We start from the raw sequence: 44653 nt of genomic DNA on the forward strand, positions 1-44653 counted from the left end.
GATGGCCTCCGAAAACAAAACACCCTGCGAAAGCGTAGCCCTCGCAGGGTGTTGGGGGTGACCATCTCATTAACCCGTAGCGTTTGCGCGCTACGGGTTTTTCGTTTCTGGCGCCGATTACGACAGTTCGGTCGTGCGTGCCGGCACCTCAGATGCAGACTTTTCCTTGGCAGGCTCGACGGAGCTGACCCCAGCCATTCTCCGCCGCGCGATTTCCGCACCGCGACGACGCAATGGCGTTTCGACAAAACGGTAATTCAACTCGCTGCACACCAACATGATTGCAAACGAGGTCAGCAACATCGGCACGGTGAACTCTGCGCCCAACGCGACACCCCGTTCGCTGGCCACCCGGCTCCAGATCTCGGTGCTCAAGTGGTAGGCGAACATATGCACAACGTACAACGCATACGAGCGCGACCCCAGCCATTGCCCGAGCCCGCTCAAAATGGCCGGGCAGTAGATGTAACCCTTCTGATAACTGGAAAGCCAGACGAGAATCAACGCATTGATTGCGATCAGCCCCACCGCGATCGGCATGGCGATCATCTGACCGGCAATGGCGCCGAGCATGTAAAGCAGGAACAAGGTGAGTGCCAGCCGCTTCAGCAAGCTGGCGCCCAGTACCGTGGGCTCAATGTCCTTGTACAACGATGTGCGTGTGAACAGGCACAGCAAAATGCCCCACATCATCGCATCCAGACGGAACGAGAAAAGCATGCCGGCCAATGGTCCGCCAAACGCATAGCGATTGAAGGGAAATTGCACGGCAATCAGCGCGATCAGGGTGATCACCCGCCAGCGCGTGGAAGTGATCAGCAGCAGGAACAACGGGAAAATGAAGTAGAACTGCTCCTCCAGCGCCAGGCTCCAATACACCGAGTTTGGCCCCAGCAGTACGCCGTACTGGTTCGCCAGGTTGCCCGTGAATGTCGCGACGGCGGTGAAGCTGCGCAGATTATCGAACCACGACTGGAAGGCGTTCGACTGGTTGAAAAAGATTGAAAATGCCAGCGGTATCAGCACCCATAACCAAGCTGTGGGCAGTAGACGATAGGCACGACGAATCCAGAATGAAGTGGCGGCGAGTCCGAAGCGGTTTTGTTCCCGGTTCTTGTCGAAATAGTCCAGATAGGCCTTGCTGACGACAAAGCCTGAAATACAGAAGAACAGATCCACCCCCGACCAAGGGGAATAGACGTTGAACAGCTTCTCCATGAACTCGGCATGGAACGGCAGCAACAGTGAACTGTGGGCCAACACCGTCATCAGGATAGCCACGCCGCGCAGGTACTCGATTTCCTTGTTCTTGCTACTGCTCATCGTTTTCTCTTGTTCTTGTGATGGAACTGACACCCGACGCCGGGGAGCCCGCTCTTGCAAAATGGACGGGCTCGAAAGCGCCGGACCGATCATGGATTGGCTAGCCGTTGCCTTCAAGACTCTATGCGAAACTTTATTGCCCTGAATACAGGGACCGATCAGTCAGTTCACGATCACCGAAAAGCCATCTACACCCGCCCAAACGACGAAGCCCCCGCAATGCGGGGGCTTCGAATCCAAACCGGAAATGGTTCAGCAACTTCAATCAGAACGGGATATCGTCATCGAAGCTGTCGAAATCCGGAGCCGGTTGCGGTGCGGCCTGCTGAGGAGCCGGGGCCGGACGCTGCTGAGGTGCCGACTGCTGCGGACGCGGAGCCTGCTGGCGTGGCGCCTGCTGCTGATAGTTGTTGCCACCGCCTTGTTGGTCGCCCTGTTGTGGACGACCGCCCAGCAGTTGCATGGTGCCTTGCATGTCGACCACGATTTCGGTGGTGTAACGCTTGATACCGTCTTTTTCCCACTCACGGGTTTGCAGCTTGCCTTCGATGTAAACCTGCGAACCCTTGCGCAGGTATTCGCCGGCGATTTCGGCAACCTTGCCGAACATCGATACGCGGTGCCACTCGGTCTTCTCGACCTTCTGACCGGTCTGCTTGTCGGTCCACTGCTCGCTGGTCGCCAGACTCAGGTTGGTCACGGCGTTACCGTTGGGCAGGTAGCGTACTTCGGGATCCTGGCCGCAAGTACCGACCAGAATGACTTTGTTAACCCCACGGGCCATAACGTTCTCCTAGGCTTCGCACGCAGTCTGCGCCGGGTTGTTCACCAGGCGTTCGAGAGTGGTGCGATCCATTAATTCGGTGTCCAGTTTGATGTAGATCGCCGCTTCATCAGCAACTATCACTGCATCAGTTACCCCTACGAGGGCCTTGAGACGCTCGACCAGACCCGCTTCGCGGATCGCTTCGGGCGACAGCGGCAGGCGCAGGCTCGTCACGTAGGGAGGTTCGCGCATGGTAACAGCAAAGGCCAGCCAAAGTGCAGCCAGCCCGGCACATCCGAGGAACACAACCGACAGACCGCCATGCTGGAACATCCAGCCGCCGAGAATCCCGCCGAGTGCCGAACCGAGGAACTGACTGGTGGAGTACACGCCCATGGCCGTGCCTTTGCCACCTGCCGGTGAAACCTTGCTGATCAGCGACGGCAGCGAAGCTTCCAGCAGATTGAACGCGGTGAAGAACACCACCGTCCCGATCACCAGAGCCCGCAGGCTGTCGCCGAACTGCCAGAAGAATAGCTCAGTGAGCATCAGCGTCATCACGGCGCCGAGCAAAACTCGTTTCATTTTGCGTTTCTTCTCGCCGTAGATAATGAACGGGATCATGGCGAAGAACGAAATCAGCAGCGCGGTGAGGTAGACCCACCAGTGCTGTTCCTTGGGCAGACCGGCTTTTTCGACCAGTGCCAGGGGCAGTGCGACGAAGCTCGACATCAACATCGCATGTAACACAAAAATGCCCAGGTCCAGCCGCAGCAGGTCCGGGTGCTTGAGCGTCGGCATCAACGCCTGACGTGCAACGCCGGACTCGCGATGACTCAGCGGCCCGGTGGATTTCGGCACCATGAACATCACGATCACGATGCCCACCAGCGCCATGCCACCGGTGGCGAGGAACAGGCCGGACAAGCCGAACGCACGGGTCAGCAGCGGACCGACCACCATCGCCACAGCGAATGACAGGCCAATGGTCATGCCGATCATGGCCATGGCTTTGGTGCGGTGCTGTTCGCGGGTCAGATCGGAAAGCAAAGCCATGACCGCCGCGGAAATAGCGCCGGCACCCTGCAGGATCCGCCCGGCAATCACGCCCCAGATCGAATCGGCCTGAGCCGCCAGCACGCTGCCGAGGGCGAAGACGATCAGCCCCAGGTAAATCACCGGACGCCGGCCGATGCGGTCGGAAATGATCCCGAACGGAATCTGGAAAATCGCCTGGGTCAGGCCGTAAGCGCCGATCGCCAGCCCGATCAGGGCCGGGGTCGCTCCCGCCAGATCCATGCCGTAGGTCGCCAGTACCGGCAACACCATGAACATGCCAAGCATACGGAAGGCGAACACCAGGGCCAGACCGCTCGCCGCGCGGGTCTCGCTGCCACTCATGCGTTCGCTGTGGGGATCGTGCATGGAAAAACCTCGTGTGAACCGGCGGCGATTCTACCAGTCCCATCGAGAGACGGGGTATATCGCGACGCTTTGACGCGTACAGATGAAACTCTCTTCATGTAAGGCAAAAAACCCTTCACTTGATAGTGTGCATCCATCCAGTATTTGGCCGTATACTCCTGTGTTTTCGACGCCCGCCGAGCGAGGCCATTTTGGACAAGATCCTGATTCGTGGGGCCCGCACCCACAACCTGAAGAACATCGACCTGACCCTGCCACGGGACAAACTGATCGTCATCACCGGCCTGTCCGGATCCGGCAAGTCGTCCCTGGCCTTCGACACGCTGTACGCCGAAGGTCAGCGCCGCTATGTCGAATCCCTGTCGGCCTATGCCCGGCAGTTCCTGTCGATGATGGAAAAACCCGACGTCGACACCATCGAAGGCCTGTCGCCGGCGATCTCCATCGAACAGAAGTCGACCTCGCACAACCCGCGCTCCACGGTCGGCACCATCACCGAAATCTACGACTACCTGCGTCTGCTTTATGCACGCGTCGGTACGCCGCGCTGCCCGGATCACGACATTCCGCTGGAAGCCCAGACCGTCAGCCAGATGGTCGACCTGGTGCTGGCCCAGCCGGAAGGCAGCAAGTTGATGCTGCTGGCGCCGGTGATTCGCGAGCGCAAGGGCGAGCACTTGTCGGTGTTCGAAGAACTGCGCGCCCAGGGCTTCGTCCGGGCCCGGGTCAACGGCCGGCTCTGTGAGCTGGACGAATTGCCGAAGCTGGATAAACAGAAGAAGCACACGATCGAAGTCGTGGTCGACCGCTTCAAGGTTCGCGCCGACCTGCAGCAGCGTCTGGCCGAATCCTTCGAGACCGCGCTGAAGCTGGCCGACGGCATCGCGCTGGTGGCGCCGATGGACGACGAGCCGGGCGAAGAGATGATCTTCTCCGCGCGCTTCGCCTGCCCGATCTGCGGCCACGCGATCAGCGAGCTGGAACCCAAGCTGTTTTCCTTCAACAACCCGGCCGGCGCCTGCCCGACCTGCGACGGTCTGGGGGTGAAGCAGTTCTTCGACATCAAGCGACTGGTCAACGGTGAGCTGACCCTTGCCGAGGGCGCGATCCGCGGCTGGGACCGGCGCAACGTCTATTACTTCCAGATGCTCGGCTCACTGGCCGCGCACTACGGCTTCAGCCTGGAACAGCCGTTCAACGAGCTGCCGGCCGATCAGCAGAAGTACATCCTGCACGGCAGCGGCTCGCAGAACGTCGACTTCAAATACCTCAACGACCGGGGCGACATCGTCAAGCGCTCGCACCCGTTCGAAGGCATCGTGCCGAATCTCGAGCGCCGCTACCGCGAAACCGAATCGGCGAGCGTTCGCGAAGAACTGGCGAAGTTCCTCAGCACCCAGTCCTGCCCGGATTGCCGTGGCACCCGCCTGCGTCGCGAAGCGCGGCACGTGTGGGTCGGCGAGAAAACCCTGCCGGCGGTGACCAACCTGCCGATCGGCGACGCCTGCGATTACTTCGGCGCGCTGAAGATGACCGGGCGCCGTGGCGAAATCGCAGACAAGATTCTCAAGGAGATCCGCGAGCGTCTGCAATTCCTGGTCAATGTCGGTCTCGACTATCTGTCGCTGGATCGCAGTGCCGATACCCTGTCTGGCGGTGAAGCGCAGCGGATTCGTCTGGCCAGCCAGATCGGCGCGGGCCTGGTCGGTGTTCTTTACATCCTCGATGAACCGTCCATTGGTCTGCACCAGCGCGACAACGATCGCCTGCTCGGCACCCTCAAGCACCTGCGCGACATCGGCAACACCGTGATCGTAGTCGAGCACGACGAAGACGCGATCCGTCTCGCTGACTACGTAGTGGATATCGGCCCGGGCGCCGGGGTTCATGGCGGGCAGATCGTCGCCGAAGGCACGCCGGACGAAGTCATGGCGCACCCGGACTCGCTGACCGGTAAGTACCTGTCGGGCCGGGTCAAGATCGAAGTGCCGGCCAAGCGCACGCCGCGCAACAAGAAGCAGGTGCTGTCGCTCAAGGGCGCGCGGGGCAACAACCTGCGCAACGTTGACCTGGAAATCCCGATCGGCCTGCTGACCTGCGTGACCGGCGTTTCCGGCTCCGGCAAATCGACGCTGATCAACAACACGCTGTTCCCGCTGAGCGCCACGGCACTCAATGGCGCGACCACCCTGGAAGCGGCAGCCCACGACAGCATCAAGGGCCTGGAGCATCTGGACAAGGTCGTCGACATCGACCAGAGCCCGATCGGCCGTACGCCGCGCTCCAACCCGGCGACCTATACCGGGCTGTTCACGCCGATCCGCGAACTGTTTGCCGGAGTCCCCGAGTCCCGCTCCCGTGGTTACGGCCCGGGGCGCTTCTCGTTCAACGTCAAGGGCGGTCGTTGCGAAGCCTGCCAGGGCGACGGTCTGATCAAGGTGGAAATGCACTTCCTGCCGGACATCTACGTCCCGTGCGACGTGTGCAAGAGCAAGCGCTACAACCGCGAAACCCTGGAGATCAAATACAAGGGCAAGAGCATCCACGAAACCCTCGAGATGACCATCGAGGAAGCGCGGGAGTTCTTCGACGCGGTGCCGGCGCTGGCGCGCAAGCTGCAAACGCTGATGGATGTGGGCCTGTCGTACATCAAGCTCGGGCAGTCGGCGACCACGCTGTCCGGTGGTGAGGCCCAGCGGGTCAAGTTGTCTCGCGAGCTGTCCAAGCGCGATACCGGCAAGACCCTGTATATCCTCGACGAGCCGACCACCGGTCTGCACTTCGCGGATATCCAGCAATTGCTCGACGTACTGCATCGCCTGCGCGACCACGGCAACACCGTGGTGGTGATCGAGCACAACCTCGACGTGATCAAGACGGCCGACTGGCTGGTGGATCTCGGCCCCGAGGGTGGTTCGAAAGGTGGCCAGATCATCGCCACCGGTACGCCGGAGGAAGTGGCCGAGATGAAACAGTCTCACACCGGCCATTACCTCAAGCCGCTGTTGATCCGCGATCGGGCCTGATCGCCGGGCATGAAAAAGCCCCTGTCACTTCATCAGTGACAGGGGCTTTTTTTTGGTTCTTCACGGAATCCCGGGAAACACAGAAACAAGAACGCCGATTTGATTGATGATGTTCGTGCGAGCAAACACATCTAACAAACCGGCGTTCTTATGCGCGATATTAATACTTTCCTTCCTTTTTGGGAGGGCTTTTCTGTCGTCAACATCAAGCCTGATGGTGACGCCCTCCAGATCGATCTAGCCCCCCACGCCACCCGATTCCCTTCCTGTGGCAGCTGCCAAAAAACCTGTTCAACCACTCATGAGTATTGCGAGCGAGTCGTTCGTGATTTGCCCATTCTTGGCCGTGCGGTACGCCTCAACGTTTTGCTCAGGCGAGTTGGCTGCCGCGATTGTGGCAAACGCATGGAGGCCGTCAGTTGGCTGGATCGCTATGCGCGTATGACGCGCCGCTTGGCCGATGCGGTTATTCAGGCTTGCGAGCGCCTTCCCACCCTGCACGTGGCCCAAATGTTTGGTCTGCATTGGGGCACGGTTAGATTGCTGGAGCGTCGCGCCTTGCAGGCGGTATTGAGCGAACTGCCGAAGGCGCAACCACGACGTTTGGTGATGGATGAATTCGCGCTGTTCAAAGGACATCGCTACGCCAGCGTTGTGCTCGATGCCGACACACGACGGGTTCTGTGGATCGGCGAAGGCCGCAGTCGGGCGGCGGTCAGACCGTTCTTCGAAGAGCTTGGGCCAGAAGGTTGCGCCAAAATCGAGGCGGTGGCGATGGACATGAACACCGCTTTTGACCTGGAAGTTCGTCAGCACTGCCCGAAAGCACGAGTGGTCTACGACCTGTTTCACGTAGTGGCCAAATACGGCCGAGAGGTCATTGACCGGGTCCGCGTCGACGAAGCCAACCGGCTACGTCACGACAAGCCGTCTCGCAAGGTCATCAAACAAGCGCGATGGCTGTTGCTGCGCAATCCGCAGAATCTGAAAACACCTGAACAAGAGGTTCACTTGCAGGATTTATTGGCAGCCAACCAATCACTGATGACGGTCTATTTGCTGAAGGCTGAACTCAAAATACTCTGGGCACCGAGTACCGCCTGGGCCTGGAGATCGGCCTGGAAGCAGTGGCTGCGCCATGCTCATGAAAGCGAAATTCCGGCCCTGATCCAGTTTGCCAAACGGCTAAAAGGTTACTGGCGGGGCATCGTGAGTCGGGTTCGCTGGCCGATGCACACCGGTCAGTTGGAAGGAATAAACAATCGAATAAAGGTCATCAAGCGGATGGCGTACGGTTACCGGGATAGCGAATTCTTTTTCATGAAGATCAAGAGCGTCTTTCCCGGTAATCCGTGAAGAACCTTTTTTGTACCGGCTGCAATCAGGACGCGTGGGACTGCAGGTAGTTCTGGATACCGATCAGTTTGATCAGGCCCAACTGCTTTTCAAGCCAGTAGGTGTGATCTTCTTCGGTGTCATGCAACTGAAGCTTGAGGATATCGCGGCTTACATAGTCGCCATTCTTTTCACACAACTCGATGCCTTTGCACAGTGCAGCACGAACCTTGTACTCAAGGCGCAGATCCGCTTCGAGCATGGTCTCTACCGTGGTCCCAACATCCAGGTCATCCGGGCGCATGCGCGGAGTGCCTTCGAGCATCAGAATCCGGCGCATCAGCGCGTCAGCGTGACCGGCCTCTTCTTCCATCTCGTGGTTGATTCGTTCGTAGAGCTTGGTGAATCCCCAGTCCTCATACATCCGCGAGTGAACGAAATATTGGTCACGCGCGGCCAGTTCGCCGGTCAGCAACGTGTTGAGGTAATCGATAACGTCTGGGTGGCCTTGCATCGCCCTACATCTCCCTGCTTGAAAGTCTGTAGTTTGAACCAACCTGACTGGAAGGTCACTCACTTCGCGCAATAAAAGCGAAGATATTCTGAGAAAAGCAGCCTAAATAACGCAAAAACCGCCCGAATGAGGGCGGTTCTGCTTCTCGTTTAGACTTCGTTAAGCTGTACGTTGAGCAGCTTTGCGATTGCTTCTCCATACGCCTGATCGGCCTTGTGGAAATGCTGCAACTGACGGTCGACGACATCACTCGACACACCGGCCATCGCACCGGCGATATTGCTGACGAGCAATGCTTTCTGTTCGTCGCTCATCAAGCGGAACAGCGCACCAGCGTGGCTGTAGTAGTCAGTGTCTTCACGGTGATCGTAGCGATCAGCCGCGCCGTTCAGAGCCAGTGCAGGCTCGGCATAGTGCGGGACTTGTTTCGGCGACTCTACGTAGCTGTTCGGCTCGTAGTTCGGCGCTGCGCCACCGTTGCTGCCGAATGCCATCGAACCGTCACGCTGGTAAGTATTCACCGGGCTGCGCGGAGCGTTCACCGGCAGCTGCTGGTGGTTGGTGCCTACGCGGTAGCGGTGGGCATCGGCGTATGCGAATACACGACCTTGCAGCATGCGATCCGGCGAAAGACCTACGCCAGGCACCATGTTGCTTGGACCGAACGCAGCTTGCTCGACTTCAGCAAAGTAGTTGAGCGGATTACGGTTCAGTTCCAGCTCACCCACTTCAATCAGCGGGAACTCCTTCTGCGACCAGGTTTTGGTCACGTCGAACGGGTTCTCGTAGTGAGCAGCAGCCTGGGCCTCGGTCATGATCTGGATGCACACGCTCCATTTCGGGAAGTCACCACGCTCGATGGCTTCGAACAGATCACGCTGGGCGTAATCGGGATCCGTGCCCGCCAAACGTGCCGCGTCTGCCGGCGCGAGGTTCTTGATCCCTTGCTTGGTCTTGTAGTGCCACTTCACCCAGTGACGCTCGCCTTGAGCGCTGATCAAGCTGTAGGTATGGCTGCCGAAACCGTGCATGTGGCGATAGCCGTCCGGAATGCCGCGATCGGAGAACAGGATCGTGACCTGGTGCAGTGCTTCAGGCGAATGCGACCAGAAGTCCCACATCATCTGCGCGCTTTTCAGATTGCTTTGCGGCAGGCGTTTCTGGGTGTGGATAAAGTCAGGGAATTTCAGCGGATCGCGAATGAAAAACACCGGCGTGTTGTTGCCGACGATGTCCCAGTTGCCTTCTTCGGTATAGAACTTGAGGGCGAAGCCACGCGGATCGCGCTCGGTGTCGGCCGAACCACGCTCACCACCGACCGTTGAAAAACGCAGGAAGGTCGGCGTCTGTTTGCCGACAGCAGAGAACAGCTTGGCGCTGGTGTACTGCGTAATGTCGCGAGTGACCGTGAACGTACCGTATGCGCCCGAACCCTTGGCGTGCACACGACGCTCAGGGATGTTTTCTCGGTTGAAGTGAGCAAGCTTCTCGATCAGGTGGAAATCATCGAGCAGCAACGGGCCACGAGGGCCGGCGGAGCGAGAGTTCTGGTTATCAGCGACAGGTGCGCCACTGGCGGTCGTAAGCGTCTTGTTCTGGCTCATGCGATCTTCTTCCTCTATCGGTCTTGAACTGCCGGCTAATCGGCTTGTTGGGGAGTATCGATCATCAATATGACAGTCACAAATTCATTAACTTATGGTCATCAATAGATAAAAACTAACGATAAGCCCCCGCATATAGTGCAGACACGAACAGGGTAGAAGCTTGTACGAACAGTGCATTTCTTACAGGCACAAAAAACCGGGCACTAGGCCCGGTTCCTTGTTTCAGACTGATGTCTTACTCAGCGGATACAGCTTCACCGCCGACAGCACGATCAACCAGTTCGACGTACGCCATAGGCGCGTTGTCGCCAGCGCGGAAACCGCACTTGAGGATGCGCAGGTAGCCACCCTCACGGGTAGCGTAACGCTTGCCCAGGTCGTTGAAGAGCTTACCAACGATAGCTTTCGAACGAGTACGGTCGAAAGCCAGACGACGGTTAGCAACGCTGTCTGTCTTGGCCAGAGTGATCAGCGGCTCGGCAACGCGGCGCAGTTCTTTGGCTTTTGGCAGAGTAGTTTTGATCAGCTCGTGCTCGAACAGCGACACCGCCATGTTCTGGAACATGGCCTTGCGGTGCGAGCTGGTGCGGCTCAGGTGACGCCCACTTTTACGATGACGCATGGTTCATTCCTTACCAAACACTACGTTCGGTGATTACGACGATCAGGCAGTCGCCTTGTCGTCCTTCTTAAGACTTGCAGGCGGCCAGTTGTCGAGGCGCATGCCGAGGGACAGACCGCGGGAGGCCAGAACGTCCTTGATTTCAGTCAAGGATTTCTTGCCCAGGTTCGGAGTCTTCAACAGCTCTACTTCGGTACGCTGAATCAGGTCGCCGATGTAGTAGATGTTTTCCGCCTTAAGGCAGTTAGCCGAACGTACAGTCAGTTCCAGATCGTCAACCGGGCGAAGCAGGATCGGATCGATCTCGTCTTCCTGCTCGACAACCACTGGCTCACTGTCACCTTTGAGGTCGACGAACGCAGCCAACTGCTGTTGCAGAATGGTTGCAGCACGGCGAATAGCCTCTTCAGGATCAAGAGTACCGTTGGTTTCCAGATCAATAACCAGCTTGTCCAGGTTAGTACGCTGCTCGACACGGGCGTTTTCCACCACATATGCGATACGGCGAACCGGGCTGAACGAAGAGTCGAGCTGCAAGCGACCGATGCTGCGGCTTTCGTCTTCATCGCTCTGACGCGAGTCGGCTGGTTCATAACCACGACCACGAGCTACGGTGAGCTTCATGTTCAGGGCGCCGTTAGACGCCAGGTTAGCGATTACGTGATCGGGATTAACGATCTCGACATCATGATCCAGCTGAATATCGGCAGCGGTAACCACCCCCGAACCCTTCTTCGACAAGGTCAGCGTAACTTCGTCACGACCGTGCAGCTTGATGGCCAGACCTTTAAGGTTCAACAGGATTTCAATTACGTCTTCCTGTACACCTTCGATGGCGCTGTACTCGTGGAGCACACCGTCAATCTCGGCCTCGACTACTGCGCAGCCGGGCATTGAGGACAACAGGATGCGGCGCAGCGCGTTGCCCAGGGTGTGGCCAAAACCACGCTCGAGAGGCTCGAGAGTGATCTTGGCGCGGGTTGGACTGACAACCTGCACGTCAATGTGACGGGGTGTCAGGAACTCATTTACCGAAATCTGCATGGATGCACCTATTTTCTAGCCCTTACTTACTTGGAGTAGAGCTCGACAATCAGGCTTTCGTTGATGTCGGCGGACAGATCACTGCGAGCAGGAACGTTCTTGAAAACGCCCGACTTCTTCTCAGCATCTACCTCTACCCATTCTACGCGACCACGTTGGGCGCACAGCTCGAGAGCTTGGACAATGCGAAGTTGGTTCTTTGCCTTCTCGCGAACAGCAACCACGTCACCAGCACGAACCTGGTAGGACGGAACGTTTACGGTCTGACCGTTAACGCTGATCGACTTGTGCGATACCAGCTGACGGGATTCGGCACGAGTCGAACCGAAACCCATACGGTATACAACGTTGTCCAGACGGCATTCGAGCAGTTGCAGCAGGTTTTCACCGGTTGCACCTTTCTTGCTGGCAGCAGCCTTGTAGTAGCCGCTGAACTGACGCTCGAGAACGCCGTAGATACGACGAACCTTTTGCTTTTCGCGCAGTTGGGTGCCGTAGTCGGACTGGCGACCGCGGCGTTGGCCGTGGATACCAGGTGCTGCTTCAATGTTGCACTTCGATTCGATCGCGCGCACGCCGCTCTTCAGGAAGAGATCGGTGCCTTCACGACGAGCGAGTTTGCATTTTGGACCAATGTAACGAGCCATTCTTTACAATCTCCTGGATTACACGCGGCGCTTCTTCGGCGGACGGCACCCGTTGTGCGGGATTGGCGTCACGTCGGTGATGCTGGCGATCTTGTAGCCACAGCCGTTCAAAGCGCGGACTGCGGATTCACGACCTGGACCTGGGCCCTTGACGTTCACGTCGAGGTTTTTCAGGCCGTATTCCAGCGCAGCTTGACCAGCACGTTCAGCAGCTACTTGAGCAGCAAACGGGGTGGACTTGCGGGAACCGCGGAAACCCGAACCACCGGAGGTAGCCCAGGAAAGAGCGTTACCTTGACGGTCGGTGATGGTCACGATGGTGTTGTTAAAAGAAGCATGGATGTGGGCGATGCCATCAACCACTGTCTTTTTAACTTTTTTACGAGGACGAGCAGCAGGTTTTGCCATGATTAAATTCCTGTCGATTCGCTGGGGCGATTACTTGCGGATCGGCTTACGCGGACCTTTACGGGTACGCGCGTTGGTCTTGGTACGCTGACCGCGTACTGGCAGACCACGACGATGACGCAGACCGCGATAGCAACCGAGGTCCATCAAGCGCTTGATTTTCATGTTGATTTCGCGACGCAGGTCACCTTCAGTGGTGAACTTCGCCACTTCGCCACGCAGCTGTTCAATCTGCTCGTCGCTCAGATCCTTGATCTTTGCGGCTGGGTTTACCCCAGTCTCTGCACAGATCTTCTGTGCAGTAGTGCGACCAACACCATAGATGTAGGTCAGCGAGATAACAGTATGCTTGTTATCTGGAATGTTAACGCCTGCAATACGGGCCATTCAGTGGGACTCCAATTGACAGCTACCTACGCCCCGGAAGCCAAGAAATAGGGCGCGAGATAATATCGCTGTAATAACAAATAATCAACCCGGTAGCGCACTAGCTACCGGGCTTGAAGCACAATCACACTCAGCCTTGGCGCTGTTTGTGACGCGGTTCCGCGCTGCAAATTACTCGAACAACACCTTCGCGGCGAATAATCTTGCAGTTACGGCACAGCTTTTTCACCGATGCACGAACTTTCATCACCAACTCCTCGAACCTTATGGGTACTCAGCGCAACATGCCGCTGCCGTAACCCTTCAGGTTGGCTTTCTTCATCAGGGATTCGTACTGGTGCGAAACGAGGTGCGATTGTACTTGGGACATGAAGTCCATCACAACCACGACCACGATCAGCAACGAGGTCCCGCCAAGGTAGAACGGAACGTTTGCTGCAACCACCAGGAACTGGGGCAACAGGCACACGGCCGTCATGTAAAGAGCACCGAACATGGTCAAGCGAGTCAAAACGCCATCAATATAGCGTGCGGACTGCTCACCTGGACGGATGCCCGGAATAAAGGCACCGGACTTCTTCAGGTTTTCCGCTACGTCTTTCGGATTGAACATCAACGCCGTATAGAAGAAGCAGAAGAAAATAATCCCTGCACTAAACAGCAGAATATTCAACGGCTGACCAGGAGCGATCGACTGCGAGATGTCCTGCAACCAGCCCATACCTTCAGACTGACCGAACCAGGCACCCAACGAAGCCGGGAACAGCAAAATGCTGCTCGCGAAAATAGCCGGAATAACACCGGCCATGTTCACCTTCAGCGGCAAGTGGCTTGTTTGCGCAGCAAAAACCTTGCGGCCCTGCTGACGCTTGGCGTAGTGAACAGCGATACGACGCTGACCACGCTCAATGAACACCACGAAACCGATAATCGCTACTGCCAGCAAACCGATGGCAACCAAAGCGAAGATGTTGATATCGCCCTGACGCGCAGACTCGAAAGACTGCCCGATTGCTCTCGGAAGACCGGCGACGATACCCGAAAAAATCAACATCGAGATACCGTTGCCTACACCACGCTCAGTAATCTGCTCACCCAGCCACATCATGAACATCGCGCCAGCCACAAACGTGGAGACCGCGACGAAATGGAAGCCAAAGTCACCAGTGAACGCAACGCCCTGCCCCGCCAGACCAATGGACATGCCAATGGCCTGAACGAGAGCGAGGACGACGGTGCCGTAGCGGGTGTACTGGCTGATCTTGCGACGGCCAGCTTCACCTTCCTTCTTCAACTGCTCCAGCTGCGGGCTGACGGCGGTCATCAGCTGCATGATGATCGATGCCGAAATGTACGGCATGATCCCCAGTGCAAAGATGCTCATCCGCTCCAGCGCGCCGCCGGAAAACATGTTGAACAAGCTAAGAATGGTCCCCTCATTCTGTCGAAACAGGTCTGCGAGTCGGTCCGGGTTGATACCTGGAACCGGGATGTGTGCGCCTATTCGGTAGACGATAATCGCCAGGAACAGAAAACGCAGACGAGCCCAAAGTTCAGACATACCGCCTTTGCCGAGCGCAGAGAGAGCACCTTGCTTAGCCATTTATTCCTCGAACTTGCCGCCAGCTGCTTCGATAGCCGCACGCGCACCTTTGGTGGCGCCGATTCCCTTGCCGATAGTGACAGCGCGAGTCACTTCACCGGACAGCATGATTTTCACACGCTGTACGTTGACGTTGATCACGTTGGCATCTTTCAGGGACTGCACGGTGACGATGTCGCCTTCCACTTTAGCCAGCTCGGACAGACGCACTTCTGCGCGGTCCATGGCTTTCAGGGAAACGAAACCGAACTTCGGCAGGCGACGATGCAGCGGCTGTTGACCGCCTTCAAAGCCTGGAGCAATGGTGCCACCGGAGCGGGAAGTCTGACCTTTGTGACCACGGCCACCAGTCTTACCCAAACCACTACCGATACCACGGCCCGGACGATGCTTTTCGCGACGGGAACCCGGCGCTGGACTCAGATCATTGAGTTTCATCGATTAACCCTCGACACGCAGCATGTAGTAAGCCTTGTTGATCATCCCGCGATTCTCGGGAGTATCCTGGACTTCTACAGTGTGACCGATGCGACGCAGACCCAGACCCTTAACGCACAGTTTGTGGTTAGGGATGCGGCCGGTCATGCTTTTGATCAGCGTAACTTTAACGGTAGCCATGATTACTTGATCTCCTCAACACGCAGGCCACGTTTGGCTGCAATGGATTCAGGAGACTGCATAGCCTTCAGACCCTTGAAAGTGGCGTGAACCACGTTTACAGGGTTAGTCGAGCCGTAGCACTTGGCCAGAACGTTCTGAACGCCAGCAACTTCGAGGACAGCACGCATAGCGCCGCCAGCGATGATACCGGTACCTTCAGAAGCAGGCTGCATGTACACCTTCGAAGCGCCATGGGCAGACTTCATTGCGTACTGCAGAGTAGTGCCGTTCAGATCAACCTGGATCATGTTGCGGCGAGCAGCTTCCATTGCCTTCTGGATCGCAGCAGGCACTTCACGCGACTTGCCACGGCCGAAGCCAACACGCCCTTTACCATCACCAACCACGGTCAACGCGGTGAAAGTGAAGATACGGCCGCCTTTAACGGTTTTGGCTACGCGGTTAACTTGAACCAGCTTCTCAATGTAGCCTTCGTCGCGCTTTTGGTCGTTATTTGACATAACTTAGAACTCCAGCCCAGCTTCACGAGCAGCATCAGCCAGCGCTTTCACGCGGCCGTGGTACTTGAAGCCAGAGCGGTCGAAAGCCACTTGCGAGACGCCAGCGGCCTTAGCACGCGTAGCGACCAGCTGGCCAACCTTAGTGGCCGCGTCGATGTTGCCAGTGGCACCATCACGCAGTTCTTTATCCAAAGTCGAGGCGCTTGCCAGGACTTTGTTGCCGTCGGCCGAGATGACCTGGGCGTAGATGTGCTGCGACGAGCGGAACACGCAGAGACGCACGACTTCGAGTTCGTGCATTTTCAGGCGTGCTTTGCGAGCGCGACGCAGTCGAGTAACTTTTTTGTCGGTCATTTGCTATGCCCTACTTCTTCTTGGCTTCTTTACGACGGACGACTTCGTCCGCGTAGCGCACACCTTTGCCTTTGTACGGCTCTGGTGGACGGAAGTCGCGGATCTCAGCGGCCACTTGACCTACCAGCTGCTTGTCGATGCCCTTGATCAGGATATCGGTCTGGCTAGGGGTCTCAGCGGTGATGCCTTCCGGCAGTTCGTAATCCACTGGGTGCGAGAAGCCAAGGGCCAGGTTCAAAACCGTGCCTTTTGCTTGCGCTTTGTAACCAACACCGACCAGCTGGAGCTTGCGCTCGAAGCCTTGGCTTACGCCCTGGACCATGTTGTTTACCAACGCACGCGTGGTACCGGCCATTGCGCGAGTCTGTTGATCGCCATTGCGAGCAGCGAAACGCAGCTCACCAGCTTCTTCAACGATCTCAACGGACGAATGGATGTTCAGTTCAAGAGTACCCTTGGCACCCTTCACCGAAAGCTGTTGGCCTGCGAATTTTACTTCGACACCGGCTGGCAGCTTAACGGGGTTCTTAGCGACGCGAGACATGCTTATCCCCCCTTAGAACACAGTGCAAAGAACTTCGCCGCCGACACCGGCAGCGCGCGCAGCACGATCCGTCATCACACCTTTGTTGGTGGAGACGATAGACACGCCAAGACCGCCACGAACTTTCGGCAGATCTTCAACGGACTTGTACTGACGCAGGCCTGGACGACTAACGCGCTTCACTTCCTCGATGACCGGACGGCCTTCGAAGTACTTCAGCTCGATGGACAGCGACGGCTTAGCGTCGGTGGTGATCTGAAAACCCGCGATGTAGCCTTCATCCTTCAGGACTTTAGCTACAGCCACCTTCAACGTGGAAGACGGCATGCTTACGACAGACTTTTCAGCCATCTGGGCATTACGGATTCGAGTTAGCATGTCCGCTAACGGGTCCTGCATACTCATGGGCTAGACGCTCCTAATACAGAAAAATTAGCCTTGCGGCTACTACTTGTCGCCGAGAAATTCCGGGCATAAAAACACGGGCTCAGGCGAGCCGGTCATTCTAGACACACCCCAGAAATGAATCAAGCCCCAAAAGGGGCTTGATTCAAGTTCAAGGCCACCGATGGTCAGGTTCTTGCGACCCCGACCATCAAGGCTTTGACAGCAATTACCAGCTGGCTTTAACCAGACCTGGTACGTCACCACGCATTGCCGCTTCACGCAATTTGTTACGGCCGAGGCCGAACTTGCGGTAAACGCCGTGCGGACGACCGGTCAGACGGCAACGGTTACGCATGCGCGAAGCGCTTGCGTCACGTGGTTGCTTCTGCAGAGCTACGGTAGCTTCCCAACGCGCTTCTGGACTTGCGTTCAGATCGACGATGATAGCTTTCAGCGCTGCACGCTTGACGGCGTACTTGGCAACGGTGAGCTGACGCTTCAGCTCACGGTTTTTCATGCTCTTCTTGGCCATTTTCCTACTCCAATCAGTTGCGGAACGGGAATTTGAAAGCACGCAGCAGAGCGCGGCCTTCATCATCGTTCTTGGCAGTGGTGGTCAGGGTAATGTCCAGACCGCGGAGAGCATCGATCTTGTCGTAGTCGATTTCCGGGAAAATGATCTGCTCTTTCACGCCCATGCTGTAGTTGCCACGACCATCGAAGGACTTGGCATTCAGGCCGCGGAAGTCGCGAACCCGAGGCAGGGAGATCGACAGCAGACGATCCAGGAACTCGTACATACGCTCACGGCGCAGGGTCACTTTGACGCCGATCGGCCAACCTTCACGGACTTTAAAGCCAGCGATGGATTTGCGAGCGTAGGTCACAACGACTTTCTGGCCGGTGATCTTTTCCAGGTCAGCAACAGCGTGCTCGATGACTTTTTTGTCGCCGATCGCTTCGCCCAGACCCATGTTCAGGGTGATTTTGGTAACGCGCGGAACTTCCATCACGTTCGAAAGCTTAAGTTCTTCCTTAAGTTTCGGAGCGATTTCCTTCCGGTAAATCTCTTTTAGTCGTGCCATGGTCTTCTACCTAGCAGTGTTCAAGCATCAACCGCTTTTTGGGTCGACTTGAAGACACGAATTTTCTTACCGTCTTCTACTTTGAAACCAACGCGGTCAGCCTTGTTGGTTTCGCCGTTGAAGATGGCGACGTTGGAAGCGTGCAGTGGCGCTTCTTTCTCGACGATACCGCCCTGTACGCCCGACATCGGGTTAGGCTTGGTATGACGCTTGACCAGGTTCAGACCACCAACAACCAGACGGTTGTCAGCAAGAACCTTCAGCACCTTACCGCGCTTACCTTTGTCTTTGCCGGCGATCACGATGATCTCGTCGTCACGACGAATCTTTTGCATGTCGGATCTCCTTACAGCACTTCTGGGGCGAGCGAGACGATCTTCATGAACTTCTCAGTACGAAGCTCACGGGTCACTGGCCCAAAGATACGGGTGCCGATCGGCTCTTGCTTGTTGTTCAGAAGAACAGCAGCGTTGCCATCAAAGCGGATAATGGAGCCATCAGCACGACGTACGCCGTGACGAGTGCGGACTACAACAGCAGTCATCACTTGGCCTTTTTTCACCTTACCGCGAGGAATTGCTTCCTTCACGGTAACTTTGATGATGTCACCGATACCAGCGTAACGACGATGGGAGCCACCCAGCACCTTGATGCACATAACGCGGCGAGCGCCGCTGTTATCGGCCACATCGAGCATGGATTGAGTCTGAATCATATAATTTCTCCGACCCCTAGCCCTTAGACTTCCACAGCGCGTTCGAGAACATCAACCAGCGCCCAAGACTTGGTCTTGGCCATCGGACGAGTTTCACGAATAGTGACTTTGTCGCCGATGTGGCACTGATTGGTTTCGTCGTGCGCGTGCAGCTTAGTCGAACGCTTAACGTATTTACCGTAGATCGGGTGCTTAACGCGACGCTCGATCAGAACGGTGATGGTTTTGTCCATCTTGTCGCTGACAACACGGCCAGTCAGCGTACGGACAGTTTTTTCGGCTTCAGCCATGATCACTTACCTGCCTGCTGGTTGAGCACAGTCTTCACGCGAGCGATGTCACGCTTAACTTGCGAGAGCAGATGAGACTGCCCCAACTGGCCAGTTGCTTTCTGCATGCGCAGATTGAACTGGTCGCGCAGCAAGCCGAGCAGTTGCTCGTTCAGCTGCTGTGCGGATTTTTCACGAAGTTCATTCGCTTTCATCACATCACCGTCCGTTTAACAAAGGAGGTGGCGAGCGGCAGCTTTGCAGCAGCCAGGGCGAAAGCCTCACGCGCCAGCTCTTCAGAAACACCCTCGATTTCATACAGGACTTTGCCTGGCTGAATCTGGGCAACCCAGTACTCCACGTTACCCTTACCTTTACCCATACGAACCTCGAGAGGCTTCTTGGAGATCGGCTTGTCCGGGAATACACGGATCCAGATCTTGCCGCCACGTTTTACGTGACGGGTCAGAGCACGACGCGCTGACTCGATCTGACGAGCGGTGAGACGACCACGAGCTACAGACTTCAGCGCGAACTCGCCGAAGCTGACTTTGCTACCGCGCAGTGCCAGACCACGGTTGTGGCCGGTCATCTGCTTGCGGAACTTCGTACGCTTAGGTTGCAACATTTGGCGTACCCCTTACTTAGCAGCTTTTTTACGAGGCGCTGGTGCTTGTGGCTTCAGCTCTTCTTGGCGACCACCAATTACTTCGCCTTTGAAGATCCAAACCTTTACACCGATCACACCGTAAGTGGTGTGAGCTTCGTAGTTGGCATAGTCGATGTCGGCACGCAGGGTGTGCAGTGGCACACGACCTTCGCGATACCATTCAGTACGTGCGATTTCAGCACCGCCGAGACGACCGCTCACTTGGATTTTGATGCCTTTGGCACCAATGCGCATGGCGTTCTGTACAGCGCGCTTCATGGCGCGACGGAACATTACACGACGCTCCAGCTGCTGAGCTACGCTCTGCGCAACCAGCATACCGTCGAGTTCCGGCTTGCGGATCTCTTCGATATTGATGTGCACAGGCACACCCATTTGCTTGGTCAGGTCCTGACGCAGTTTCTCAACATCTTCACCTTTCTTCCCGATAACGATACCTGGACGAGCGGTGTGGATGGTGATGCGTGCAGTTTGGGCCGGACGATGGATATCGATACGGCTTACGGACGCGCTTTTTAGTTTGTCTTGGAGGTATTCACGCACCTTCAGATCAGCGAACAAGTAGTCCGCATAAGTCCGACCGTCTGCGTACCAGACGGAGGTGTGCTCCTTGACGATTCCCAGGCGAATGCCAATGGGATGTACTTTCTGACCCATCTCTTCGACTCCGTTACTTGTCAGCAACCTTGACAGTGATATGGCAAGACCGCTTGACGATGCGATCAGCACGGCCTTTGGCACGCGGCATGATGCGCTTCAGCGAACGCCCTTCGTTGACGAAAACGGTGCTGACCTTCAGGTCATCAACGTCTGCGCCTTCGTTATGCTCGGCGTTGGCTACGGCCGACTCCAGCACTTTTTTCATGATCTCGGCGGCTTTCTTACTGCTGAAAGCCAACAGGTTGAGCGCTTCGCCCACCTTCTTCCCGCGGATCTGGTCGGCGACCAAGCGGGCTTTCTGGGCGGAGATTCGAGCGCCCGACAACTTAGCGGCTACTTCCATTTCCTTACCCCTTAACGCTTGGCTTTCTTGTCTGCCACGTGCCCGCGATAGTTGCGGGTACCGGCGAACTCGCCCAGTTTGTGGCCGACCATGTCTTCGTTTACGAGAACTGGGACGTGCTGACGACCGTTGTGTACTGCGATGGTCAAACCGACCATTTGTGGCAGGATCATCGAACGACGCGACCAAGTCTTAATTGGTTTGCGATCGTTCTTTTCCGCCGCCACTTCGATCTTCTTCAGTAGGTGAAGATCAATAAAAGGACCTTTTTTCAGAGAACGTGGCACTGTCGTATCCCTCTATTTACTTGCGACGACGGACGATCATTTTGTCGGTACGCTTATTACCACGAGTCTTCGCGCCCTTAGTCGGGAAGCCCCATGGCGATACCGGATGACGACCACCAGAGGTACGACCTTCACCACCACCATGTGGGTGGTCAACCGGGTTCATGGCAACACCACGAACGGTTGGGCGAACGCCACGCCAGCGCTTGGCACCAGCTTTACCCAGCGAACGCAGGCTGTGCTCGGAGTTCGAGACTTCGCCCAGGGTCGCACGGCACTCAGCCAGCACTTTACGCATTTCACCGGAACGCAGACGCAGGGTCACGTAAACGCCTTCACGAGCGATCAGCTGAGCCGAAGCACCAGCGGAACGAGCGATCTGTGCGCCTTTACCTGGCTTCAGTTCGATGCCGTGTACGGTAGAACCGACTGGAATGTTGCGCAGTTGCAGAGCGTTACCTGGCTTGATTGGAGCCAGGGCACCTGCGATCAGCGTATCGCCAGCACTCACACCTTTAGGGGCGATGATGTAGCGGCGTTCGCCGTCTGCGTAGCAGAGCAGTGCGATGTGAGCAGTACGGTTTGGATCGTATTCGATACGCTCGACAGTGGCGACGATGCCATCTTTGTCGTTGCGACGGAAATCGACCATACGGTAATGCTGCTTATGACCACCACCGATGTGACGAGTGGTAATACGGCCATTGTTGTTACGACCACCAGACTTCGATTTTTTCTCGAGCAGCGGTGCGTGAGGAGCGCCTTTATGCAGCTCCTGGTTGACCACCTTGACCACAAAACGGCGGCCAGGGGAAGTCGGTTTGCATTTAACGATTGCCATGATGCACCCCTTCCTTACTCAGCACTGCTGCTGAAATCGAGATCTTGGCCTGGCTGAAGGGAGATAACTGCCTTCTTCCAGTCATTACGCTTGCCCAGACCGCGAGCGGTGCGCTTGCTCTTACCCAGAACGTTCAGGGTAGTAACACGCTCAACTTTCACGCTGAACAGGCTTTCGACGGCCTTCTTGATTTCCAGCTTGGTTGCGTCAGTAGCAACCTTGAAAACGAACTGGCCTTTCTTGTCTGCCAGAACCGTAGCCTTCTCGGAAACGTGCGGGCCAAGCAGAACTTTAAATACGCGTTCCTGGTTCATCCCAGCAGCTCCTCGAATTTCTTCACGGCCGACACGGTGATCAACACCTTGTCGTATGCGATCAGACTAACTGGATCGGAACCTTGCACGTCACGTACATCTACGTGTGGCAGGTTGCGAGCAGCCAGGTACAGGTTCTGATCAACAGCGTCCGACACGATCAGAACGTCGGTCAGGCTCATGTTGTTCAGTTTGCCCAGCAGGTCTTTGGTTTTCGGAGTTTCAACTGCGAAATCCTGAACCACGACCAGACGATCAGTACGCACCAGCTCAGCAAGGATGGAACGCATTGCTGCGCGATACATCTTCTTGTTCAGCTTCTGGGAGTGATCCTGTGGACGAGCTGCGAAAGTGGTGCCGCCGCCGCGCCAGATTGGGCTACGGATAGTACCGGCACGAGCACGGCCAGTACCTTTCTGACGCCATGGGCGCTTACCGCCACCACGAACGTCGGAACGGGTCTTTTGCTGCTTGCTACCTTGACGGCCGCCGGCCATGTAGGCCACGACTGCTTGGTGAACCAGCGTCTCGTTGAATTCGCCGCCAAATGTCAGTTCGGAAACTTCGATCGCTTGAGCGTCATTTACATTTAATTGCATGTCAGCTTCCCCTTAACCGCGAGCCTTGGCTGCTGGACGTACAACCAGGTTGCCGCCAGTAGCGCCAGGAACAGCACCCTTGACCAGCAACAGATTGCGTTCAGCGTCCACGCGCACTACTTCCAGGGACTGCACGGTCACGCGCTCAGCGCCCATATGACCGGACATTTTTTTGCCCTTGAATACACGACCAGGAGTCTGGCACTGGCCGATAGAGCCTGGGACGCGGTGGGATACGGAGTTACCGTGGGTGTTATCTTGCCCGCGGAAATTCCAACGCTTGATCGTACCCTGGAAGCCTTTACCTTTGGACTGACCGGTTACATCAACCAGTTGACCAGCAGCGAAGATTTCAGCGTTGATCAGATCGCCGGCCTGGTACTCGCCTTCTTCAAGGCGGAATTCCATTACGGTACGACCAGCGGCAACGTTCGCCTTGGCGAAGTGGCCAGCCTGAGCAGCTGTTACACGGGAAGCACGACGCTCGCCGACAGTGACTTGCACTGCACGATAGCCATCGGTTTCTTCAGTTTTGAACTGGGTGACGCGATTCGGCTCGATCTCAATGACCGTGACCGGAATGGAGACACCTTCTTCGGTGAAAATACGGGTCATACCCGCTTTACGACCGACTACACCAATAGTCATGTTGTAAACCTCATGAGTGTACGGGGCTTTCACCCGCTATGGCCGCCCATTTCAGAGCGTTACACGACCAAGACCGAGTCTTAGCCGAGGCTGATCTGCACTTCCACACCGGCCGCAAGATCAAGCTTCATAAGTGCATCAACGGTTTTATCCGTTGGCTGGACGATGTCCAGAACGCGCTTATGAGTGCGGATCTCGTACTGGTCACGCGCGTCTTTGTTGACGTGCGGGGAAACCAGAACGGTGAACCGCTCTTTACGGGTAGGCAGTGGAATTGGACCACGCACTTGAGCACCAGTACGTTTCGCGGTTTCCACGATTTCCTGGGTTGATTGGTCGATCAGGCGATGGTCAAAAGCCTTCAACCTGATACGGATTTGCTGATTTTGCATTGGATTTCAGACTCCGGCTGCTATTCCCACCGGGCGCAATACGCCCGTTAAAAGGAGGCGCAATTCTATAGACGCCCCAGATAGGTGTCAACCCAATAAAAAAGCCCCCGCTAAGCGGGGGCTTTTTCAACTCATCAAAGCTGACTCAATAAAGAGATCACTCGATGATTTTAGCTACGACGCCAGCACCAACGGTACGGCCGCCTTCACGGATTGCGAAACGCAGACCGTCTTCCATCGCGATGGTTTTGATCAGGGTAACAGTCATCTGAATGTTGTCACCTGGCATTACCATTTCAACGCCTTCTGGCAGCTCGCAGTTACCGGTCACGTCAGTAGTACGGAAGTAGAACTGTGGACGGTAGCCTTTGAAGAACGGAGTGTGACGACCGCCTTCTTCCTTGCTCAGAACGTAAACTTCTGCTGTGAACTTGGTGTGCGGCTTAACCGAACCCGGCTTAACCAGAACCTGACCACGCTCAACGTCGTCACGCTTGGTGCCACGCAGCAGAACGCCGCAGTTCTCGCCAGCACGACCTTCGTCCAGCAGCTTGCGGAACATCTCAACACCGGTGCAGGTGGTGGTGGTGGTGTCACGCAGACCAACGATTTCCAGGGCGTCTTGAACGCGAACGATACCGCGCTCGATACGACCAGTTACAACAGTACCGCGACCCGAGATCGAGAACACGTCTTCGATCGGCATCAGGAAAGGCTTGTCGATAGCACGCTCTGGCTCTGGGATGTAGCTGTCCAGAGTTTCCACCAGCTTCTTAACAGCGGTGGTGCCCATTTCGTTGTCGTCTTTGCCTTCCAGCGCCATACGAGCCGAACCGATGATGATCGGAGTGTCGTCGCCTGGGAAGTCGTAGGTGGACAGCAGGTCGCGAACTTCCATCTCAACCAGTTCCAGCAGCTCAGCGTCGTCTACCAGGTCAGCCTTGTTCAGGAAAACCACGATGTACGGAACGCCTACCTGACGGGACAGCAGGATGTGCTCACGGGTTTGTGGCATCGGACCATCAGCGGCCGAGCAAACCAGGATCGCGCCGTCCATCTGCGCAGCACCAGTGATCATGTTCTTCACGTAGTCAGCGTGACCTGGGCAGTCAACGTGAGCGTAGTGACGAATGTTCGAGTTGTACTCAACGTGCGCGGTGTTGATGGTGATACCGCGAGCTTTTTCTTCTGGAGCGCTGTCGATCTTGTCGAATTCAACTACGGCCGAACCGAAAACTTCGGAGCAGACGCGAGTCAGAGCAGCGGTCAGAGTGGTTTTACCGTGGTCAACGTGGCCGATGGTGCCAACGTTTACGTGCGGTAGGGAACGATCAAATTTTTCTTTAGCCACGACAATTAACTCCTAGCCTAAAGGGGCTGAATCAGCCTTGTTTTTTGGTAACGGATTCGACGATGTGCGACGGAGCCGTATCGTATTTTTTGAATTCCATAGAGTAGCTTGCGCGACCCTGGGACATGGAACGAACGTCGGTCGCATAACCGAACATCTCACCCAGTGGAACTTCGGCACGGATAACCTTGCCGGACACTGTGTCTTCCATACCCTGGATCATGCCGCGACGACGGTTAAGGTCGCCCATCACATCACCCATATAGTCTTCAGGCGTAACAACCTCTACCGCCATGATCGGCTCGAGCAACTCACCACCGCCCTTCTGGGCCAGTTGCTTGGTCGCCATGGAAGCAGCCACTTTAAACGCCATCTCGTTGGAGTCGACGTCGTGGTAAGAACCATCGAACACGGTAGCCTTCAGGCCGATCAGCGGATAGCCGGCAACAACGCCGTTCTTCATCTGCTCTTCGATACCCTTCTGGATAGCCGGGATGTATTCCTTAGGAACCACACCACCCACTACTTCGTTCAGGAATTGCAGACCTTCCTGACCTTCGTCAGCAGGAGCAAAGCGAATCCAGCAGTGACCGAACTGGCCACGACCGCCGGACTGACGAACGAACTTGCCTTCGATTTCGCAGTTCTTCGTGATGCGCTCACGGTACGAAACCTGTGGCTTGCCGATGTTGGCTTCGACGTTGAACTCACGGCGCATCCGGTCAACCAGGATGTCCAGGTGCAGCTCGCCCATGCCGGAGATGATCGTTTGACCAGTCTCTTCATCAGTTTTAACGCGGAAAGACGGGTCTTCCTGAGCAAGTTTGCCCAGAGCGATACCCATTTTTTCCTGGTCATCCTTGGTCTTAGGCTCTACGGCAACCGAAATAACCGGCTCCGGGAAGTCCATGCGAACCAGGATGATTGGCTTGTCAGCGTTGCAGAGGGTTTCACCAGTGGTGACGTCCTTCATGCCGATCAGGGCCGCGATGTCGCCAGCGCGTACTTCCTTGATCTCTTCACGGGCGTTTGCGTGCATTTGCACCATACGACCCACGCGCTCTTTCTTGCCTTTAACCGAGTTGATCACGCCGTCGCCGGAGTTCAACACGCCCGAGTAAACGCGGACGAAGGTCAAGGTACCCACGAATGGGTCGGTAGCGATCTTGAACGCCAAGGCCGCGAACGGCTCGTCGTCGCTTGCATGACGCTCCATCTCTTCTTCCTCGTTATCAGGGTTGGAACCCTTGATAGCAGGAATGTCGGTCGGAGCAGGCAGGAAGTCGATAACGGCGTCGAGAACCAGGGGAACGCCCTTGTTCTTGAACGAAGAACCGCAAACAGCCAGAACGATTTCGCCGGCGATAGTACGTGCACGCAAAGCAGCCTTGATCTCGGCGATCGACAGCTCTTCACCTTCCAGGTACTTGTTCATCAGGTCTTCGTTGGCTTCGGCGGCGGCTTCAACCATGTTGTTGCGCCACTCTTCAGCCAGCTCGAGCATGTCCGCAGGAATTTCCTTGCGAACTGGAACCATACCCTTGTCAGAGTCGTTCCAGTAGACAGCCTGCATGTTGATCAGGTCGATCTGGCCCTGGAAGTTGTCCTCCGAACCGATAGCCAGCTGGATCGGCACCGGAGTGTGACCCAGACGCTGTTTGATCTGACCGATCACGCGCAGGAAGTTGGCACCAGCACGGTCCATCTTGTTTACGTAAACAAGACGTGGAACGCCGTATTTGTTGGCCTGACGCCATACGGTTTCCGACTGAGGCTCAACACCCGAAGTACCGCAGAACACAACGACAGCGCCGTCGAGTACGCGCAGGGAACGTTCTACTTCAATGGTGAAGTCTACGTGGCCCGGGGTATCGATTACGTTGAAGCGATGCTCGTGTGGGTACTGCTTCTCGGAACCTTTCCAGAAGGCGGTAATGGCAGCAGAAGTAATGGTAATACCACGCTCCTGCTCCTGAACCATCCAGTCTGTGGTCGCGGCGCCGTCATGCACCTCGCCCATTTTGTGACTTTTGCCAGTGTAAAAAAGGACGCGCTCGGTGGTGGTGGTTTTACCAGCATCCACGTGAGCGACGATACCGATGTTACGGTAGCGACTAATCGGAGTAGTACGAGCCATAAAGCCCTCGCAAAATTAGTGAAGCTAAAATTAGAAGCGGTAGTGCGAGAAAGCTTTGTTAGCTTCGGCCATACGGTGCACGTCTTCACGCTTCTTAACAGCAGCACCTTTACCTTCAGCAGCATCCAGCAGCTCGCCAGCCAAGCGCAGAGCCATAGACTTCTCGCCGCGCTTGCGGGCGAAGTCTACCAACCAGCGCATTGCCAGAGCGTTACGACGGGACGGACGAACCTCGACCGGAACCTGGTAAGTAGCACCACCAACGCGGCGCGACTTCACTTCGACCAGCGGAGCGATGGCGTCGAGTGCTTTTTCGAAGAGTTCCAGGGGATCGGTGCCGGTCTTGCGAGCCGCAACGGTTTCCAGGGCACCATAAACGATACGCTCGGCAACGGCTTTCTTGCCGCTTTCCATAACGTGGTTCATGAATTTGGCGAGGATTTGGCTTCCGTATTTCGGATCGTCCAGAATCTCACGCTTTGCTGCTACGCGACGTCTTGGCATTGATAAGCCCTCAAACGGTCTTCAGGTTAGCTCGGGACAGATCCAGTGGATGCGCGCCCGACCTTACTCTTATCGACTCAATAAAATGAAAATCTGCAAAACGGCCGATTACTTCGGACGCTTGGTACCGTACTTCGAACGACCCTGGTTACGGCCTTTAACGCCGGAAGTATCCAAGGAGCCGCGAACGGTGTGGTAACGAACACCTGGCAAGTCTTTTACACGACCGCCGCGGATCAGTACCACGCTGTGCTCTTGCAGGTTGTGACCTTCACCACCGATGTACGAGGAAACCTCGAAACCGTTGGTCAGACGCACACGGCATACTTTACGCAGTGCCGAGTTAGGTTTTTTCGGCGTAGTGGTGTACACACGGGTGCACACGCCACGACGTTGCGGGCAGTTCTGCAGCGCAGGCACGTCGGATTTCTCGACGATACGCTTACGCGGCTGACGTACCAGCTGGTTGATAGTTGCCATCTACTAGCTCCACTGTTGTCTTGCGACGCTATTGTCTTGCAAGAAAAGCAAAATGGCAGGAACGAATTCCCGCCAAATTTAGGGGATCAAGAGTCTAAAGAGGATCTTGTCCCCAGTCAAGGCAAGGCCCCGACCTCCCCGCTCGTCGAACCTCGACAAATTGTCTCGATTCGATGAACGGCTTGATCAGGGCCTCAGCTCATTTTTCGCAGAACTCAGTTACCGCTCGAGTTCAGCGCTTCGGTCAGTGCAGCTTCCACTTCACTGGCGCTTACGCGCAACGGCTTGTCTGCATCACGACGACGCTTGCGCTCGCTGTGATAAGCCAGACCGGTACCGGCCGGGATCAGACGACCCACGACCACGTTTTCTTTCAGGCCGCGCAGGTAATCGCGCTTGCCGGTTACGGCCGCTTCGGTCAGTACGCGGGTGGTTTCCTGGAAGGAAGCCGCCGAGATGAACGATTCGGTCGACAACGACGCCTTGGTGATACCCAGCAGAACGCGGGTGAACTTGGAGACAAACTTGTCTTCCGCGTTCAGACGCTCGTTCTCTACCAGTACGTGAGTCAGTTCCATCTGGTCGCCCTTGATGAAGCTGGAGTCGCCGGACTCGGAGATCTCAACTTTACGCAGCATCTGACGCAGGATGGTCTCGATGTGCTTGTCGTTGATCTTCACGCCTTGCAGACGGTAAACGTCCTGGATCTCGTTGACGATGTACTTGGCCAGCGCGCTCACACCCAGCAGACGCAGGATGTCATGCGGATCGCTCGGACCGTCGGAGATAACTTCGCCGCGGTTTACCTGTTCGCCTTCGAACACGTTCAGGTGACGCCACTTCGGAATCAGCTCTTCGTACGGATCGCTACCGTCGTTCGGGGTAATGACCAGACGGCGCTTGCCTTTGGTCTCTTTACCGAACGCGATGGTGCCGCTGACTTCAGCCAGAATCGACGCTTCTTTCGGACGACGGGCTTCGAACAGGTCGGCAACACGCGGCAGACCACCGGTGATGTCACGGGTTTTCGAAGTTTCTTGCGGGATACGAGCGATAACATCACCGATCGCAATCTTCGCACCGTCCGCAACACCGACCAGGGCGTTGGCTGGCAGGAAGTACTGAGCGATAACGTCAGTGCCTGGCAGCAACAGATCCTTGCCGTTGTCATCAACCATCTTCACCGCAGGACGGATGTCCTTGCCTGCAGCCGGACGGTCTTTGGCATCGAGTACTTCAATGTTGGTCATACCGGTCAATTCGTCAGTCTGACGCTTGATCGTGATGCCTTCTTCCATGCCCACGTAGGTCACGGTACCTTTCATTTCGGTAACGATCGGGTGAGTGTGCGGATCCCACTTGGCCACGATTGCGCCAGCGTCGACCTTGTCACCTTCTTTAACCGAAATCACGGCACCGTACGGCAGCTTGTAACGCTCGCGCTCACGACCGAAGTCGTCGGCGATTGCCAGCTCACCGGAACGGGACACGGCAACCAGGTTGCCATCCACGCGCTCAACGTGTTTCAGGTTGTGCAGGCGGACGGTACCGCCATTCTTCACCTGAACGCTGTCGGCTGCGGAAGTACGGCTTGCCGCACCACCGATGTGGAACGTACGCATCGTCAGCTGGGTACCCGGCTCACCGATGGACTGGGCAGCGATAACGCCGACCGCTTCACCGATGTTCACCTGGTGACCACGAGCCAGGTCACGGCCGTAGCACTTGGCGCAAATGCCATAGCGGGTTTCGCAGCTGATCGGCGAACGCACGATCACTTCGTCGATGCTGTTCAGCTCGATGAACTCGACCCACTTCTCGTCTACCAGGGTGCCAGCAGGAACGATGACGTCCTCGGTACCCGGCTTGAATACGTCACGGGCAATGACACGACCCAATACGCGCTCACCCAACGGCTCTACAACGTCACCGCCTTCAATGTGCGGAGTCATCAGCAGACCGTGTTCGGTGCCGCAATCGATCTCGGTCACGACCAGATCCTGCGCTACGTCTACCAGACGACGGGTCAGGTAACCGGAGTTCGCAGTTTTCAACGCGGTATCCGCCAGACCTTTACGAGCACCGTGAGTCGAGATGAAGTACTGGAGTACGCTCAGACCTTCACGGAAGTTCGCAGTAATCGGCGTTTCAATGATGGAACCGTCCGGCTTGGCCATCAGACCACGCATACCGGCCAGCTGACGAATCTGTGCTGCGGAACCCCGCGCCCCCGAGTCGGCCATCATGTACATCGAGTTGAACGATTCTTGCTCGACTTCGTCGCCGTGACGGTCGATGACTTTCTCTTTCGAGAGGTTGGCCATCATCGCCTTGGAGACTTCGTCGTTCGCTTTCGACCAAAGGTCGATCACTTTGTTGTACTTCTCGCCCTGGGTTACCAGGCCGGAGGCGTACTGGCTCTCGATCTCTTTCACTTCGTCGGTGGCAGCACCGATGATGCGGGCTTTTTCATCCGGGATAACGAAGTCGTTAACACCGATGGAAACGCCGGAAATGGTCGAGTAGGCAAAACCGGTGTACATCAACTGGTCAGCGAAGATCACGGTCTCTTTCAGACCAACCACGCGGTAGCACTGGTTGATCAGCTTGGAGATCGCCTTTTTCTTCATCGGCAGGTTGACGACGTCGAACGACAGACCTTTTGGCACAACCTGGAACAGCAGCGCACGGCCGACAGTGGTGTCGACGATACGGGTGTTGTTCACGCTGTTGCCGTCACGATCGTTCACGGTTTCGTTGATACGAACCTTGATCTTGGCGTGCAGTGCGGCTTCGCCGGCACGGAACACACGGTCAACTTCCTGCAGATCCGCGAACACACGACCTTCGCCCTTGGCGTTGATCGCTTCACGAGTCATGTAGTACAGACCCAATACAACGTCCTGCGACGGAACGATGATTGGCTCACCGTTGGCTGGCGACAGAATGTTGTTGGTCGACATCATCAACGCACGCGCTTCGAGCTGGGCTTCCAGCGTCAGCGGTACGTGCACGGCCATTTGGTCGCCGTCGAAGTCGGCGTTGTACGCGGCGCAGACCAGCGGGTGCAGCTGGATAGCCTTACCTTCGATCAGTACCGGTTCAAACGCCTGGATACCCAGACGGTGAAGGGTCGGTGCACGGTTGAGAAGAACCGGGTGTTCGCGAATCACTTCAGCGAGAACGTCCCAAACTTCTGGCAGCTCGCGCTCGACCATTTTCTTGGCCGCTTTGATGGTGGTCGCGAGACCACGCATTTCCAGCTTGCCGAAAATGAACGGTTTGAACAGCTCGAGAGCCATCTTCTTCGGCAGACCGCACTGGTGCAGACGCAGGGTCGGACCTACGGTAATTACCGAACGACCGGAGTAGTCAACACGCTTACCGAGCAAGTTCTGACGGAAACGACCTTGCTTACCCTTGATCATGTCAGCCAGGGATTTCAGAGGACGTTTGTTCGAACCGGTGATAGCGCGGCCACGACGACCGTTGTCGAGCAGTGCATCGACAGCTTCCTGCAACATACGCTTTTCGTTGCGCACGATGATGTCAGGAGCGGACAGATCCAGCAGGCGCTTCAAACGGTTGTTACGGTTGATCACTCGACGATACAGATCGTTGAGGTCGGAAGTCGCGAAACGACCGCCATCCAGCGGGACCAGTGGACGCAGATCTGGCGGCAGAACCGGCAGAACGGTCAGCACCATCCACTCTGGCAGGTTGCCGGAACCCTGGAAGGCTTCCATCAACTTCAGACGCTTGGACAGCTTCTTGATCTTGGTTTCGGAGTTGGTTTGCGGAATTTCTTCACGCAGACGGCCAATCTCGTGCTCCAGGTCGATAGCGTGCAGCAGTTCACGGACAGCCTCGGCACCCATGCGGGCGTCGAAATCGTCACCGAACTCTTCCAGCGCTTCGAAGTACTGCTCGTCATTCAGCAGCTGACCTTTTTCAAGAGTGGTCATGCCCGGGTCGATAACGACGTAGCTCTCGAAGTAGAGAACGCGTTCGATATCACGCAGGGTCATGTCCATCAGCAGGCCGATACGGGACGGCAGCGATTTCAGGAACCAGATATGGGCAACCGGCGAAGCCAGTTCGATGTGCGCCATGCGCTCACGACGAACCTTGGCCAGTGCAACTTCAACGCCGCACTTCTCGCAGATCACACCACGGTGTTTCAAGCGCTTGTACTTACCGCACAGGCACTCGTAATCCTTTACCGGGCCAAAGATCTTGGCGCAGAACAGACCGTCACGCTCAGGTTTGAACGTACGGTAGTTGATGGTTTCCGGCTTTTTAACTTCACCGAACGACCACGAGCGGATCATCTCAGGCGAGGCCAATCCGATACGGATGGCGTCGAACTCTTCGACTTGACCCTGGTTTTTCAGCAAATTCAGTAGGTCTTTCAAGGCCTTTCCTCCTGGCGGAGCAGAGAGCGGGCAATCCTGCCCCGCTCTCGATCGCGTCACGTGTTATTCGGTTTCCAGATCGATATCGATGCCGAGGGAACGAATTTCCTTGATCAACACGTTGAAGGACTCGGGCATGCCCGGCTCCATACGGTGATCGCCGTCCACGATGTTTTTGTACATCTTGGTCCGGCCGTTCACATCGTCCGACTTCACTGTGAGCATTTCTTGCAGAGTGTAAGCAGCCCCGTATGCTTCCAGTGCCCAGACCTCCATCTCCCCGAAACGCTGACCACCGAACTGCGCCTTACCACCCAGCGGCTGCTGGGTAACCAGGCTGTACGAACCGGTAGAACGCGCGTGCATCTTGTCGTCTACCAAGTGGTTCAGCTTCAGCATGTACATGTAGCCAACGGTAACTGGACGCTCGAACTTGTTGCCGGTACGGCCGTCGGTCAGCTGCATCTGGCCGCTTTCTGGCAGGTCTGCCAGTTTCAGCATGGCCTTGATTTCGCTTTCCTTGGCACCGTCGAACACTGGAGTGGCCATTGGAACACCGCCACGCAGGTTCTTCGCCAGATCCAGGATTTCCTGATCGGAGAAGCTGTCCAGATCTTCGTTACGACCGCCGATCTGGTTGTAGATCTCGTCCAGGAAGGTACGCAGCTCAGCGACTTTGCGCTGCTCTTCGACCATCCGGTTGATCTTCTCGCCCAGACCTTTGGCCGCGAGGCCCAGGTGGGTTTCAAGGATCTGACCAACGTTCATACGCGAAGGTACGCCCAGCGGGTTGAGGACCACGTCGACCGGTGTGCCATTGGCATCGTGCGGCATGTCTTCAACCGGCATGATCACGGAGACCACACCTTTGTTACCGTGACGACCGGCCATCTTGTCGCCCGGCTGGATGCGACGACGGATTGCCAGGTAAACCTTGACGATCTTCAGCACGCCTGGAGCCAGGTCATCGCCCTGCTGCAGTTTGCGCTTCTTGTCTTCGAACTTGTCGTCCAGCAGACGGCGACGATCAACGATGTAGGCCTGAGCCTTCTCGAGCTGCTCGTTCAGAGCATCTTCAGCCATGCGCAGCTTGAACCACTGACCATGCTCAAGACCGTCGAGTACTTCGTCGGTGATGTCCTGACCTTTCTTCAGGCCCGCGCCGCCTTCAGCCTTGTGGCCTACCAGAGCGGAACGCAGACGTTCGAAGGTCGCGCCTTCAACGATGCGGAACTCTTCGTTCAGATCCTTGCGGATCTCGTCCAGCTGGGACTTCTCGATCGACAGTGCACGAGCATCACGCTCAACGCCGTCACGAGTGAAGACCTGTACGTCGATGACAGTACCTTTGGTGCCGGTTGGCACGCGCAGGGAGGTGTCTTTAACGTCGCTGGCTTTTTCACCGAAGATCGCACGCAGCAGCTTCTCTTCCGGAGTCAGCTGGGTCTCGCCTTTCGGAGTGACCTTACCTACCAGGATGTCGCCCGCGCCGACTTCAGCACCTACGTAAACGATACCGGCTTCGTCCAGCTTGTTCAGAGCGGCTTCACCCACGTTCGGGATGTCCGCAGTGATTTCCTCTGGGCCAAGCTTGGTGTCACGAGCCACACAGGTCAGTTCCTGAATGTGGATCGTGGTGAAGCGATCTTCCTGAACCACGCGCTCGGACAGGCAGATGGAGTCTTCGAAGTTGAAGCCGTTCCATGCCATGAACGCGATGCGCATGTTCTGACCCAGAGCCAGTTCACCCATGTCGGTGGACGGGCCGTCGGCCATGATGTCGCTACGCTGAACGCGATCACCCTTGCTCACCAGCGGACGCTGGTTGATGCAGGTGTTCTGGTTCGAGCGGGTGTATTTGGTCAGGTTGTAGATGTCGACACCAGCTTCGCCGGTTTCAACTTCGTCATCAGCAACACGAACCACGATACGGCTGGCATCAACGGAGTCGATCACGCCGCCACGACGAGCCACGACGCAAACGCCGGAGTCGCGAGCCACGTTACGCTCCATGCCGGTACCGACCAGCGGCTTGTCAGCGCGCAGAGTTGGTACAGCTTGACGCTGCATGTTCGAACCCATCAACGCACGGTTGGCGTCGTCGTGCTCGAGGAACGGAATCAGCGACGCTGCAACCGAAACTACCTGCTTCGGCGAAACGTCCATCAAGGTGACGTCTTCCGGCGCCTTGACGGTGAATTCGTTCAAATGACGCACGGCCACCAGTTCGTCGATCAGGACTTTCTGCTCGTTCATGGTCGCCGAAGCCTGCGCGATCACGTGATCGGCTTCTTCAATGGCGGACAGGAACACGATGTCGTCGGTGACCACACCCTCTTTCACCACGCGGTACGGGCTCTCGAGGAAGCCGTACTGGTTGGTGCGAGCGTAAGCAGCCAGCGAGTTGATCAGACCGATGTTCGGACCTTCCGGCGTTTCAATCGGGCAGACACGACCGTAGTGAGTCGGGTGTACGTCACGGACTTCGAAGCCCGCGCGCTCACGAGTCAGACCGCCAGGGCCGAGTGCAGAGACACGACGCTTGTGGGTGATCTCGGACAGCGGGTTGTTCTGGTCCATGAACTGCGACAGCTGGCTGGAACCGAAGAACTCTTTCACCGCCGCAGCCACTGGCTTGGCGTTGATCAGGTCTTGCGGCATCAGGCCTTCGCTTTCAGCCATCGACAGACGCTCTTTGACCGCACGCTCAACACGCACCAGGCCAACGCGGAACTGGTTCTCGGCCATTTCGCCTACGCAGCGAACACGACGGTTACCCAGGTGGTCGATGTCGTCGACGATGCCTTTACCGTTACGGATGTCGACCAGAGTCTTCAGTACCGCGACGATGTCTTCCTTGCACAGCACGCCCGAACCTTCGATCTCGGTACGACCGATACGACGGTTGAACTTCATCCGGCCGACCGCGGACAGGTCATAGCGCTCAGGGCTGAAGAACAGGTTGTTGAACAGGGTCTCGGCAGCGTCTTTGGTTGGCGGCTCGCCTGGACGCATCATGCGATAGATCTCGACCAGCGCTTCCAATTGGTTGCTGGTGGAGTCGATCTTCAGCGTGTCAGAGACGAACGGACCGCAGTCGATGTCGTTGGTGTACAGAGTTTCGATGCGTACGACACCGGCCTTGGCGATTTTCGCCAGGATCTCGGTCGACAGCTCGGTGTTGCACTCTGCCAGGATCTCACCGGTAGCCGGGTGCACGATGGCCTTGGCGGTGGTACGACCCAGAACGTAATCCAGAGGCACGTCCAGCTCTTTGATCCCGGCTTTTTCCAGCTGGTTGATGTGGCGGGCAGTAATACGACGGCCCTGCTCAACGATCACCTTGCCTTTGTCGTCCTGGATGTCGAGAACAGCAACTTCACCACGCAGGCGCTGAGGCACCAACTCCAGGCTCAGGCCTTCGCCTTTCACATGGAATACGTTGGTGGTGTAGAACGCGTCCAGCACTTCCTCGGTGGTATAACCGAGTGCGCGCAGCAGTACCGAGGCCGGCAGTTTGCGACGACGGTCGATACGCACGAATACGCAGTCTTTCGGGTCGAACTCGAAGTCCAGCCACGAACCGCGGTAAGGAATGATGCGCGCGGAGTACAGCAGTTTGCCGGAGCTGTGCGTCTTGCCACGGTCGTGGTCGAAGAACACGCCCGGGGAACGGTGCAGCTGGGAAACGATAACACGCTCGGTACCGTTGATTACGAAGGTACCGTTCTCAGTCATCAATGGGATTTCACCCATGTAGACTTCTTGCTCTTTGATGTCCTTGATCGCTTTGTTCGACGATTCTTTGTCGAAAATGATCAGGCGCACTTTTACCCGCAAAGGTACGGCGAAAGTTACACCGCGCAATACGCATTCTTTGACATCAAATGCCGGTTCGCCCAGGCGATAACCGACGTACTCCAGCGCAGCATTGCCGGAGTAGCTGATGATCGGGAAAACGGATTTGAAGGCCGCATGCAGGCCCACGTCGCGGAACTGATCTTTAGTCGCTCCCGCTTGCAAGAATTCACGATACGAATCCAGCTGGATGGCCAGGAGGTAAGGCACATCCATGACGTCCGGCAACTTGCTAAAGTCCTTGCGGATACGTTTTTTCTCAGTATATGAGTAAGCCATCAGCGTTCCCCAGCTTGGTCACCTGCTTGTTTGGCCCCTCCCGACGGGAGCAGCCAGAAAATCGTGCAAACCCCATGGTTTGCGCCACCGCATCGGGTGGTTACAGCTCGTTATCGACACCGACCCAGTCGGCTGCCAATAACGGAAAAAGGCCGGTGGCAAGAGCCACCAGCCATCAGCCTGTCGCTTGACGCTCGGGCTGGAGGAGCAAAGTCGATGCTTACTTCAGCTCGACTTTAGCGCCTGCTTCTTCCAGCTTCTTCTTAGCGTCTTCAGCAGCTTCTTTCGAAACGCCTTCAGCTACAACCTGAGGAGCGCCGTCGACTTTCTCTTTGGCTTCTTTCAGGCCCAGACCGGTCAGTTCACGAACTGCCTTGATCACGTTTACTTTCTTCTCGCCGGCTTCAACCAGAACAACGTTGAACTCGGTTTGCTCTTCAACAACAGCGGCAGCAGCAGCTGGACCAGCAGCAGCAACAGCAGCGGTCACGCCGAAGGTTTCTTCCATTGCTTTGATCAGCTCAACAACTTCCAGAACGGTTTTCTGGCCGATTGCTTCGATGATTTGTTCGTTAGTCAGAGACATGACTCAATTCCTGATTTGGTGGACAGCCTGTACGGCCGTCGAAATAAACAAAAATACGCGAGAGTGGAAACGCTCAGCCTTAGGCTGCAGCTGCTTCTTTCTGATCGCGAATTGCCGCCAGAGTACGAGCCAGCTTGCTGGTAGCGCCTTGAATCACGCTCATCAGTTTCGCAATAGCTTCGTCGCGAGTTGGCAGGCTTGCCAGCACGTCGATCTCATTCGCTGCGAGGAACTTGCCCTCGAACGAAGCTGCCTTGATCTCGAACTTATCCTGACCCTTGGCAAATTCCTTGAACAGACGAGCAGCAGCGCCCGGGTGTTCGTTGGAGAATGCAATCAGGGTCGGGCCGGTGAACACGTCGTTGAGGACACTGTAAGGAGTGTCAGCAACAGCGCGCTTGAGCAGGGTGTTACGTACAACACGTACGTAAACGCCAGCTTCACGAGCCTCTTTACGGAGTCCGGTCATTGCGCCTACTGTTACGCCACGGGCATCAACCACGACAGCGGACAGAGCGACTTTGGCAGCCTCGTTGACTTCAGCGACGATGGCCTTCTTGTCTTCGAGATTAATTGCCACGGGTTTAACTCCTGCTTGTTACCGTTTCATTCGATCGAAACCGAATGTCGTTTTGGTGTCTGATTCGGTAAGGAACCGGGAGCACCATCTGCGTAGGCTTGAGGTTTAAGACTTGCGTCGCCTACGGTCTTGGATAGCCCCCGCCAGGCAGGGACCCCAATCTTTCAATTGGCGCATCAACTGCGCCAATTTTTGTCTTACGCGTCCAGCGAGCTCTGGTCGATAACCAGACCTGGGCCCATAGTGGTGCTCAGGGTAACGCGCTTGACATAGATACCTTTCGAAGAAGCTGGCTTGATACGCTTCAGATCAGCGATCAGGGCTTCAACGTTTTCCTTCAGCTTGACGGCATCGAAGCCGATCTTGCCAACGGAAGTGTGGATGATGCCGTTTTTGTCGGTGCGATAACGAACCTGACCAGCCTTGGCATTTTTAACCGCGGTAGCGACGTCTGGGGTAACAGTGCCGACTTTCGGGTTAGGCATCAGACCACGTGGACCGAGGATCTGACCCAGTTGACCTACAACGCGCATAGCATCCGGGGATGCGATCACGACGTCATAGTTCAGGTCGCCGCCTTTCATTTCGGCAGCCAGGTCGTCCATACCTACACGGTCAGCGCCGGCAGCCAGAGCGGCCTCAGCAGCTGGACCCTGGGTGAACACAGCAACGCGAACAGTCTTGCCAGTGCCGTGTGGCAGCACAGTAGCGCTACGAACGACCTGGTCGGATTTACGCGGGTCTACGCCCAGGTTTACAGCTACGTCGAACGACTCGCTGAACTTGACAGTCGACAGCTCGGCCAGCAGTGCAGCGGCGTCTACAATGTTGTAGGCCTTGCCTGCTTCGATTTTGCCGGCGATAGCCTTTTGACGCTTGGTCAGCTTAGCCATTACACACCCTCCACGTTAAGGCCCATGCTACGAGCAGAACCGGCGATAGTACGCACGGCTGCATCCATATCAGCTGCAGTCAGATCCGCGTTTTTGGTTTTCGCGATTTCTTCCAGCTGAGCACGGGTAACAGTGCCAACCTTAACGGTGTTCGGACGAGCGGAACCGCTGGTCAGACCGGCCGCCTTCTTCAGCAAAACCGAAGCAGGGGTGGATTTGGTTTCGAAAGTGAAGCTACGGTCGCTGTAGACAGTGATGATCACTGGAGTCGGCAGACCAGCTTCCAGACCCTGGGTACGGGCGTTGAAAGCTTTGCAGAATTCCATGATGTTCACGCCGTGCTGACCCAGAGCAGGACCAACAGGTGGACTTGGGTTAGCCTGAGCGGCCTTCACTTGCAGCTTGATGTAAGCGGTAATCTTCTTGGCCATGAGGCACTCCAATTACGGGTTCGAACGCCTCGAAAGGCTCCCCGGTTACTTGCGCGTTTATCCCAGTGACGACAAAACCCCACAGCCTAGGGCTGTGGGGTTGGGATGCTTGCTCAGCTAGACCTTTTCGACCTGACTGAACTCCAACTCTACCGGAGTAGAGCGTCCGAAAATGAGCACTGCCACTTGGATCCGGCTCTTTTCGTAGTTAACTTCTTCAACAACACCGTTAAAGTCAGCGAACGGCCCGTCATTGACTCGAACGGTTTCGCCTGGCTCGAACAACGTCTTCGGCTTCGGCTTATCGCTACCGTCGGCAACGCGACGCAGAATCGCCTCAGCTTCTTTATCGGTGATTGGTGCTGGCTTATCAGCAGTACCGCCGATAAAACCCATCACCCGAGGAGTATCCTTGACCAAGTGCCAAGTACCCTCGTTCATATCCATCTGAACCAGCACATAACCTGGGAAGAATTTGCGCTCGCTTTTGCGCTTCTGGCCATTACGCATTTCAACCACTTCTTCAGTGGGAACCAGAATTTCGCCGAAGCCATCTTCCATGCCAGCCAGCTTTACACGCTCGATCAACGAACGCATGACATGCTTCTCGTAACCCGAGTAAGCATGCACAACGTACCAACGCTTAGCCACGGGACACCCTTAGCCGACAATCAAGGAAACAAGCCAGCCGAGCAGGGAATCAAGCCCCCACAACAGCAACGCCATAACCAGGACAACAGCCACAACAATCAGCGTGGTCTGCGTGGTTTCTTGGCGAGTTGGCCATACGACTTTACGAATCTCGGTGCGAGCTTCCTTAACCAGTACAAAGAAAGACTTGCCCTTAGCAGTCTGCAGGCCTACAAAGGCAGCTACAGCAGCAATGACAAGCAATGCGAGTACACGGTACAGGATCGGCGAAGCAGCGTAATACTGATTACCGACAACGCCAACAATTACCAAAGCGACTACTACAAGCCACTTGAGCAAATCGAAGCGAGAGCCTTGAGCTTCAGCTTTAGGAGTCATCTATGAAGATCCTGTGAAAAGAAAGCCAGACACACCAAGTGAATCTGGCAGGTCAGGAGGGAATCGAACCCCCAACCTACGGTTTTGGAGACCGTCGCTCTGCCAATTGAGCTACTGACCTAAAACAAAATCAGGCCGACCATTATGCCGGCCTGAAAAAGACATTACAACTGTTTACTCGATGATCTTGGCTACGACGCCAGCACCAACGGTACGGCCGCCTTCACGGATTGCGAAACGCAGACCGTCTTCCATCGCGATGGTTTTGATCAGGGTAACAGTCATCTGAATGTTGTCACCTGGCATTACCATTTCAACGCCTTCTGGCAGCTCGCAGTTACCAGTCACGTCAGTAGTACGGAAGTAGAACTGTGGACGGTAGCCTTTGAAGAACGGAGTGTGACGACCGCCTTCTTCCTTGCTCAGAACGTAAACTTCTGCTGTGAACTTGGTGTGCGGCTTAACCGAACCCGGCTTAACCAGAACCTGACCACGCTCAACGTCGTCACGCTTGGTGCCACGCAGCAGAACGCCGCAGTTCTCGCCAGCACGACCTTCGTCCAGCAGCTTGCGGAACATCTCAACACCGGTGCAGGTGGTGGTGGTGGTGTCACGCAGACCAACGATTTCCAGGGCGTCTTGAACGCGAACGATACCGCGCTCGATACGACCAGTTACAACAGTACCGCGACCCGAGATCGAGAACACGTCTTCGATCGGCATCAGGAACGGCTTGTCGATAGCACGCTCTGGCTCTGGGATGTAGCTGTCCAGAGTTTCCACCAGCTTCTTAACAGCGGTGGTGCCCATTTCGTTGTCGTCTTTGCCTTCCAGCGCCATACGAGCCGAACCGATGATGATCGGAGTGTCGTCGCCTGGGAAGTCGTAGGTGGACAGCAGGTCGCGAACTTCCATCTCAACCAGTTCCAGCAGCTCAGCGTCATCTACCAGGTCAGCCTTGTTCAGGAAAACCACGATGTACGGAACGCCTACCTGACGGGACAGCAGGATGTGCTCACGGGTTTGTGGCATCGGACCATCAGCGGCCGAGCAAACCAGGATCGCGCCGTCCATCTGCGCAGCACCAGTGATCATGTTCTTCACGTAGTCAGCGTGACCTGGGCAGTCAACGTGAGCGTAGTGACGAATGTTCGAGTTGTACTCAACGTGCGCGGTATTGATGGTGATACCGCGAGCTTTTTCTTCTGGAGCGCTGTCGATCTTGTCGAATTCAACTACGGCCGAACCGAAAACTTCGGAGCAGACGCGAGTCAGAGCAGCGGTCAACGTGGTTTTACCGTGGTCTACGTGACCGATGGTGCCAACGTTGACGTGCGGCAGGGAACGATCAAATTTTTCCTTAGCCATCGATATCACCCCTAACAGAAGAAATTGAGCAAACAACACAAGCCATTAAAACAAAGGCAGATATTTTCATATCTGCCTTGTTATATGGAGCTCTTGAGCGGATTTGAACCGCTGACCTCACCCTTACCAAGGGTGTGCTCTACCAACTGAGCTACAAGAGCGTAACACTTTGCACAACCTGCAAACTTGGAGCGGGTAGCGGGAATCGAACCCGCATCATCAGCTTGGAAGGCTGAGGTTCTACCACTAAACTATACCCGCGGAGCCTGCAGCTCACGCTAAAATCTGGTGGAGGGAGAAGGATTCGAACCTTCGAAGTCGTAGACGTCAGATTTACAGTCTGATCCCTTTGGCCGCTCGGGAACCCCTCCTAATCAGGCCGGCATTCTATACTATGCCAAACCCCTGTCAAGCATTTTCTCATTTAAAAACCTGAGGTTAGCTGCGTTGACATCACTCCGCTGCTATTACCTTTTCAGGTCTTCGCTGTGGAGCGGGCGCCATTCTATGCAAACTATTCAGTAGGTGCAACCCCCTCGCACAGCATTATTTTATGTTTTAACTCATTGAATTCCTTGGAAAGGTTTTGTAGCTGAGCATCACCCAGCAAACGCTGGGTTTCAGGCGTAATCTGGAACCAATATGAGCCGCCGGAAGACTCTTTTGACGAAGGAAGAGCTTTTGCTCCAAGCTCCGTCAAACGCTGCTCCAACGCCTGAGCGGACTCGGGGCGCGCCAAACCACCTACATAAAGGCACTGCCCATCAGGCTTCCCCCCAGTCCTTTTTTCACGGGAAGCATCACCACCAGCCTCACTCAGCAAGCGAATATCCTGTTGCGAGCCACGATAAAGACTGAGCGGCGTGACATCTTTTGCGCGTAGCGGGGCCTCCTGCTGATGCCAGACGTAATAAAACACATTGAGTACCAGAAGCAGAAGGAACAACCAACGCATACAAACCTCAGGACAAAGGACACGCCATAGCCAAACCCACGAACACCAAATCGGCAACAACCCGAGCCTCAGGTGCGACATCCGAGACCAACTCGGCATCACCACCTGTAATGAAGACACTGTAGTCATCACCCCAGTAGGAACGCGCCATCTCCAACTGCGTCAATACGAATCCTCTTAGCATCAACGAACAGCCACGCTCGACAGCCTCAGCCGTGCTGCGCCCTGGAGCCTGACTCGTCAATGCCCGTTCCGCCGCCAGGTCTCCATAGCGAATTTTTCGAGTATGCGTACGCAACTGATTACGCATCAGCGGCATGCCAGGACAAATGAAGCCCCCCAGATGCTCACCGTCCGCGGAGATAAAGTCCGCAGTCACCGCCGTCCCGAAATCAAGAACCAGACAAGCACCTTTAGCCAGGTGAAAACCACCAAGCATCGCCAGCCAGCGATCGAGACCAAGGCGCTCATAGTCGTCGTAACCATTCGTTACGCCGGACATCTCGCGAGCGGGCGCCGCACAGACAACGGAAATGCCGAACTCGCGCTTGAGCAAGCCAATCAGCAAATTGGTCTCATCTTCAGTTCTTACGCTGACAAGGCGACATTTACCGAGAGATACCTTCTCAAGCGACCGAAGACTGTCGACCAAGGCGCCATCAGAGTCGACCACACCTTCTGCGACCAAGGCGCCCAACTCTGCACTCAGCACCCGCCACTTGATAAAACTGTTTCCACAATCGAGCTCAAGAATCATCACGCAACCTCAAGCTGAGCTCACCACCACTAAAGACCTTTTCCACACCATCTACCTTTAGCCGCAGCGCGCCTTGATTATCGATTCCCAGCACCACACCCTCTACCTGATTGACACCGGCAGTGAGAGAAACCGGCTGCCCCTGCCACAAATGGCTCGCCTCCCACTCCGCCTGAAGCGCAGAGAAGCCGTCTGATTGGTGACGTCGCAGATAGAGTTGCAGCTGCTTACTCAGCTCAACCGCCAGAATATTGCGATCACAAGATTTACCCGACTCTAGACGCATTGAAGTCCATTGCTGATCGACTTCGTCAGTAGCCTGCATGTTCACATTAATGCCCACGCCCAACACTACATGACAAACGTCCGCTGGATCTCCGACGAGCTCCAGCAGGATGCCTGCGATTTTTTTTCGCCCGACCAAAACATCATTGGGCCATTTCAGCCCCACACCTGGCACCCCAAGCGCGCGCAGGGTCTGCATGACCGCGAGACCGACAACAAGACTTAACCCCTCAAGCTGACGCATCCCGCCATCGATACGCAACACGAGGCTGTAATAGAGGTTTTCAGCAAACGGACTCACCCATTTACGACCTCTGCGCCCACGCCCTGAGCTTTGGCGCTCAGCCAGTACAAGAAAGGGAGCTGCCTGCCCCCGATCCACCGCGCGCAACGATTCAGCATTAGTAGAGTCGACGGAATCAAAAATACTGACAGACCAGCCAGGAAGACCTTCCTCTATCCTGAACGAGTCAAGCAACGTCAATGGTGAGGCTAATTGATAGCCCCGTCCTCGAACTTTATGTATGGACAACCCAAGCTCAGCCTCCAGGTGTTGAAGCTGCTTCCACACTGCACTTCGACTAATTCCCAAGGCAACACCCAGGGCCTGACCGGAATGGAATCGACCATCCTTCAGAAGGTTCAACAACGTCAGCATGCAGGTCTCGCCTCAGAATGAGGCCCGAATAATAGCCATGCACCGGGCCGCTGCATAGAATTCAAACAATCCATTTTCCTGCGGGCAAAACAAAACCCCAACTGCTTTCGCAATTGGGGTTTCGGAATTTAATCTTGACGATGACCTACTC

51 protein-coding genes and 4 tRNA genes are annotated in these 44653 nt (G+C 56.0%); 2 read left to right on the forward strand and 53 right to left on the reverse strand.

Going from position 1 to position 44653, the window contains the following annotated elements; genetic code table 11:
- Positions 1-117: 117 nt before the first annotated feature.
- From AC1RT4_RS28670 to AC1RT4_RS28680, 3 genes are all read right to left on the reverse strand, one after another.
- Positions 118-1323 (reverse strand): acyltransferase family protein, encoded by a 1206-nt coding sequence (locus AC1RT4_RS28670; RefSeq protein WP_493089497.1) that lies wholly within the window; start codon positions 1321-1323, stop codon positions 118-120.
- A 265-nt stretch (positions 1324-1588) separates the two neighbouring features.
- Positions 1589-2107: a single-stranded DNA-binding protein gene (locus tag AC1RT4_RS28675; RefSeq protein ID WP_007966163.1), complete on the reverse strand. Its 519-nt coding sequence runs from the start codon at positions 2105-2107 to the stop codon at positions 1589-1591.
- Positions 2108-2116: 9 nt separating this feature from the next.
- Entirely contained in the window at positions 2117-3514 is a 1398-nt protein-coding gene (locus tag AC1RT4_RS28680; RefSeq protein ID WP_007955631.1) for an MFS transporter, read from the reverse strand.
- Positions 3515-3705: 191 nt separating this feature from the next.
- Between AC1RT4_RS28680 and uvrA the strand changes: the two genes are divergently transcribed.
- Together uvrA and AC1RT4_RS28690 are read left to right on the forward strand one after the other, a co-directional pair.
- On the forward strand, positions 3706-6540 hold the full coding sequence (uvrA, locus tag AC1RT4_RS28685) for an excinuclease ABC subunit UvrA (RefSeq protein ID WP_115079381.1): 2835 nt from the start codon (positions 3706-3708) through the stop codon (positions 6538-6540).
- A 150-nt stretch (positions 6541-6690) separates the two neighbouring features.
- Positions 6691-7896, forward strand: a complete 1206-nt coding sequence (locus AC1RT4_RS28690) for an ISL3 family transposase (protein WP_493089500.1) — start codon at positions 6691-6693, stop codon at positions 7894-7896.
- A 25-nt stretch (positions 7897-7921) separates the two neighbouring features.
- Here the strand turns inward: AC1RT4_RS28690 and bfr are convergent, their stop codons facing one another.
- From bfr to birA, 50 genes are all read right to left on the reverse strand, one after another.
- Positions 7922-8389 (reverse strand): bacterioferritin, encoded by a 468-nt coding sequence (gene bfr, locus AC1RT4_RS28695; RefSeq protein ID WP_007955633.1) that lies wholly within the window; start codon positions 8387-8389, stop codon positions 7922-7924.
- Between the two features lie 149 nt (positions 8390-8538).
- Positions 8539-9993: a catalase gene (locus tag AC1RT4_RS28700; RefSeq protein ID WP_493089503.1), complete on the reverse strand. Its 1455-nt coding sequence runs from the start codon at positions 9991-9993 to the stop codon at positions 8539-8541.
- Between the two features lie 238 nt (positions 9994-10231).
- Positions 10232-10618 carry a 50S ribosomal protein L17 gene (rplQ, locus tag AC1RT4_RS28705; protein ID WP_007955635.1) on the reverse strand — a complete coding sequence of 129 codons (387 nt, stop codon included), beginning with the start codon at positions 10616-10618 and terminating at the stop codon, positions 10232-10234.
- Between the two features lie 42 nt (positions 10619-10660).
- Positions 10661-11662 carry a DNA-directed RNA polymerase subunit alpha gene (locus tag AC1RT4_RS28710; RefSeq protein WP_003186012.1) on the reverse strand — a complete coding sequence of 334 codons (1002 nt, stop codon included), beginning with the start codon at positions 11660-11662 and terminating at the stop codon, positions 10661-10663.
- Between the two features lie 26 nt (positions 11663-11688).
- On the reverse strand, positions 11689-12309 hold the full coding sequence (gene rpsD, locus AC1RT4_RS28715) for a 30S ribosomal protein S4 (RefSeq protein ID WP_011336168.1): 621 nt from the start codon (positions 12307-12309) through the stop codon (positions 11689-11691).
- An 18-nt stretch (positions 12310-12327) separates the two neighbouring features.
- The gene (gene rpsK / locus AC1RT4_RS28720; RefSeq protein WP_002555466.1) at positions 12328-12717 is read right to left on the reverse strand and encodes a 30S ribosomal protein S11; all 390 of its coding nucleotides are present in this window, start codon (positions 12715-12717) and stop codon (positions 12328-12330) included.
- A gap of 30 nt (positions 12718-12747) precedes the next feature.
- Positions 12748-13104, reverse strand: a complete 357-nt coding sequence (gene rpsM / locus AC1RT4_RS28725) for a 30S ribosomal protein S13 (protein WP_009045849.1) — start codon at positions 13102-13104, stop codon at positions 12748-12750.
- Between the two features lie 130 nt (positions 13105-13234).
- Positions 13235-13351, reverse strand: a complete 117-nt coding sequence (gene rpmJ, locus AC1RT4_RS28730) for a 50S ribosomal protein L36 (RefSeq protein WP_002555468.1) — start codon at positions 13349-13351, stop codon at positions 13235-13237.
- A 27-nt stretch (positions 13352-13378) separates the two neighbouring features.
- The gene (secY, locus tag AC1RT4_RS28735; RefSeq protein ID WP_003228718.1) at positions 13379-14707 is read right to left on the reverse strand and encodes a preprotein translocase subunit SecY; all 1329 of its coding nucleotides are present in this window, start codon (positions 14705-14707) and stop codon (positions 13379-13381) included.
- Positions 14708-15145, reverse strand: a complete 438-nt coding sequence (gene rplO, locus AC1RT4_RS28740) for a 50S ribosomal protein L15 (RefSeq protein WP_003228720.1) — start codon at positions 15143-15145, stop codon at positions 14708-14710.
- A gap of 3 nt (positions 15146-15148) precedes the next feature.
- A complete protein-coding gene (gene rpmD, locus AC1RT4_RS28745) occupies positions 15149-15325 on the reverse strand; it encodes a 50S ribosomal protein L30 (protein WP_003176408.1) in 177 nt (58 codons plus the stop codon).
- Positions 15326-15327: 2 nt separating this feature from the next.
- Positions 15328-15828 carry a 30S ribosomal protein S5 gene (rpsE, locus tag AC1RT4_RS28750; RefSeq protein ID WP_007955637.1) on the reverse strand — a complete coding sequence of 167 codons (501 nt, stop codon included), beginning with the start codon at positions 15826-15828 and terminating at the stop codon, positions 15328-15330.
- Positions 15829-15831: 3 nt separating this feature from the next.
- Positions 15832-16182 carry a 50S ribosomal protein L18 gene (gene rplR / locus AC1RT4_RS28755; protein ID WP_003186037.1) on the reverse strand — a complete coding sequence of 117 codons (351 nt, stop codon included), beginning with the start codon at positions 16180-16182 and terminating at the stop codon, positions 15832-15834.
- A gap of 10 nt (positions 16183-16192) precedes the next feature.
- The gene (gene rplF, locus AC1RT4_RS28760; RefSeq protein WP_003176412.1) at positions 16193-16726 is read right to left on the reverse strand and encodes a 50S ribosomal protein L6; all 534 of its coding nucleotides are present in this window, start codon (positions 16724-16726) and stop codon (positions 16193-16195) included.
- A 12-nt stretch (positions 16727-16738) separates the two neighbouring features.
- On the reverse strand, positions 16739-17131 hold the full coding sequence (gene rpsH, locus AC1RT4_RS28765; RefSeq protein WP_007955638.1) for a 30S ribosomal protein S8: 393 nt from the start codon (positions 17129-17131) through the stop codon (positions 16739-16741).
- A gap of 208 nt (positions 17132-17339) precedes the next feature.
- A complete protein-coding gene (rpsN, locus tag AC1RT4_RS28770; RefSeq protein ID WP_007955639.1) occupies positions 17340-17645 on the reverse strand; it encodes a 30S ribosomal protein S14 in 306 nt (101 codons plus the stop codon).
- A 13-nt stretch (positions 17646-17658) separates the two neighbouring features.
- Positions 17659-18198, reverse strand: a complete 540-nt coding sequence (gene rplE / locus AC1RT4_RS28775) for a 50S ribosomal protein L5 (RefSeq protein WP_003210069.1) — start codon at positions 18196-18198, stop codon at positions 17659-17661.
- A 20-nt stretch (positions 18199-18218) separates the two neighbouring features.
- On the reverse strand, positions 18219-18533 hold the full coding sequence (gene rplX, locus AC1RT4_RS28780) for a 50S ribosomal protein L24 (protein ID WP_003186046.1): 315 nt from the start codon (positions 18531-18533) through the stop codon (positions 18219-18221).
- Positions 18534-18544: 11 nt separating this feature from the next.
- Positions 18545-18913 carry a 50S ribosomal protein L14 gene (gene rplN / locus AC1RT4_RS28785; protein ID WP_002555479.1) on the reverse strand — a complete coding sequence of 123 codons (369 nt, stop codon included), beginning with the start codon at positions 18911-18913 and terminating at the stop codon, positions 18545-18547.
- Between the two features lie 23 nt (positions 18914-18936).
- A complete protein-coding gene (rpsQ, locus tag AC1RT4_RS28790; protein WP_003194644.1) occupies positions 18937-19203 on the reverse strand; it encodes a 30S ribosomal protein S17 in 267 nt (88 codons plus the stop codon).
- Between the two features lie 2 nt (positions 19204-19205).
- Positions 19206-19397, reverse strand: a complete 192-nt coding sequence (rpmC, locus tag AC1RT4_RS28795; protein ID WP_002555481.1) for a 50S ribosomal protein L29 — start codon at positions 19395-19397, stop codon at positions 19206-19208.
- Positions 19397-19810 (reverse strand): 50S ribosomal protein L16, encoded by a 414-nt coding sequence (gene rplP / locus AC1RT4_RS28800; protein ID WP_003228729.1) that lies wholly within the window; start codon positions 19808-19810, stop codon positions 19397-19399. Before rplP ends, rpmC begins: the two co-directional genes overlap by 1 nt.
- 12 nt (positions 19811-19822) lie before the next feature.
- Entirely contained in the window at positions 19823-20509 is a 687-nt protein-coding gene (rpsC, locus tag AC1RT4_RS28805; protein ID WP_003176422.1) for a 30S ribosomal protein S3, read from the reverse strand.
- 13 nt (positions 20510-20522) lie between these two features.
- Entirely contained in the window at positions 20523-20855 is a 333-nt protein-coding gene (gene rplV / locus AC1RT4_RS28810; RefSeq protein WP_003103908.1) for a 50S ribosomal protein L22, read from the reverse strand.
- Between the two features lie 11 nt (positions 20856-20866).
- Positions 20867-21142, reverse strand: a complete 276-nt coding sequence (rpsS, locus tag AC1RT4_RS28815) for a 30S ribosomal protein S19 (RefSeq protein WP_011336172.1) — start codon at positions 21140-21142, stop codon at positions 20867-20869.
- A 16-nt stretch (positions 21143-21158) separates the two neighbouring features.
- On the reverse strand, positions 21159-21983 hold the full coding sequence (gene rplB / locus AC1RT4_RS28820) for a 50S ribosomal protein L2 (protein WP_007955640.1): 825 nt from the start codon (positions 21981-21983) through the stop codon (positions 21159-21161).
- Positions 21984-21997: 14 nt separating this feature from the next.
- Positions 21998-22297, reverse strand: coding sequence for a 50S ribosomal protein L23 (gene rplW, locus AC1RT4_RS28825; RefSeq protein ID WP_002555488.1), 300 nt, complete (start codon positions 22295-22297; stop codon positions 21998-22000).
- Entirely contained in the window at positions 22294-22896 is a 603-nt protein-coding gene (rplD, locus tag AC1RT4_RS28830) for a 50S ribosomal protein L4 (protein WP_003228735.1), read from the reverse strand. The genes rplW and rplD overlap by 4 nt, the downstream gene beginning before the upstream one ends.
- 12 nt (positions 22897-22908) lie before the next feature.
- The gene (rplC, locus tag AC1RT4_RS28835) at positions 22909-23544 is read right to left on the reverse strand and encodes a 50S ribosomal protein L3 (protein ID WP_007955641.1); all 636 of its coding nucleotides are present in this window, start codon (positions 23542-23544) and stop codon (positions 22909-22911) included.
- A gap of 80 nt (positions 23545-23624) precedes the next feature.
- Positions 23625-23936, reverse strand: a complete 312-nt coding sequence (gene rpsJ, locus AC1RT4_RS28840) for a 30S ribosomal protein S10 (protein WP_003186070.1) — start codon at positions 23934-23936, stop codon at positions 23625-23627.
- 157 nt (positions 23937-24093) lie between these two features.
- Positions 24094-25287, reverse strand: coding sequence for an elongation factor Tu (tuf, locus tag AC1RT4_RS28845; RefSeq protein ID WP_010220303.1), 1194 nt, complete (start codon positions 25285-25287; stop codon positions 24094-24096).
- A 31-nt stretch (positions 25288-25318) separates the two neighbouring features.
- Entirely contained in the window at positions 25319-27424 is a 2106-nt protein-coding gene (gene fusA, locus AC1RT4_RS28850) for an elongation factor G (protein WP_262196491.1), read from the reverse strand.
- A 30-nt stretch (positions 27425-27454) separates the two neighbouring features.
- Positions 27455-27928, reverse strand: a complete 474-nt coding sequence (gene rpsG / locus AC1RT4_RS28855; RefSeq protein ID WP_007957592.1) for a 30S ribosomal protein S7 — start codon at positions 27926-27928, stop codon at positions 27455-27457.
- 108 nt (positions 27929-28036) lie between these two features.
- The gene (gene rpsL / locus AC1RT4_RS28860; RefSeq protein ID WP_003186084.1) at positions 28037-28408 is read right to left on the reverse strand and encodes a 30S ribosomal protein S12; all 372 of its coding nucleotides are present in this window, start codon (positions 28406-28408) and stop codon (positions 28037-28039) included.
- 215 nt (positions 28409-28623) lie between these two features.
- Positions 28624-32823 carry a DNA-directed RNA polymerase subunit beta' gene (gene rpoC / locus AC1RT4_RS28865; RefSeq protein WP_007957594.1) on the reverse strand — a complete coding sequence of 1400 codons (4200 nt, stop codon included), beginning with the start codon at positions 32821-32823 and terminating at the stop codon, positions 28624-28626.
- A 63-nt stretch (positions 32824-32886) separates the two neighbouring features.
- The gene (gene rpoB, locus AC1RT4_RS28870; protein ID WP_007957595.1) at positions 32887-36960 is read right to left on the reverse strand and encodes a DNA-directed RNA polymerase subunit beta; all 4074 of its coding nucleotides are present in this window, start codon (positions 36958-36960) and stop codon (positions 32887-32889) included.
- A gap of 220 nt (positions 36961-37180) precedes the next feature.
- The gene (rplL, locus tag AC1RT4_RS28875) at positions 37181-37546 is read right to left on the reverse strand and encodes a 50S ribosomal protein L7/L12 (RefSeq protein WP_007957596.1); all 366 of its coding nucleotides are present in this window, start codon (positions 37544-37546) and stop codon (positions 37181-37183) included.
- Positions 37547-37625: 79 nt separating this feature from the next.
- Positions 37626-38126: a 50S ribosomal protein L10 gene (gene rplJ / locus AC1RT4_RS28880; RefSeq protein WP_007957597.1), complete on the reverse strand. Its 501-nt coding sequence runs from the start codon at positions 38124-38126 to the stop codon at positions 37626-37628.
- Positions 38127-38323: 197 nt separating this feature from the next.
- Complete coding sequence (gene rplA / locus AC1RT4_RS28885) at positions 38324-39019, reverse strand: 50S ribosomal protein L1 (RefSeq protein ID WP_003228754.1); 696 nt, start codon at positions 39017-39019, stop codon at positions 38324-38326.
- Entirely contained in the window at positions 39019-39450 is a 432-nt protein-coding gene (rplK, locus tag AC1RT4_RS28890) for a 50S ribosomal protein L11 (RefSeq protein WP_003228756.1), read from the reverse strand. The genes rplA and rplK overlap by 1 nt, the downstream gene beginning before the upstream one ends.
- Before the next feature lie 117 nt (positions 39451-39567).
- The gene (gene nusG, locus AC1RT4_RS28895; protein WP_007957598.1) at positions 39568-40101 is read right to left on the reverse strand and encodes a transcription termination/antitermination protein NusG; all 534 of its coding nucleotides are present in this window, start codon (positions 40099-40101) and stop codon (positions 39568-39570) included.
- A 9-nt stretch (positions 40102-40110) separates the two neighbouring features.
- The gene (gene secE, locus AC1RT4_RS28900; RefSeq protein WP_007957600.1) at positions 40111-40479 is read right to left on the reverse strand and encodes a preprotein translocase subunit SecE; all 369 of its coding nucleotides are present in this window, start codon (positions 40477-40479) and stop codon (positions 40111-40113) included.
- A 45-nt stretch (positions 40480-40524) separates the two neighbouring features.
- Positions 40525-40600: transfer RNA gene (locus AC1RT4_RS28905), tRNA-Trp, on the reverse strand.
- Positions 40601-40653: 53 nt separating this feature from the next.
- Positions 40654-41847: an elongation factor Tu gene (tuf, locus tag AC1RT4_RS28910; RefSeq protein WP_010220303.1), complete on the reverse strand. Its 1194-nt coding sequence runs from the start codon at positions 41845-41847 to the stop codon at positions 40654-40656.
- A gap of 85 nt (positions 41848-41932) precedes the next feature.
- Positions 41933-42008: transfer RNA gene (locus tag AC1RT4_RS28915), tRNA-Thr, on the reverse strand.
- Between the two features lie 26 nt (positions 42009-42034).
- Positions 42035-42108: transfer RNA gene (locus AC1RT4_RS28920), tRNA-Gly, on the reverse strand.
- Positions 42109-42133: 25 nt separating this feature from the next.
- A tRNA-Tyr gene (locus AC1RT4_RS28925) sits at positions 42134-42218 on the reverse strand.
- Positions 42219-42361: 143 nt separating this feature from the next.
- Positions 42362-42802 carry a hypothetical protein gene (locus AC1RT4_RS28930; RefSeq protein WP_493089506.1) on the reverse strand — a complete coding sequence of 147 codons (441 nt, stop codon included), beginning with the start codon at positions 42800-42802 and terminating at the stop codon, positions 42362-42364.
- Between the two features lie 7 nt (positions 42803-42809).
- Positions 42810-43559 (reverse strand): pantothenate kinase, encoded by a 750-nt coding sequence (locus AC1RT4_RS28935; RefSeq protein WP_493089508.1) that lies wholly within the window; start codon positions 43557-43559, stop codon positions 42810-42812.
- The gene (gene birA, locus AC1RT4_RS28940; RefSeq protein ID WP_493089510.1) at positions 43549-44502 is read right to left on the reverse strand and encodes a bifunctional biotin--[acetyl-CoA-carboxylase] ligase/biotin operon repressor BirA; all 954 of its coding nucleotides are present in this window, start codon (positions 44500-44502) and stop codon (positions 43549-43551) included. The genes AC1RT4_RS28935 and birA overlap by 11 nt, the downstream gene beginning before the upstream one ends.
- Positions 44503-44653 lie beyond the last annotated feature (151 nt).

It is taken from the genome of Pseudomonas sp. GW821-FHT11D10 (assembly GCF_058808435.1).

What these genes read in the sequence shown, in the direction of transcription:
- AC1RT4_RS28670 (WP_493089497.1), bottom strand. Translation starts at nt 1,323, where the DNA reads ATGAGCAGTAGCAAGAACAAGGAAATCGAGTACCTGCGCGGCGTGGCT.
- AC1RT4_RS28675 (WP_007966163.1), bottom strand. Translation starts at nt 2,107, where the DNA reads ATGGCCCGTGGGGTTAACAAAGTCATTCTGGTCGGTACTTGCGGCCAG.
- AC1RT4_RS28680 (WP_007955631.1), bottom strand. Translation starts at nt 3,514, where the DNA reads ATGCACGATCCCCACAGCGAACGCATGAGTGGCAGCGAGACCCGCGCG.
- AC1RT4_RS28690 (WP_493089500.1), top strand. Translation starts at nt 6,691, where the DNA reads ATGCGCGATATTAATACTTTCCTTCCTTTTTGGGAGGGCTTTTCTGTC.
- bfr (WP_007955633.1), bottom strand. Translation starts at nt 8,389, where the DNA reads ATGCAAGGCCACCCAGACGTTATCGATTACCTCAACACGTTGCTGACC.
- AC1RT4_RS28700 (WP_493089503.1), bottom strand. Translation starts at nt 9,993, where the DNA reads ATGAGCCAGAACAAGACGCTTACGACCGCCAGTGGCGCACCTGTCGCT.
- rplQ (WP_007955635.1), bottom strand. Translation starts at nt 10,618, where the DNA reads ATGCGTCATCGTAAAAGTGGGCGTCACCTGAGCCGCACCAGCTCGCAC.
- AC1RT4_RS28710 (WP_003186012.1), bottom strand. Translation starts at nt 11,662, where the DNA reads ATGCAGATTTCGGTAAATGAGTTCCTGACACCCCGTCACATTGACGTG.
- rpsD (WP_011336168.1), bottom strand. Translation starts at nt 12,309, where the DNA reads ATGGCTCGTTACATTGGTCCAAAATGCAAACTCGCTCGTCGTGAAGGC.
- rpsK (WP_002555466.1), bottom strand. Translation starts at nt 12,717, where the DNA reads ATGGCAAAACCTGCTGCTCGTCCTCGTAAAAAAGTTAAAAAGACAGTG.
- rpsM (WP_009045849.1), bottom strand. Translation starts at nt 13,104, where the DNA reads ATGGCCCGTATTGCAGGCGTTAACATTCCAGATAACAAGCATACTGTT.
- rpmJ (WP_002555468.1), bottom strand. Translation starts at nt 13,351, where the DNA reads ATGAAAGTTCGTGCATCGGTGAAAAAGCTGTGCCGTAACTGCAAGATT.
- secY (WP_003228718.1), bottom strand. Translation starts at nt 14,707, where the DNA reads ATGGCTAAGCAAGGTGCTCTCTCTGCGCTCGGCAAAGGCGGTATGTCT.
- rplO (WP_003228720.1), bottom strand. Translation starts at nt 15,145, where the DNA reads ATGAAACTCAATGATCTGAGTCCAGCGCCGGGTTCCCGTCGCGAAAAG.
- rpmD (WP_003176408.1), bottom strand. Translation starts at nt 15,325, where the DNA reads ATGGCTACCGTTAAAGTTACGCTGATCAAAAGCATGACCGGCCGCATC.
- rpsE (WP_007955637.1), bottom strand. Translation starts at nt 15,828, where the DNA reads ATGTCAAATAACGACCAAAAGCGCGACGAAGGCTACATTGAGAAGCTG.
- rplR (WP_003186037.1), bottom strand. Translation starts at nt 16,182, where the DNA reads ATGACCGACAAAAAAGTTACTCGACTGCGTCGCGCTCGCAAAGCACGC.
- rplF (WP_003176412.1), bottom strand. Translation starts at nt 16,726, where the DNA reads ATGTCTCGCGTCGCTAAGAACCCCGTTAAGCTGCCAGCCGGTGTCGAA.
- rpsH (WP_007955638.1), bottom strand. Translation starts at nt 17,131, where the DNA reads ATGAGTATGCAGGACCCGTTAGCGGACATGCTAACTCGAATCCGTAAT.
- rpsN (WP_007955639.1), bottom strand. Translation starts at nt 17,645, where the DNA reads ATGGCCAAGAAGAGCATGAAAAACCGTGAGCTGAAGCGTCAGCTCACC.
- rplE (WP_003210069.1), bottom strand. Translation starts at nt 18,198, where the DNA reads ATGGCACGACTAAAAGAGATTTACCGGAAGGAAATCGCTCCGAAACTT.
- rplX (WP_003186046.1), bottom strand. Translation starts at nt 18,533, where the DNA reads ATGCAAAAGATTCGTCGTGACGACGAGATCATCGTGATCGCCGGCAAA.
- rplN (WP_002555479.1), bottom strand. Translation starts at nt 18,913, where the DNA reads ATGATTCAGACTCAATCCATGCTCGATGTGGCCGATAACAGCGGCGCT.
- rpsQ (WP_003194644.1), bottom strand. Translation starts at nt 19,203, where the DNA reads ATGGCTGAAGCCGAAAAAACTGTCCGTACGCTGACTGGCCGTGTTGTC.
- rpmC (WP_002555481.1), bottom strand. Translation starts at nt 19,397, where the DNA reads ATGAAAGCGAATGAACTTCGTGAAAAATCCGCACAGCAGCTGAACGAG.
- rplP (WP_003228729.1), bottom strand. Translation starts at nt 19,810, where the DNA reads ATGTTGCAACCTAAGCGTACGAAGTTCCGCAAGCAGATGACCGGCCAC.
- rpsC (WP_003176422.1), bottom strand. Translation starts at nt 20,509, where the DNA reads ATGGGTCAGAAAGTACATCCCATTGGCATTCGCCTGGGAATCGTCAAG.
- rplV (WP_003103908.1), bottom strand. Translation starts at nt 20,855, where the DNA reads ATGGAAGTAGCCGCTAAGTTGTCGGGCGCTCGAATCTCCGCCCAGAAA.
- rplB (WP_007955640.1), bottom strand. Translation starts at nt 21,983, where the DNA reads ATGGCAATCGTTAAATGCAAACCGACTTCCCCTGGCCGCCGTTTTGTG.
- rplW (WP_002555488.1), bottom strand. Translation starts at nt 22,297, where the DNA reads ATGAACCAGGAACGCGTATTTAAAGTTCTGCTTGGCCCGCACGTTTCC.
- rplD (WP_003228735.1), bottom strand. Translation starts at nt 22,896, where the DNA reads ATGCAATTAAATGTAAATGACGCTCAAGCGATCGAAGTTTCCGAACTG.
- rplC (WP_007955641.1), bottom strand. Translation starts at nt 23,544, where the DNA reads ATGACTATTGGTGTAGTCGGTCGTAAAGCGGGTATGACCCGTATTTTC.
- rpsJ (WP_003186070.1), bottom strand. Translation starts at nt 23,936, where the DNA reads ATGCAAAATCAGCAAATCCGTATCAGGTTGAAGGCTTTTGACCATCGC.
- fusA (WP_262196491.1), bottom strand. Translation starts at nt 27,424, where the DNA reads ATGGCTCGTACTACTCCGATTAGTCGCTACCGTAACATCGGTATCGTC.
- rpsG (WP_007957592.1), bottom strand. Translation starts at nt 27,928, where the DNA reads ATGCCAAGACGTCGCGTAGCAGCAAAGCGTGAGATTCTGGACGATCCG.
- rpsL (WP_003186084.1), bottom strand. Translation starts at nt 28,408, where the DNA reads ATGGCAACTATCAACCAGCTGGTACGTCAGCCGCGTAAGCGTATCGTC.
- rpoB (WP_007957595.1), bottom strand. Translation starts at nt 36,960, where the DNA reads ATGGCTTACTCATATACTGAGAAAAAACGTATCCGCAAGGACTTTAGC.
- rplL (WP_007957596.1), bottom strand. Translation starts at nt 37,546, where the DNA reads ATGTCTCTGACTAACGAACAAATCATCGAAGCAATCGGCCAGAAAACC.
- rplA (WP_003228754.1), bottom strand. Translation starts at nt 39,019, where the DNA reads ATGGCTAAGCTGACCAAGCGTCAAAAGGCTATCGCCGGCAAAATCGAA.
- rplK (WP_003228756.1), bottom strand. Translation starts at nt 39,450, where the DNA reads ATGGCCAAGAAGATTACCGCTTACATCAAGCTGCAAGTGAAGGCCGCT.
- secE (WP_007957600.1), bottom strand. Translation starts at nt 40,479, where the DNA reads ATGACTCCTAAAGCTGAAGCTCAAGGCTCTCGCTTCGATTTGCTCAAG.
- tuf (WP_010220303.1), bottom strand. Translation starts at nt 41,847, where the DNA reads ATGGCTAAGGAAAAATTTGATCGTTCCCTGCCGCACGTCAACGTTGGC.
- AC1RT4_RS28930 (WP_493089506.1), bottom strand. Translation starts at nt 42,802, where the DNA reads ATGCGTTGGTTGTTCCTTCTGCTTCTGGTACTCAATGTGTTTTATTAC.
- AC1RT4_RS28935 (WP_493089508.1), bottom strand. Translation starts at nt 43,559, where the DNA reads ATGATTCTTGAGCTCGATTGTGGAAACAGTTTTATCAAGTGGCGGGTG.
- birA (WP_493089510.1), bottom strand. Translation starts at nt 44,502, where the DNA reads ATGCTGACGTTGTTGAACCTTCTGAAGGATGGTCGATTCCATTCCGGT.